At 73.4% G+C, this 57671-nt stretch carries 47 protein-coding genes and 5 pseudogenes (1 of these 52 running past the window's edge); 34 read left to right on the forward strand and 18 right to left on the reverse strand.

The annotated features are described in order from the left end of the window. Positions 1-984: pseudogene (locus ABH931_RS35865) on the reverse strand (hypothetical protein); the annotation flags it as partial. On the opposite strand from ABH931_RS35865, the gene ABH931_RS35870 reads away from it, so the two are divergent. Beyond that, entirely contained in the window at positions 928-1857 is a 930-nt protein-coding gene (locus ABH931_RS35870; RefSeq protein ID WP_370123178.1) for a hypothetical protein, read from the forward strand. The pseudogene ABH931_RS35865 and the gene ABH931_RS35870 overlap by 57 nt on opposite strands. Positions 1858-1947: 90 nt before the next feature. On the opposite strand, the gene ABH931_RS35875 is transcribed toward ABH931_RS35870, so the two are convergent. Further along, positions 1948-3309, reverse strand: a complete 1362-nt coding sequence (locus ABH931_RS35875) for a DUF1015 family protein (protein ID WP_370123289.1) — start codon at positions 3307-3309, stop codon at positions 1948-1950. Between the two features lie 146 nt (positions 3310-3455). On the opposite strand from ABH931_RS35875, the pseudogene ABH931_RS35880 reads away from it, so the two are divergent. Further along, positions 3456-3779, forward strand: a pseudogene (locus ABH931_RS35880) (tetratricopeptide repeat protein); the annotation flags it as partial. A gap of 277 nt (positions 3780-4056) precedes the next feature. After that, complete coding sequence (locus ABH931_RS35885) at positions 4057-5091, forward strand: HAD-IIA family hydrolase (protein WP_370123181.1); 1035 nt, start codon at positions 4057-4059, stop codon at positions 5089-5091. 21 nt (positions 5092-5112) lie between these two features. Here ABH931_RS35885 and ABH931_RS35890 read toward each other — a convergent pair whose 3' ends face one another. Further along, a complete protein-coding gene (locus tag ABH931_RS35890; protein ID WP_370123183.1) occupies positions 5113-5460 on the reverse strand; it encodes a sterol-binding protein in 348 nt (115 codons plus the stop codon). A gap of 137 nt (positions 5461-5597) precedes the next feature. Here ABH931_RS35890 and ABH931_RS35895 point away from each other — a divergent pair, with 137 nt between their 5' ends. The 7 genes from ABH931_RS35895 (at position 5598) to ABH931_RS35925 (ending at position 12468) form a co-directional block, all read left to right on the forward strand. Next, positions 5598-6518 (forward strand): hypothetical protein, encoded by a 921-nt coding sequence (locus ABH931_RS35895; protein WP_370123186.1) that lies wholly within the window; start codon positions 5598-5600, stop codon positions 6516-6518. Further along, on the forward strand, positions 6511-6903 hold the full coding sequence (locus ABH931_RS35900; RefSeq protein ID WP_370123189.1) for a hypothetical protein: 393 nt from the start codon (positions 6511-6513) through the stop codon (positions 6901-6903). Before ABH931_RS35895 ends, ABH931_RS35900 begins: the two co-directional genes overlap by 8 nt. Positions 6904-7009: 106 nt before the next feature. Beyond that, entirely contained in the window at positions 7010-7822 is an 813-nt protein-coding gene (locus ABH931_RS35905) for a TlyA family RNA methyltransferase (RefSeq protein ID WP_370123192.1), read from the forward strand. A gap of 208 nt (positions 7823-8030) precedes the next feature. Beyond that, positions 8031-8909: an NAD kinase gene (locus ABH931_RS35910; RefSeq protein ID WP_370123292.1), complete on the forward strand. Its 879-nt coding sequence runs from the start codon at positions 8031-8033 to the stop codon at positions 8907-8909. 132 nt (positions 8910-9041) lie between these two features. Further along, positions 9042-10775, forward strand: a complete 1734-nt coding sequence (gene recN, locus ABH931_RS35915; RefSeq protein WP_370123295.1) for a DNA repair protein RecN — start codon at positions 9042-9044, stop codon at positions 10773-10775. A gap of 82 nt (positions 10776-10857) precedes the next feature. Next, a complete protein-coding gene (locus ABH931_RS35920) occupies positions 10858-12036 on the forward strand; it encodes a glycosyltransferase family 4 protein (protein ID WP_370123195.1) in 1179 nt (392 codons plus the stop codon). Positions 12037-12063: 27 nt separating this feature from the next. Next, positions 12064-12468, forward strand: coding sequence for a VOC family protein (locus ABH931_RS35925; RefSeq protein WP_370123197.1), 405 nt, complete (start codon positions 12064-12066; stop codon positions 12466-12468). A gap of 151 nt (positions 12469-12619) precedes the next feature. Here ABH931_RS35925 and ABH931_RS35930 read toward each other — a convergent pair whose 3' ends face one another. Continuing rightward, positions 12620-13288: an HAD-IA family hydrolase gene (locus ABH931_RS35930; RefSeq protein WP_370123200.1), complete on the reverse strand. Its 669-nt coding sequence runs from the start codon at positions 13286-13288 to the stop codon at positions 12620-12622. A gap of 98 nt (positions 13289-13386) precedes the next feature. Between ABH931_RS35930 and ABH931_RS35935 the strand changes: the two genes are divergently transcribed. Further along, a complete protein-coding gene (locus ABH931_RS35935; protein WP_370123203.1) occupies positions 13387-14055 on the forward strand; it encodes a hypothetical protein in 669 nt (222 codons plus the stop codon). Positions 14056-14072: 17 nt separating this feature from the next. Here ABH931_RS35935 and ABH931_RS35940 read toward each other — a convergent pair. Together ABH931_RS35940 and ABH931_RS35945 are read right to left on the reverse strand one after the other, a co-directional pair. After that, positions 14073-15716, reverse strand: a pseudogene (locus ABH931_RS35940) (glycoside hydrolase family 15 protein); the annotation flags it as partial. A gap of 105 nt (positions 15717-15821) precedes the next feature. Next, positions 15822-16055 (reverse strand): annotated as a pseudogene (locus ABH931_RS35945) (trehalase-like domain-containing protein); the annotation flags it as partial. Positions 16056-16519: 464 nt separating this feature from the next. On the opposite strand from ABH931_RS35945, the gene ABH931_RS35950 reads away from it, so the two are divergent. The 11 genes from ABH931_RS35950 to ABH931_RS36000 all read left to right on the forward strand — a co-directional run bounded on the left by ABH931_RS35950 (position 16520) and on the right by ABH931_RS36000 (position 29840). Further along, a complete protein-coding gene (locus tag ABH931_RS35950; RefSeq protein ID WP_370123205.1) occupies positions 16520-18187 on the forward strand; it encodes a CTP synthase in 1668 nt (555 codons plus the stop codon). Further along, entirely contained in the window at positions 18184-18825 is a 642-nt protein-coding gene (locus tag ABH931_RS35955; protein ID WP_370123207.1) for an NUDIX domain-containing protein, read from the forward strand. The genes ABH931_RS35950 and ABH931_RS35955 overlap by 4 nt, the downstream gene beginning before the upstream one ends. A gap of 157 nt (positions 18826-18982) precedes the next feature. Continuing rightward, positions 18983-21100 (forward strand): tetratricopeptide repeat protein, encoded by a 2118-nt coding sequence (locus ABH931_RS35960; protein ID WP_370123209.1) that lies wholly within the window; start codon positions 18983-18985, stop codon positions 21098-21100. A gap of 222 nt (positions 21101-21322) precedes the next feature. Continuing rightward, positions 21323-22438: an alanine dehydrogenase gene (ald, locus tag ABH931_RS35965; RefSeq protein WP_370123298.1), complete on the forward strand. Its 1116-nt coding sequence runs from the start codon at positions 21323-21325 to the stop codon at positions 22436-22438. 503 nt (positions 22439-22941) lie between these two features. Next, positions 22942-23880 carry a ParA family protein gene (locus ABH931_RS35970; protein WP_370123300.1) on the forward strand — a complete coding sequence of 313 codons (939 nt, stop codon included), beginning with the start codon at positions 22942-22944 and terminating at the stop codon, positions 23878-23880. Next, positions 23877-24461, forward strand: a complete 585-nt coding sequence (locus tag ABH931_RS35975) for a hypothetical protein (RefSeq protein WP_370123303.1) — start codon at positions 23877-23879, stop codon at positions 24459-24461. The genes ABH931_RS35970 and ABH931_RS35975 overlap by 4 nt, the downstream gene beginning before the upstream one ends. Positions 24462-24531: 70 nt before the next feature. Beyond that, positions 24532-25449: a ScpA family protein gene (locus tag ABH931_RS35980; RefSeq protein WP_370123212.1), complete on the forward strand. Its 918-nt coding sequence runs from the start codon at positions 24532-24534 to the stop codon at positions 25447-25449. Positions 25450-25931: 482 nt separating this feature from the next. Beyond that, the gene (scpB, locus tag ABH931_RS35985; RefSeq protein WP_370123306.1) at positions 25932-26519 is read left to right on the forward strand and encodes an SMC-Scp complex subunit ScpB; all 588 of its coding nucleotides are present in this window, start codon (positions 25932-25934) and stop codon (positions 26517-26519) included. Between the two features lie 55 nt (positions 26520-26574). Further along, positions 26575-27636, forward strand: coding sequence for a pseudouridine synthase (locus ABH931_RS35990; protein ID WP_370123214.1), 1062 nt, complete (start codon positions 26575-26577; stop codon positions 27634-27636). A gap of 4 nt (positions 27637-27640) precedes the next feature. Next, positions 27641-28225, forward strand: coding sequence for a TetR/AcrR family transcriptional regulator (locus ABH931_RS35995; protein ID WP_370123217.1), 585 nt, complete (start codon positions 27641-27643; stop codon positions 28223-28225). Between the two features lie 115 nt (positions 28226-28340). Further along, positions 28341-29840: an MFS transporter gene (locus ABH931_RS36000; protein ID WP_370123220.1), complete on the forward strand. Its 1500-nt coding sequence runs from the start codon at positions 28341-28343 to the stop codon at positions 29838-29840. A gap of 70 nt (positions 29841-29910) precedes the next feature. Here the strand turns inward: ABH931_RS36000 and ABH931_RS36005 are convergent, their stop codons facing one another. After that, positions 29911-32043: a hypothetical protein gene (locus ABH931_RS36005; protein ID WP_370123223.1), complete on the reverse strand. Its 2133-nt coding sequence runs from the start codon at positions 32041-32043 to the stop codon at positions 29911-29913. A 154-nt stretch (positions 32044-32197) separates the two neighbouring features. Further along, positions 32198-32536, reverse strand: a complete 339-nt coding sequence (locus tag ABH931_RS36010) for a DUF952 domain-containing protein (protein WP_370123225.1) — start codon at positions 32534-32536, stop codon at positions 32198-32200. A 100-nt stretch (positions 32537-32636) separates the two neighbouring features. On the opposite strand from ABH931_RS36010, the gene ABH931_RS36015 reads away from it, so the two are divergent. The 4 genes from ABH931_RS36015 to der all read left to right on the forward strand — a co-directional run bounded on the left by ABH931_RS36015 (position 32637) and on the right by der (position 37508). Next, complete coding sequence (locus ABH931_RS36015) at positions 32637-33776, forward strand: M24 family metallopeptidase (protein WP_370123228.1); 1140 nt, start codon at positions 32637-32639, stop codon at positions 33774-33776. 289 nt (positions 33777-34065) lie between these two features. Continuing rightward, positions 34066-35148: a prephenate dehydrogenase gene (locus ABH931_RS36020; RefSeq protein ID WP_370123231.1), complete on the forward strand. Its 1083-nt coding sequence runs from the start codon at positions 34066-34068 to the stop codon at positions 35146-35148. 134 nt (positions 35149-35282) lie between these two features. Continuing rightward, positions 35283-35981 carry a (d)CMP kinase gene (cmk, locus tag ABH931_RS36025; RefSeq protein ID WP_370123234.1) on the forward strand — a complete coding sequence of 233 codons (699 nt, stop codon included), beginning with the start codon at positions 35283-35285 and terminating at the stop codon, positions 35979-35981. A 66-nt stretch (positions 35982-36047) separates the two neighbouring features. After that, positions 36048-37508 (forward strand): ribosome biogenesis GTPase Der, encoded by a 1461-nt coding sequence (gene der, locus ABH931_RS36030; protein WP_370123236.1) that lies wholly within the window; start codon positions 36048-36050, stop codon positions 37506-37508. A gap of 6 nt (positions 37509-37514) precedes the next feature. Here the strand turns inward: der and ABH931_RS36035 are convergent, their stop codons facing one another. Together ABH931_RS36035 and ABH931_RS36040 are read right to left on the reverse strand one after the other, a co-directional pair. Further along, positions 37515-37805 carry a hypothetical protein gene (locus tag ABH931_RS36035; protein ID WP_370123238.1) on the reverse strand — a complete coding sequence of 97 codons (291 nt, stop codon included), beginning with the start codon at positions 37803-37805 and terminating at the stop codon, positions 37515-37517. 292 nt (positions 37806-38097) lie between these two features. After that, positions 38098-38931, reverse strand: coding sequence for a hypothetical protein (locus tag ABH931_RS36040; RefSeq protein ID WP_370123240.1), 834 nt, complete (start codon positions 38929-38931; stop codon positions 38098-38100). Between the two features lie 536 nt (positions 38932-39467). On the opposite strand from ABH931_RS36040, the gene ABH931_RS36045 reads away from it, so the two are divergent. Both ABH931_RS36045 and ABH931_RS36050 read left to right on the forward strand, forming a co-directional pair. Beyond that, complete coding sequence (locus ABH931_RS36045; RefSeq protein ID WP_370123242.1) at positions 39468-40154, forward strand: transglycosylase family protein; 687 nt, start codon at positions 39468-39470, stop codon at positions 40152-40154. Between the two features lie 227 nt (positions 40155-40381). Continuing rightward, positions 40382-40624 (forward strand): annotated as a pseudogene (locus ABH931_RS36050) (transglycosylase family protein); the annotation flags it as partial. 29 nt (positions 40625-40653) lie between these two features. Here the strand turns inward: ABH931_RS36050 and ABH931_RS36055 are convergent. Continuing rightward, on the reverse strand, positions 40654-41112 hold the full coding sequence (locus ABH931_RS36055) for a hypothetical protein (RefSeq protein ID WP_370123312.1): 459 nt from the start codon (positions 41110-41112) through the stop codon (positions 40654-40656). A 40-nt stretch (positions 41113-41152) separates the two neighbouring features. On the opposite strand from ABH931_RS36055, the gene ABH931_RS36060 reads away from it, so the two are divergent. Beyond that, positions 41153-41275: a hypothetical protein gene (locus ABH931_RS36060; RefSeq protein WP_370123309.1), complete on the forward strand. Its 123-nt coding sequence runs from the start codon at positions 41153-41155 to the stop codon at positions 41273-41275. Here the strand turns inward: ABH931_RS36060 and ABH931_RS36065 are convergent. From ABH931_RS36065 to ABH931_RS36075, 3 genes are read right to left on the reverse strand one after another with little or no spacing between them, the layout of a single operon-like run. Next, the gene (locus ABH931_RS36065; RefSeq protein WP_370123245.1) at positions 41262-41933 is read right to left on the reverse strand and encodes an ATP-binding cassette domain-containing protein; all 672 of its coding nucleotides are present in this window, start codon (positions 41931-41933) and stop codon (positions 41262-41264) included. The genes ABH931_RS36060 and ABH931_RS36065 overlap by 14 nt on opposite strands. Continuing rightward, on the reverse strand, positions 41923-44673 hold the full coding sequence (locus tag ABH931_RS36070) for an ATP-binding cassette domain-containing protein (RefSeq protein ID WP_370123248.1): 2751 nt from the start codon (positions 44671-44673) through the stop codon (positions 41923-41925). The genes ABH931_RS36065 and ABH931_RS36070 overlap by 11 nt, the downstream gene beginning before the upstream one ends. Continuing rightward, positions 44674-45297 carry a hypothetical protein gene (locus tag ABH931_RS36075; RefSeq protein WP_370123251.1) on the reverse strand — a complete coding sequence of 208 codons (624 nt, stop codon included), beginning with the start codon at positions 45295-45297 and terminating at the stop codon, positions 44674-44676. It lies immediately after the preceding gene. 141 nt (positions 45298-45438) lie between these two features. Between ABH931_RS36075 and ABH931_RS36080 the strand changes: the two genes are divergently transcribed. Both ABH931_RS36080 and ABH931_RS36085 read left to right on the forward strand, forming a co-directional pair. Then, positions 45439-46020 (forward strand): hypothetical protein, encoded by a 582-nt coding sequence (locus ABH931_RS36080; protein WP_370123254.1) that lies wholly within the window; start codon positions 45439-45441, stop codon positions 46018-46020. Positions 46021-46032: 12 nt separating this feature from the next. Beyond that, positions 46033-47394: an ABC transporter substrate-binding protein gene (locus ABH931_RS36085; RefSeq protein ID WP_370123256.1), complete on the forward strand. Its 1362-nt coding sequence runs from the start codon at positions 46033-46035 to the stop codon at positions 47392-47394. Here ABH931_RS36085 and ABH931_RS36090 read toward each other — a convergent pair. The 3 genes from ABH931_RS36090 to ABH931_RS36100 all read right to left on the reverse strand — a co-directional run bounded on the left by ABH931_RS36090 (position 47382) and on the right by ABH931_RS36100 (position 51935). Beyond that, positions 47382-49418, reverse strand: a complete 2037-nt coding sequence (locus ABH931_RS36090) for a hypothetical protein (RefSeq protein WP_370123259.1) — start codon at positions 49416-49418, stop codon at positions 47382-47384. The genes ABH931_RS36085 and ABH931_RS36090 overlap by 13 nt on opposite strands. A gap of 170 nt (positions 49419-49588) precedes the next feature. Then, a complete protein-coding gene (locus ABH931_RS36095; protein ID WP_370123262.1) occupies positions 49589-50425 on the reverse strand; it encodes an alpha/beta fold hydrolase in 837 nt (278 codons plus the stop codon). A 139-nt stretch (positions 50426-50564) separates the two neighbouring features. Next, positions 50565-51935: a hypothetical protein gene (locus tag ABH931_RS36100; protein ID WP_370123265.1), complete on the reverse strand. Its 1371-nt coding sequence runs from the start codon at positions 51933-51935 to the stop codon at positions 50565-50567. A 314-nt stretch (positions 51936-52249) separates the two neighbouring features. On the opposite strand from ABH931_RS36100, the gene ABH931_RS36105 reads away from it, so the two are divergent. From ABH931_RS36105 to ABH931_RS36115, 3 genes are all read left to right on the forward strand, one after another. After that, positions 52250-53188, forward strand: a complete 939-nt coding sequence (locus tag ABH931_RS36105; RefSeq protein ID WP_370123266.1) for a UbiA family prenyltransferase — start codon at positions 52250-52252, stop codon at positions 53186-53188. A 332-nt stretch (positions 53189-53520) separates the two neighbouring features. Then, positions 53521-54168: a hypothetical protein gene (locus tag ABH931_RS36110; RefSeq protein WP_370123269.1), complete on the forward strand. Its 648-nt coding sequence runs from the start codon at positions 53521-53523 to the stop codon at positions 54166-54168. Further along, entirely contained in the window at positions 54168-55526 is a 1359-nt protein-coding gene (locus ABH931_RS36115; protein ID WP_370123271.1) for a glycosyltransferase family 39 protein, read from the forward strand. The genes ABH931_RS36110 and ABH931_RS36115 overlap by 1 nt, the downstream gene beginning before the upstream one ends. A gap of 67 nt (positions 55527-55593) precedes the next feature. Here the strand turns inward: ABH931_RS36115 and ABH931_RS36120 are convergent, their stop codons facing one another. Further along, positions 55594-57671, reverse strand: partial view of a 3-hydroxyacyl-CoA dehydrogenase NAD-binding domain-containing protein gene (locus tag ABH931_RS36120; RefSeq protein ID WP_370123274.1) — the 3' portion only. It continues 136 nt past the right edge of the window; 2078 of the gene's 2214 nt are visible here — the last part of the coding sequence; its start codon lies off the right edge, out of view; it ends in the stop codon at positions 55594-55596.

Below are 57671 nucleotides of genomic sequence, written 5' to 3' on the forward strand. Positions count from 1 at the left end.
CGTCCCCGTGAGGACCGTCCGTCCTTCGGTGACCGTGGCCCGCGCCGTGACGACCGTGGCGGTGACCGCCCCTCCTACGGTGACCGTGGCCCGCGCCGTGACGACCGTGGCGGCGACCGTCCCTCCTACGGCGATCGTGGCCCGCGTCGCGATGACCGTGGCGGCGACCGTCCCTCCTACGGCGATCGTGGCCCGCGTCGCGATGACCGTGGCGGCGACCGTCCCTCCTACGGCGATCGTGGCCCGCGTCGCGATGACCGCCCCTCGTTCGGTGACCGTGGCCCGCGCCGTGACGACCGTCCGTCGTTCGGTGACCGTGGCCCGCGTCGTGACGACCGGCCCTCTTACGGTGACCGCGACCGCGGTGGTGACCGTGGTGGCTTCCGTCCCCGTGAGGACCGTCCGTCCTTCGGTGACCGTGGCCCGCGTCGCGATGACCGTGGCGGTGACCGTCCCTCCTTCGGTGACCGTCCCTCCTTCGGTGACCGTGGCCCGCGTCGCGATGACCGTCCGTCCTTCGGTGACCGTGGCCCGCGTCGCGATGACCGTGGCGGCGACCGCCCCTCCTACGGTGACCGTGGCCCGCGCCGTGACGACCGTGGCGGCGACCGCCCGTCCTACGGTGACCGTGGCCCGCGTCGTGAGGACCGTCCGTCGTTCGGTGACCGTGGCCCCCGTCGTGACGACCGTCCGTCGTTCGGTGACCGTGGCCCCCGTCGTGACGACCGTGGCGGCGACCGCCCCTCGTACGGTGACCGTGGCCCCCGTCGCGACGACCGTGGCGGCGACCGCCCCTCCTACGGTGACCGTGGCCCGCGTCGCGACGACCGGCCCGCCTACGCCGACCGTGACCGCGGCGAGCGCAGCGCCCCCGTGCGGCGCCTCGCGATCGACGAGGACGTCACCGGGCAGGAGATCGACGGCGATGTGCGTCAGGAGTTGATGACGCTCCCCAAGACCCTCGCCGACGACGTGGCGAAGCACCTCGTCATGGTGGCGCGTCTGATCGATGCGGAGCCCGAGGAGGCCTACGCGTACTCCCGGGTCGCGCTGCGGCTCGCGTCCCGCGTGGCCGCCGTTCGTGAGGCGGCGGGCTTCGCGTCCTACGCGACCGAGCGGTACTCCGAGGCGCTGACCGAGTTCCGTGCCGCGCGGCGGATGACGGGCTCCGCGGACCTGTGGCCGGTCATGGCCGACTGCGAGCGCGGTCTCGGCCGTCCGGAGCGTGCGCTGGAGATGGCGGGCGCGCCGGAGGTCAAGCAGCTCGACAAGGCCGGCCAGGTGGAGATGCGCCTGGTCGCCGCCGGTGCCCGCAAGGACATGGGGCAGCTCGAGGCCGCCGTGGTGACCCTGGAGTCGCCGGAGCTGGCGTCGCACTCGGTGCAGCCGTGGACCGCGCGCCTGCGGTACGCCTACGCGGACGCGCTGCTCGAGGTCGGCCGCGAGGAGGACGCCCGCGAGTGGTTCGCCAAGGCTGTCGAGGTGGACCAGAACGGCACCACCGACGCGGCCGAGCGTCTGGCCAAGCTCGACGGGATCGAGTTCGTCGACGCTCTGGACGAGGACTCGGACGACGACACCGACGGCGGCGACATCGCCGGTGACCTCCCCCGCGACGCCGCCGACGCGGAAGCCGCCGAGGACGAGGCCGAGGCAGCCGCGTTCGCCGAGGACGAGGACGACGAGGACGACGAGCCGCAGGACGGCATCGGCAACGCGCTCGACGCCGACGAGGTGGCCGCCGAGGGCGAGGGCATGTTCGACGGTGGCGACGGCGAGGACTACTACGAGGACGACGAGGACGAGGACGAGGAGGAGGGCTACGGCCCGAACTCCCCGTCTGGCGACCGTCGCTGACGTGTAGTAGCAGCTCGGACGAGAAGGGCCCGGCCCGGTGCGGATACCGCACCGAGCCGGGCCCTTCGTCGTGTCGGGCCGTCAGCGGGCTCAGCCCAGGCGCAGGTTGCGCAGGACCAGGCCGGTGGCCGGCTTCGGGCCGAAAGACGTGGACTTCCGAGGCATCGTGACGCCCTGTTCGGCCAGGCGCCGCACAACGCCTTCCTCGACCGGATTGAGCAGCACGGCGGTTCCGCCCGAGCGCACGGCCTCGCGGACCGCCGCGGCGGTGTCGTGAAGGTAGCCGATGTGCTCAGGGTCGTCCGGGACGCGCCAGACGCGCTCCAGCAGCAGCGCGTGCAGGACGGTGGCGTCGAGCCGCCGGTACTCCTCCGGCAGGTCGTCGGGGACGGCGGCGGCGAGCGCCGCCTCGTGGGGGCCGGTGACCAAGTGGTAGCCGCCGTCGCCGGCGAGCAGGAAGGCGTTCCCGGCGCCTCCCCGGCCCCGACCTTGGCCCCGGCCCCGACCTTGGCCCTGGCTCGGACCTTGGCCCTGGCCCCGGCTCGGTGACCGCTTTTCCGCCGCCAGCGCCTTCAGCGCGGGCTCCGCCGCGTCGCCGAGGTCCGTGACGCGCCAGCCGTCCGCCTCCGCGCTGTGCAGTCGCTCCACCGCCTCGCGCAGCGGCAGCCGGTGCAGGACGCGGTGGATCGCACGGACCCGCAGGGGGTACTCGGCGGTGTCGACAAGCAGCACCATGCCCCGGTCCCAGGGGCTGCGGGCCAGGTGACGGTGTTCGTGCTGAAGCCGCAGGTACATCGCCCAGCGGTGGTGTCCGTCGGCGATCAGGGCGCGGCAGGTGGCGAGGTCGGCGGAGACGGCGGACAGGTCGTCGGCCGCGGAGACCGCCCAGAGGCGGTGGCGGGTGCCGTCGCTGGTCGTGGTCTCCAGCAGCGGCTCGCCGCTCGCGGCACGCTCGACGACGTCCGCGGCCCGTCCGTCGCCGCGGTAGGTGAGCAGCAGTGGCTCCAGGTTGGCCTTGGTGGTGCGCATCAGGCCGACGCGGTCCGCGACGGGGCGCGGCATCACGTCCTCGTGTGGCAGCACCATGCCGGCCTGGGCGTCGCTGACCGCGAGGGCGCCGATCAGGCCGCGCTGGAGCAGGGCGCCGTCGGCGGGCGAGGTGAGCTGCTCGTAGACGTAGAGGGCGGGTTCGGGGTCGGGGCGCAGCACGCCCTGCCGCTGCCAGTCGTCCAGCAGCGAGGCGGCGTGCCGGTAGCCGGCCTCGGCGGTGGGGTCGGGGCGGGGCAGGATCAGCCGGACGACGTTGTGCGGGTCGCTGTCCTCCAGCCGGGTGCGCCCGTCCGGGTCGACGACGTCGTATGGCGGCGAGGTGACCGCTCCCAGCGAGCTGACGCGCCCGGGGTCGTAGCGCAGGCCGCGGAAGGGAGCCAGGGAAAGGCCGCAGGCGGCCACCTTCCCGGCGTCGCCGTAGCGGGGTTCACTCGCGTCGTCAGCACTGACTCGTCTCACTCTGGGCATGTTAATCCGATGTATGTGGTTGTTGATCGTTGTTGTGGTGGAACTGGTCATGCGCAGGCTCAAAAGGAGGTCGAAGCCGGATGACGGAACAGGGGCGGCCGGGCGGCGGGGTCTACGACTGGTTCCGGCGTGGGATGGCGCTGTTGGCGCAGGGGAACGCGGGTGCGGCCGTGCAGTTGCTCAGCCGGGCGGTGGAGGAGGAGCCGCAGTCGCGGGCAATCCGGGAGGCGCTGGCCAGGGCGCAGTTCGAGACGCGCGCGTACGCGGCCGCGCTGGACAACTTCCGCACGGTGGCGCTGGCGGACCCGTCCGACGACTACGCCCAGTTCGGCTGGGGGCTGGCGGCGGCCCGGCTCGGGGACTTCGAGGCGTCGGCGGAGCATCTGGCCCTGGCGGTGGCGATGCGACCCTCCTCCGAGCCCTATCGGGCGGCGCTGCGGCAGACCCGGGCCACGTTGAAGGCGAGAGCGGGTGGGTTCGGTACGGTCGGGGGTGACCAGCGGCGGCACGACGAGGTGCCCGCCGGGTCGCAGCCCACCGACGCGCACGGTTCCGACGCGCACGGTTCCGACACGCACGCCTCCGGCGCACGCGCCTCCGGCGCACGCGCCTCCGACGCACGCGCCTCCGACGCGTCGCGCGTCGAGCCGCCGCTCGCCGACCCGCAAGGAGATCCGTCCGATGGCCATTGAGCAATCGCAGCAGCAGCCCCTCCACCTCGACTACGACACGGCTCTGCTGGACCTGGACGGCGTTGTCTACGCCGGTCCCGCCGCGATTCCGCACGCCGTGGAGAGCCTGGACGCGGCACGCGCCGCTGGCATGCACCTGGCCTACGTCACGAACAACGCCTCCCGCACGCCCGAGGCCGTCGCCGCGCACCTGAGCGAGCTCGGCGTCCCGGCCGCGCCCGCCGACGTCATCACCTCGGCGCAGGCCGCGGCCCGGCTGCTGGCCGAGAAGGTGCCGCCGGGCTCGCCGGTGCTGGTGATCGGCGGGGAGGGGCTGCGCGCGGCGGTCCGCGAGCGCGGGCTGGTGCCGGTGGCCTCGCTGGACGAGGGACCGCTGGCGGTGGTCCAGGGCTACGACCCGACCGTCGGCTGGGCGCAGCTGGCCGAGGCCTCCTACGCGGTCCAGCGCGGCCTGCCGTGGGTGGCCTCGAACACGGACCTGACGATCCCGACGGCGCGCGGCACGGCGCCCGGCAACGGCACGCTGGTGGCCGCGGTGCGCACGGCGACGGGCGTCGAGCCGGAGGTCGCCGGGAAGCCGCTGCCGCCGATGCACCGGGAGACGGTGATCCGCACCGGGGCGAAGCGCCCGCTGGTGGTCGGGGACCGCCTGGACACCGACATCGAGGGTGCGTTCAACGGCGGGGTCGACAGTCTGCTGGTCTTCACCGGCGTGACCCGCCCCGAGGAGCTGCCGCAGGCGGAGGCCAAGTACCGCCCCACCTACCTCGCCGCCGACCTGCGCGGACTGCTGGCGGTCCCCCCGGCGCTGGAGCCGCTCGGCGGCGGCGCGTTCCGCTGCGGCGGCTGGACGGCCGCCCCGCGCGAGGACGGCCGCCTGGGCGTCACCGAGGACACGCGCGCGGACGGCGGCACCGACCCCTACGCGGGCCTGCGCGCGCTGTGCGCGGCGACGTGGGCTGCGGCGGATGCGGGCCGACCGGTCCCGGAGTGGCGGAAGGCGTTGGCCGAGCTCGGCCTGTGAGCGGGAGCGCCGCTGTGGGAGCTAGAGCAGGCTGCGCAGCTTCAGCAGATCGAGGATGCTCGCCTCCAGCTTCACCCGACCGGAGCCCCAGGCCTTCGCGAAGTTCAGTCGGCCGTCGACGAGGGAGACGAGGTCGTCCCCGGCGAGGACCAGGCGGATCTGCGCCTTCTGCGCCGGCTTGCCGGGGGCCTCGGTGAGGTCCTGGATGTGACCGCCGCGCAACTGCCCGGCGAAGGTCAGGTCCAGGTCCGTGATCCAGCAGCTGAGCGAGCGGTCGAGCTGGGCCGCGGCGCGGGCGTTCCCGGTGGCCTTGCCGAGGTTCTCGCTGAAGGTGGTCAGTGCTTCTCGGCATTCGAGCGCGGTGGCCATAACGAGGGCGGACTCCTCTGGGATGCCTGCGGGACGGGCTGGTGGCGACGGTGGGACCGACGGTACCGCAGCGCCACGGCCTCACGGGCGCGGCGAAGACGGTAGCGTCGGACCTCAGGCGAGCTCTGGAGGGACGTGTGGACGAGGGCGAGGGCGGGATGCGCGAGACGGTGCGTGACTACGTGAAGGTCGCCACGACGGTCGCCGTGGGCGTGGTCGAGGAGTTGCACAAGCGGCTGCCGCCGCAGGTGCGGGACCTCGCGGACGGGGTGGTGGAGCGCGCCGTCAGCGAGGGCGAGAAGGCGTGGCACCGGATCGGCGACGGCATCGTGCAGGCGGGCGTGGTGCTGGAGTACCTCGAACGCCAGCTCCGCCAGGTCCAGGGCACCCCGCCGTCGGCTTCGGGCCCCTCGGCTGCCTCGTCGGCTGCGCCGAGCCGCGCGGAGGAGGCCTTCCCGCGCCCCGAGTCCCGTCCCCGCCCGGTCCGCGTCGTGGTCGACGCCGAGGACACGGCGCCGTCGTCGGCGCAGACCGCCGACGCGGCCGCCGCCCGCCGCGCGGCGGCGGTCCCCGCGATGCGCGACCGCGCCGCAGCGGCGGCGAAGTCGGCTGCGCCGCGCAAGGCGGCCAAGGCTGCGCCCTCGCCGTCGGAGCAGGCGGCTGACGCGGTCGAGTCCGCGGCGCGCCCGGCTGCGGGGAAGAAGTCGGCTGCGCCGCGCAAGGCGGTCAAGGCTGCGCCGTCATCGTCCGAGCAGGTAGCTGAAGCTGAGGTACGGACCGCCACTCCTGCGCCGAAGGCGGGCGCGAAGCGGGCTGCGGCGAAGAAGTCGGCTGCGCCGCGCAGGGCGGCCAAGGCTGCGCCCTCGCCGTCGGAGCAGGCGGCTGACGCGGTCGAGTCCGCGGCGCGCCCGGCTGCGGCGAAGAAGGCGGCGCCCAAGAAGGCAGCGGCAACGAAGAAGGCCGTGGCGGCCGAGAAGCAGCCTGCGGCGAAGAAGGCCGCTACCAAGAAGGCGCCCGCCAGGAAGCCCGCGGTCGCCTCGGGGGCTGGCGATGAGTGACGCGGCCTGGCCTCCCGTCCGGAGGCCCCTCGGCCCCGCCGGGCCGTTGCCCGGCCCGCCGCGGGCGCCGGACGACGTGGCCGCGCCGCCTGTCGCCGCTGCCGTCGCCGTGCCCGCGCCCGGTCCGGGCGTTGCGTTTCCCGGCCGCGTCAGCGCGACCGCCGCCGCTCAGGGCGTGGCCCCCACTCCCGCAGCCCCCGGGGTTGTCGAAACCGGCCATGCCGGTGTCGACGCCGCGCTCGCGCGGTTGGCGAGTGCGGGGGACGTGCCGGCCGAGGCGCGGGCGGAGGTGTACGGGGAGGTGCACGACCTGCTCCGGGATACGCTCGCGGGGTTGGACGAGCGGCCCGCGGGGCCGCCCAACCCGGCGCACATGAACCGCTGAGCCCGGCGCACATGAACCGCCCAATCCGGCGCACATGAACCGCCCAATCCGGCGCACATGAACCGCTGAGCCGGAACCGAACCGTTGAGCAGGAGCTGAACCGTACGTGGCAGTCGCACGCCGCCGTCTGGACGCCGAACTGGTCCGCCGGAACCTCGCCCGCTCGCGTGAGCACGCGAGCGAGCTGATCGCCGCCGGGCGGGTGACCGTCGGGGGGACGGTGGCGACCAAGCCCGCCACGCAGGTGGAGACCGCTGCTGCCGTGGTGGTGGCGAAGGACGACAACGATCCCGACTACGTCTCCCGGGGCGGGCACAAGCTCGCGGGCGCGCTCGCCGCGTTCGTGCCGGAGGGGCTGGCCGTCGAGGGGCGGCGCTGCCTGGACGCGGGCGCGTCGACCGGCGGGTTCACCGACGTGCTGCTGCGCGCCGGGGTGACCCAGGTCCTCGCCGTGGACGTCGGCTACGGCCAGCTGGCCTGGTCGCTTCAGAGCGACGACCGGGTCGTGGTGATGGACCGTACGAACGTGCGCGAGCTGACGCTGGAGCAGATCGGCGGCGCGCCGGTGGACCTGGTCGTCTCGGACCTGTCCTTCATCCCGCTCGGGCTGGTGCTGCCCGCCCTCGCGGCCGTGACCGCGCCCGAGGGTGACCTGGTGCTGATGGTGAAGCCGCAGTTCGAGGTGGGCAAGGAGCGCCTCGGCAACGGCGGTGTGGTGCGCAGTCCGCAGCTGCGCCAGGAGATGATTGAGAAGGTCGCAGGTCAGGGCGCGGAGCAGGGGCTCGGGGTGCGGGCGGTGACGGCGAGCCCGCTGCCGGGGCCGTCGGGGAACGTGGAGTACTTCCTGTGGTTCCGGCGGGACGCCCCGCCGCTGGACCCGGCCGACGCGGCCCGCGCCGTAGCGGAGGGACCCAAGTAGCGAGCGCAGTGGCCGGCTCAGTCGCCGGCTCAGTGGCCGGCGGAGTGTCGGGCGGAGTCCGCGGCGTCCGAAATCAGACCCGGCGACGGGGAGTCCAGCGGGTAGGGTCGAAGCACAGCGCCGAAGGAGGCCCATGCCAGACCAGCTGCCGGACCAGTCCGTCGACGGCCTCGAGCGCCTCGACAGTCTCGACCGCTTCGACCGGACGGTGTTCCTGCTCGCGCACACCGGGCGCGAAGCCGCGCTCAAGAGCGTCGAGTGTCTGGTCGAGGGCCTGCTGAAGGCCTCGATCGGTATCCGCGTGCTGGCCACCGAGGCGCCCGACATGGGCTACCCGGAGGGCGTGGAGGTGGTTCAGTCGGGGCCCGCAGCCGGTGAGGGCTGCGAGCTGATCCTGGTGCTGGGCGGGGACGGGACGCTGCTGCGCGGGGCCGAGCTGGCGCGCGAGTTCGGGGTGCCGATGCTCGGGGTGAACCTGGGCCGGGTCGGCTTCCTGGCCGAGGCCGAGCGGGACGACCTGCAGAAGGTCGTCGACCGCGTGGTGGCCCAGGACTACGAGGTCGAGCAGCGGATGACGATCGACGTGGTGGTCCGTGAGGACGGCCGGGTGGTGCACACGGACTGGGCGCTCAACGAGGCCAGCGTCGAGAAGCAGGCCCGCGAGCGGATGCTGGAGCTGATCATGGGCGTGGACGGGCGCCCGGTCTCCTCCTTCGGCTGTGACGGCGTCGTCTGCGCGACGCCGACCGGGTCCACCGCCTACGCGTTCTCCGCGGGCGGGCCGGTGGTCTGGCCGGAGGTGGAGGCGCTGCTGATGGTGCCGATCTCCGCGCACGCGCTCTTCGCCCGCCCCCTGGTCACCTCGCCCGACAGCGTGCTGGAGGTGCAGGTCCAGCCGGGCACCTCGCACGGGGTGCTCTGGTGCGACGGGCGCCGGACGTACGAGCTGCCGCCGGGGGCGCGGATCGAGGTGCGGCGCGGGCACAACCCGGTGCTGCTGGCCCGGCTGCACCGGGCGCCGTTCTCCAAGCGGCTGGTGACCAAGTTCCAGCTGCCGGTCACGGGCTGGCGCGGCAACGCCGAGTAGGGGCGACACGGAGTAGGGGCGACACGGAGTAGGGGCGACGCGGAGTGAGCACACCGCTCCCTCCGTACTCGTACTGACGCTCGAAGCGCGCGCGGATGGGTGGCTCGTCGCGAGAAGGGCCCGGACCCCCGTATCGTCAGGTGCGTGCTGGAGGAGATGCGGATACGAGCCCTTGGCGTGATCGACGACGCGGTTGTCGAACTCGCACCTGGGTTCAACGTCGTCACCGGTGAGACCGGGGCGGGCAAGACCATGGTGGTGACCAGCCTCGGCCTGCTGCTCGGCGGGCGGGCGGACGCGGGTCTGGTGCGCAACGGCGCCGAACGGGCCGTCGTCGAGGGGCGGGTGGACCTGCCTGCCGGCTCGACCGTCGCGGAGCGGGCGCTGGAGGCGGGAGCCGAGCTGGACGAGGGTCAGCTGCTGCTGTCCCGCACGGTGTCGGCCGAGGGGCGCTCGCGCGCCCACGTCGGTGGGCGCTCGGTGCCCGTGAGCCTGCTGCAGACGCTCGGCGAGGACCTGATCGCCGTGCACGGGCAGAGCGACCAGCAGCGCCTGTTGCAGCCGGCCCGGCAGCGCGGCGCCCTGGACCGCTACGCCGGCGGCACCGTCGCCGGGCCGCTGGCCGAGTACCAGGCTGCCTACCGGCGACTGCGCGAGGTCACGGCGACGCTGGACGAGCTGACCACACGGGCGCGCGAGCGGGCCCAGGAGGCCGACCTGCTGCGTTTCGGCCTGGACGAGGTCGCCGCTGCAGAGCCGCTGCCGGGCGAGGACGAGGAGCTGGCGCAGGAGTCGGAGCGCCTCGGGCACGCCGACGCGCTCTCCTCGGCCGCGACGATCGCCCACGGCGCGCTGGCCGGCGACCCGGCCGACCCGGACGTGGTCGACGCGGGGCTGCTGGTGGCGCAGGCCAAGCGAGCCCTGGACGCGGTCCGGTCCCACGACGAGCGCCTCGGCGCGCTGGCGGACCAGGTGGGCGAGGTGTCCTACCTGCTTGCCGACATCGCCCAGGAGCTGGCCGGCTACGCCGAGGACCTGGACGCGGACCCGGCGCGCCTGGCCGCCGTCGAGGAGCGCCGCGCGGTGCTGGCGCACCTGGTGCGCAAGTACGGTGTCCCGGCCGACGGGCTGGAGGGCCTCGCGGCCGTCCTCGCCTGGAACGAGCAGGCGGGGCAGCGCCTGTCGGAGCTGGACGGCGACGACGAGCGGATCAGTGCTCTCGAAGAGGAGCAGCAGTCGCTGACGGAAACGGTGTCCGCGCTCGCCGAGCAGCTGAGCGCCGCCCGTCACGATGCCGCCGAGACCTTCGCCGAGGCGGTCACCCGTGAGCTCACCGAGCTGGCCATGCCCCACGCACGGGTGAGTTTCGGGATCACCCGATCGGCGGATTTCGGCCTCTACGGCGTCGACGAGGTCGAGGTGCTGCTCGCCCCGCACCCGGGTGCCGCGCCGCGCCCGATCGCCAAGGGCGCCTCCGGTGGCGAGCTCTCCCGGGTCATGCTGGCCGTCGAGGTGGTCTTCGCCGGCGCGGACCCGGTGCCGACCTACCTCTTCGACGAGGTCGACGCGGGAGTCGGTGGCAAGGCCGCCGTCGAGATCGGCCGTCGGCTGGCCCGGCTCGCCCGCAGCGCGCAGGTCGTCGTGGTGACGCACCTGCCGCAGGTGGCGGCCTTCGCCGACCGGCACCTGGTGGTGGAGAAGACCGTCGACGGCACCGTCACCCGCTCGGGCGTCAAGACGCTGACGGACGAGGAGCGGGTGCGCGAGCTGTCACGGATGCTGGCCGGCCTGGAGGACTCCGAGCTGGGCCGCGCCCACGCCGAGGAGCTGCTCGCCGCCGCCCGCCAGGGCGCCGGCCGACCCTGACCGCGGCCGACAACGAGCGAAAGCCAACGAGCCGAAGACAACGAGCCGAAGACTGCGACGACCGAAAGAAGCGACGCCGACCGTGACGCCCAACGCCGCGCAGACCACACCCGCCGGGACCAGCGAGGAGCTCCGCGCCGTGCTCGTGCTGGCCGGCACGACCGGCGGCATCGGCGCGCACGTGCGCTCCCTCGCGGCGGGCCTGTCCGCGCACGGCGTCGACGTCACCGTGTGCGGACCGGCCGAGACGGACAAGCTGTTCGGTTTCTCCGGCGCCGGGGCGAGGTTCCACGCCGTGGAGATCACCCCGACGCCCGGTCCGCGCACCGATGCCGCGGCCGTGGGCGAGCTGCGGCGCGCCTTCGCACGCGCCTCCCTCGTCCACGCCCACGGGCTGCGCGCCGCCCTGCTGTCGGACCTGGCGCTGCGCACCGCCCGCACCCACGAAGCGCCGCCGCTGGTGGTCACCTCCCACACCGCGAACCTCGCCACCGGCATGGAACGGCGGCTGCTGCGCCTGATGGAGCGCCGGGTCGCCCGCGCGGCGGACCTGGTGCTGGGCGCCTCCTCGGACCTGGTCGCCCGGGCCCGTGACCTGGGCGCCACCGACGCCCGCCTCGGCCCGGTCGTCGCCCCGCCGCTGCCCCAGGCCGTCGCCGACCGGGAGCAGACGCGGCACGGCCTGCTCAGCGAGAAGTCGCGCCGCAACGCGGCCAAGGACGCACCGGAGCGCCCGATCGTCCTGGCGATCGGCCGGCTCACCGCGCAGAAGAACTTCCAGCTGCTGCTGGACGCCGCCTCCGGCTGGCGCGCCGGGGACGACCACCCGTTGCTGGTGATCGCGGGGGTCGGCGCGGAGGAGGCGGCCCTCAAGGCCCGCATCAAGGCCGAGCGCCTCCCGGCACGGCTCCTCGGCTACCGCGAGGACGTCGCCGAGCTGCTCGCCGCGGCCGACGTCGTCGTCATCTCCTCCCGCTGGGAGGCCCGCCCGCTGGTCGCCCAGGAAGCCCTGCGGGCCGGTGTCCCCGTCGTCGCCACGGCGGTGGGCGGCCTGCCGGAACTCCTCGGCGACGCGGCCGTGCTGGTCCCTCCGGGTGACGCGACGGCCCTGGCGGCCGCGGTGTCCGCGCTGCTCGCCGACCCCGCGCGTCGCGCGGAGCTGGCCGCTGCCGGCCCGTTGCAGACCGAGACCTGGCCCACGGAGGCCGACACGGTCGCCCAGGTGCTGAGCGTCTACGACGAGCTCGTCTCGGAGCGGTGAGGGCGTCGCGCCGCTAGCGTGGACGGCATGGACTGGACGCTTGAAGTCGTCGTGCTGCCCGTCTCCGACGTGGACCGGGCCAAGGCCTTCTACAGCGGGCAACTGGGCTGGAACGTGGACGTGGACCGGCGCATGAGCGAGACGATGCGCGTCGTCCAGCTCACGCCTCCCGGCTCCGGCTGCTCCGTCACCGTCGGCGAGGGCCTCACCGAGGTCCCGCCCGGCAGCTACCAGGGGCTCCAGCTCTGCGTCGCCGACATCGACGCGGCACGCGCCCAGCTGGTCGCCTCCGGCGTGACGGTGGACGGGGTCTTCCACTTCGGCCCGAAAGGCCGCGAGGAGGGCCACGGCGGGCCCTGGAACGCGTTCCTGGCCTTCTCCGACCCCGACGGCAACGGCTGGGTCGTCCAGGAGCGCCCGAAGGAGCGATAGCCCCTTCAGGGGCGCGGGAAACCACCGGCGTGCGGATGGCACTGCGCGCCCCGGACCATCCGCTCGTCGGAAGGGGTACCCTCCCGGCCGAAGGCTGGGGGAGGAGCCGCATGTCGGCAGAGCCCCGCGCCCCTGGGTAGTGCAGCCGCCCCTATGCCTGGATCAGGAGCGTGATCGTCCCGTCCGCTCCGCGCTGGACAGCGACCCGCTCCAGCGTGTCCACGCTGACGGTCGCGCCGTAGGCGGCCGTCGCCGCGCCGATGCCGACGACGCGCATGCCCGCCGCCAGGCCCGCCGCGACCCCCGCGGGGGAGTCCTCGAAGACGACGCACTCGCCCGGCGCGAAGCCGAGCTCCGCGGCGCCCTTGAGGAAGCCCTCCGGGTCGGGCTTGCTCGCGCTGACGTCCTCCGCCGTCACCCGCACGTCCGGCATCCGCAGGCCCGCCGCGCTCATCCGCGCCGTCGCCAGTGCGACGTCCGCCGAGGTGACGAGGGCGTGCGGGGCGTCGGCGATCGCCGCGAGGAACGCGGGCGCGCCGGGGATCGGGACGATGCCCTCGACGTCCGCCGTCTCGTCGGCGAGCATCTGCGCGTTGTCGGCGAGGTTCTCCGCCGGCGGGCGGTGGGGCAGCAGGATGGCCATGGACTCGTGGCCCTGGCGGCCGTGGACGACCTCCTCGACGCGCTTCATCGCCAGCCCGTGGCGCGCGGCCCACCGGCCCCAGACGCGCACCACGACCGCGCCGGAGTCGACCAGCGTTCCGTCCATGTCGAGCAGCAGGGCACGGGCGTCGAGGGTTATGGACGGCGGCTGGGCCACGGTGGTCTCCCGGGATGGACGGCGACAGATTATGTCCCGCCATTCTACAAAATCCCGTCGCGGCTACGCTCGGCAGGTCGCCGGAACGAGGGGGAGCCATGGGGATCGACGTCGAGGTGCCGGTGCCGCCGTTCGCGGATCCGGAGCAGGCCCGTCTCTTCCAGCGGCTGCTCCTGCTCTACCTGCGGGACCTCAAGGGCGCCGGCGAGGCGGTCGGCAAGCAGCAGTTCGTGCTGGCCGGAGTGGTCGGGCTGCACGCGCCCGAGCTGCACGCGCCCGAGCCGCGGCGCGGTACACCCGGCCGGCCACGCTGTGGATCCTGCGCGACCCCGTACCCGTGCCGGACGACGCTGGCCGTGGCGGTGGGGGCGGGGCTGCCGATCGGCTGGCGCGATCCGGTGCAGGTCGCCCGCGTGCTCGCGGACGCCGGGCACGAGCCCCGCCGCGGCGGCGAGGTCACGCCCGGCCGTGTGCTGTGGGCCGACGGCTGGGGCGCGGTCCGCCAGGACGACGGGAGCTGGGAGGTCGGCATCCCGCTCGACCGTGGCGAGTACGCCACCGAGCGCGTCGAGGACGACGCCGCGATGGCGGCGCGTCTGGCCGCCACCGCCGGGACCCCCGCGCCCTTCCCCTACGGGTGGGTCGAGGACGAGGACGAGGCCGCGTCCATGGGGCCAGCGGCGGCGAGGGCGATCGCCGCCTGGGACGGGCACGTCGCCCTGCCCTACCTCGAGGAGCACCGCCGCCGCGGCGCACCGCGGGCCTGAAGCGGCGGCCTCGCGCCTCACATGCCGGGCAGCCCGCCCACCGCGGTCAGCCGCAGCGCGGTGTCGATCAGCGGCACGTGGCTGAACGCCTGCGGGAAGTTGCCCACCTGGCGCTGGAGCCGCGGGTCCCACTCCTCCGCCAGCAGGCCGAGGTCGTTGCGGATGGCGAGCAGCTTGTCGAACAGCTCCCGTGCCTCGCCGACCCGGCCGATCATCGCCAGGTCGTCCGCCAGCCAGAACGAGCAGGCCAGGAATGCGCCCTCGTCGCCGGGGAGGCCGTCGCCGCCCTCCTCCTCGCCGTTGGTGCGGTAGCGCAGCACGAAGCCGTCGGGGGTGAGCAGCTCGCGCTGGATCGCCTCGATCGTGCCGATGACGCGCTTGTCGTCCGGCGGCAGGAAGCCGACCTGGGGGATCACCAGCAGCGAGGCGTCCAGCTCCTGCGAGCCGTAGGACTGGGTGAAGGTGTTGCGCTCCGCGTCGTAGCCGAACTCGCACACGTCCGCGTGGATGGTGTCGCGCAGCTCGCGCCAGCGCTCCAGCGGGCCCTCGTGCGGGGTCTGCTCGATCATCCGGATGGTGCGGTCGACCGCGACCCAGGCCATGACCTTGGAGTGCACGAAGTGGCGGCGCGGTCCGCGCACCTCCCAGATGCCCTCGTCCGGCTTGTTCCAGTGCTGCTCCAGCCAGGAGATCAGGCGCAGCTGCAGCATGTGGGCGTGGTCGTTGCGGGCCAGACCCGTCATGTGGGCCAGGTGCAGCGCCTCCACGACCTCGCCGTAGACGTCCAGCTGCAGCTGGTCGGCGGCGCCGTTGCCGATCCGGACCGGGGCCGAGCCCTCGTAGCCGGGCAGCCAGTCCAGGGTGGTCTCGCTCAGCTCCCGCTCGCCCGCGATGCCGTACATGATCTGGAGGTTCTCCGGGTCGCCCGCCACCGCGCGCAGCAACCACTCGCGCCAGGCGCGGGCCTCGTCGCGGTAGCCCGTGCGCAGCAGCGACGACAGGGTGATGGTGGCGTCGCGCAGCCAGGTGAAGCGGTAGTCCCAGTTGCGCACGCCGCCGATGTCCTCGGGCAGCGAGGTGGTGGGCGCGGCGACGATGCCGCCGGTGGGCGCGTAGGTCAGCGCCTTGAGCGTGATCAGCGAGCGGACCACGGCCTCCCGGTAGGGGCCCTGGTAGGTGCACTGGGCCACCCAGTCGCGCCAGAACTCCTCGGTGAAGCCCAGCGCCTCCTCCGCGTCCGGCTGGTCCGGGGCGCCCAGGTGCGAGGGCTGCCAGGTGAGCGCGAAGGAGATCCGCTCGCCCGCCGCGACGGTGAAGTCGGCGTAGGTGGTGAGGTTGCGGCCGTAGGTCTCCGCCGCGCCGTCCAGCCAGACCGAGTCGGGGCCGGCCACGGCGACCGTCCGGGTCTGTCCGCCGTCCACGTCGACCCGGTGCACCCACGGCACCACACGCCCGTAGGAGAAGCGCATGCGCACGGCGGAGCGCATCCGCACCGAGCCGCTGACGCCCTCGACGATGCGGATCATCTGCGGGACCGCGCCGCGTTCCGGCAGTCCGCGCGGCGGCATGAAGTCGATCACCCGCACGGTGCCGCCGGGGGTGTCCCACTCCTGCTCCAGGATCAGCGAGTCGCCGCGGTAGCGGCGTCGCGTCGACGGCGGGGCGGGCGCGGCGGCGGTCGGCGGCAGCACCTTGAAGGAGCCGCTGTCGTCGAACGACACGGCCTGGAACAGCGACGCGTCGAACGAGCCCGCGTCGAAGGACCGGGGGTCTTGAGTGTGCGCAGTCTCCGTCGCGCTCCCGTCCTCCTCGGACGTCGGCATCGCCTCGGCCGGGCCGATGCGCCAGAAGCCGTGCTCGTCCGTGCCGAGCAGGCCGGCGAAGACGGCGGGGGAGTCGAAGCGGGGCAGACACAGCCAGTCGACGGCGCCGTCCCTGCTGACCAGGGCGGCGGTCTGCATGTCGCCGACGAGCGCGTAGTCCTCGATGCGGGCGGCCACGTGGTTCTCCAGTTCGCGATGAAGGACTGCGGTGGCGGTCGGGGGGAGGAACGTGCCCTGTGACCGCCGGGGCTCCCGAGCAGACGGTGTCCGTGCAGAATACTTCGGATCACACGCGCCCCGGGAGCGTTCCACAACCCGGGCGTGCCGATTCGTCCCGATCCGTCCCCTCGACTGTGCGGTTGTGCGGACTGTGCGGTGTGCGTGCGGCGTGCGCGTCCGACGATCCGGGACACCCCTTGTGGCTCGCTAGGCGCCGCCTCGTGTTCACGTTCGGCGCGCCCGCACGACATGCTCCGAGCGCAGGTGGGCGAGGGCACTGATACCCTGGTATTCCGTGGATTGGTACTGAGTCCGCCCGCGAGGGCTCGGCTCAGGGACCCCTTCGATCCACCACTGCGGCACCCCACGACAAGCTCGGCGGTTGGTGCGGGTGTTGTAGACGCGACCACGGGAGCCCCCTCTTGGCACAGCCCCATTCCGGTAAGGCCGGCACGACGACCAAGCACCTCTTCGTCACCGGGGGCGTCGCCTCCTCGCTCGGCAAGGGGCTGACGGCCTCCAGCCTCGGGGCCCTGCTCAAGGCCCGGGGCCTGCGGGTCACGATGCAGAAGCTCGACCCCTATCTCAACGTCGACCCCGGCACGATGAACCCGTTCCAGCACGGCGAGGTCTTCGTGACCGACGACGGCGCCGAGACGGACCTCGACATCGGCCACTACGAGCGCTTCCTCGACACCAACCTGCACGGCAGCGCGAACGTCACCACGGGCCAGATCTACTCGACCGTCATCGCCAAGGAGCGCCGCGGCGAGTACCTGGGCGACACCGTCCAGGTCATCCCGCACATCACCAACGAGATCAAGTCCCGGATCCGCCGCATGGCGACCGACGACGTCGACGTGGTGATCACCGAGGTCGGCGGCACCGTCGGCGACATCGAGTCGCTGCCGTTCCTGGAGGCCGTCCGCCAGGTCCGCCACGAGGTCGGCCGGGACAACGTCTTCTTCGTCCACGTCTCGCTGCTGCCCTACATCGGCCCCTCCGGCGAGCTGAAGACCAAGCCGACCCAGCACTCGGTCGCCGCCCTGCGCAACATCGGCATCCAGCCCGACGCGATCGTGCTGCGCGCCGACCGCGAGGTCCCGGCCGCGATCAAGCGCAAGATCTCGCTGATGTGCGACGTCGACGAGGAGGCCGTGGTCGCCGCGATCGACGCCCCCTCGATCTACGACATCCCCAAGGTCCTGCACACCGAGGGCTTGGACGCCTACGTGGTGCGCCGCCTGAACCTGCCCTGGCGCGACGTGGACTGGACCCAGTGGGACGACCTGCTGCGCCGTGTCCACGAGCCCAAGCGCACGGTGAGGATCGCGCTGGTCGGCAAGTACATCGACCTGCCGGACGCCTACCTGTCCGTCACCGAGGCGCTGCGTCACGGCGGTTTCGCCAACCACGCCAAGGTCGAGATCAAGTGGGTCACCTCGGTCGACTGCGAGACCCCCGAGGGCGCGCGCGAGCAACTGCGTGACGTGGACGCGATCTGCATCCCCGGCGGCTTCGGCGAGCGCGGTGTGGACGGCAAGGTCGGCGCCATCACCTACGCCCGCGAGAGCGGCACGCCGCTGCTGGGCCTGTGCCTGGGCCTTCAGTGCGTGGTCATCGAGGCCGCGCGCAGCCTGGCCGGCCTGACCGAGGCCAACTCCACCGAGTTCGACGCGGCCGCCAAGCACCCGGTCATCTCGACCATGGCCGAGCAGCTGGAGATCGTCGACGGCAAGGGCGACCTGGGCGGCACCATGCGCCTTGGCCTGTACCCGGCCAAGCTCGCCGAGGGCTCCATCGTCCGCGAGGTCTACGGCGGCGAGCAGTACGTCGAGGAGCGCCACCGTCACCGCTACGAGGTCAACAACTCCTACCGCGCGGACCTGGAGAAGACCGGCCTGCAGTTCTCCGGCCTGTCCCCCAAGGGCGACCTGGTCGAGTACGTCGAGTACCCGCGCGAGACCCACCCCTACCTGGTCGCGACCCAGGCCCACCCGGAGCTGAAGTCGCGCCCGACCCGCCCGCACCCGCTCTTCGCGGGCCTGGTCGCCGCGGCGATCAAGGTCCAGGACGGCGCCGGCGCGTGAGCGAGCCCACGGTGCAGGGGGAACTGAGGGACACGCCCGACTCCTGGGAGGTCCGCGCCGAGCGGACCTCCTTCGAGGGCAAGGTCTGGGACATCGTCTCCGACGACGTCGTCATGCCGGACGGCCGCGCGGCCACGCGCGACTACATGAAGCACCCGGGCGCGGTCGGGGTGCTCGCCCTGGACGGTCAGGGCCGGGTGCTGCTGGTGCGCCAGTACCGGCACCCGGTCCGGCACCGCCTGTGGGAGCTCCCCGCCGGCCTGCTCGACGTCCCCGGAGAGAACCCGCTCCACGGCGCGCAGCGCGAGCTGTGGGAGGAGGCGCACCACAAGGCGGGGGACTGGCGGGTGCTGGTCGACGTCTACCCCACCTCGGGCGGCTCCGACGAGGCGATCCGCGTCTTCCTGGCGCGGGACCTCTCCGAGGCGGAGGGCGAGAAGTTCGCCGCGGACGGCGAGGAGCTGGACATGCAGGTGCAGTGGTTCCCGCTGGACGACGTCGTGCGCGGCGCGCTGGCGGGCGAACTGCACAACGGCGCGCTCATCGCCGCGGCGATGGCGCTCCGCGCGGCCCTGGCCGAGGACGCGCTCGACACCCTCCGCCCCGCCGACGCGCCGTGGCCGGCGAGGCCGTTCTAGCGACGGCTGTTCGCTCCCGGAGGTAGTTGCACCTACCTCCGGGGCGCGGGGCTGCCTGGCTTGTCACCTGCATAATCTCCGCGCCCCTGACGGCTCTCGTGTGCCGAGTGGATTACGCTGCGTCAGAAGATCGGTCCTGACGACGGGAGCGGCGCTCGTGGCATCGGCACAGACGGACTCTGCGGCGCGTGCCGCGACGTTCGTGGGGCGGCGGAACGAGCTCGCGCGGTTGCGCGAGGAGGCCGGGCGGGCCCGGGTCCTCGCCGTCGCCGGGAGGCCGGGCTCGGGGCGGACGACGCTGGCGCTGCGGCTGCTGGAGGATCCCGCGGTCACCGCGGAGCGGCCCGTGCACCGGCTCTCCCTCGCCACGCCCGGTCCCGCCAGGCGCCTGCTCGACCTGCTCGGCCTGCCGCGTCCCGCGGCCCTCACCGCCGAGGACGCCGAGAAGGCCGCGCTGGAGACCGTACGGGCCCACCTCGCCACCGAGGCCGTCGTCCTGCTCATCGACGACATCCCCGCCGAGAACGCGAGCGCGAGCGTCGAGGCCCTGCTGCCCGCCCACCCGGACGCGCTCACCGTCGCCGTCACCCACGGTCCGCTGGCCGGGGTGGCCGACGTGCGCCCGTGCGTGCTCGGCGGGCTCGACTACACCGCCGCCCGCGAGCTGCTCGCGGGCCTCGCCGGGGACACCAGGGTCGTCGTCGACCCCGCCGCCGCGCAGGCGCTCGCCGAGGCCGTGGCCTGCCATGTCGGCGCGTTGCGGCTGCTGGGCGGGTGGCTGGCGGCGCGGCCGCGGGCCTCGGTGAGCGACGCGCTGAACGCGCTGCGGGCCGTCCCGGCCGTGCCGCCCCCGGCTCCGTCGCCGGAGGCCGCCGTGAACCTCGTGGGCAGCACCATCGACGGCAAGCCCGTGCCGCCGATGCCCGCCTATCCGCCGCACGCCGCGCCCCCGTCCCCGCCGCCGCCCCCGCGCGGCGCGCAACGCACCGAGGACCCGCTGCGGCGCGCGTTCGGCCTGGTGCACCAGGAGCTCGGCGCGAACGCGCGCCAGCTGTTGCGGTACGCGACGCTCGTGCCCGGCGCGGTGCTGGACGAGCGCGGGGCCGCCGCTCTCGTCGGATGCCCGACGGGCTCGGCCGCGACGCTGCTGGCGTCGCTGGCCACGCAGCAGCTGCTGCGGGAGGAGCCCGGCGGGCGTTACCGGCTCCCGGCCGGCCTCGGCCCGATGCTGGTCGGACTGCGGGAGGCGAGCGACAAGCCCGCCGCCGTGGAACTGGCGCGGGCCCGCTGGCTGGAGCGGCAGGTGCGGCTGCTCACCTCGTGCCTGGTCAGGCTCGCCCCCGAGCAGGCGCCCCCGGACCCGGAGGTGCCACCGGCCGCGTTGCGGTTCCGCTCGCCCGCCGAGGCCTTCGCCTGGCTCGACGCCGCCCTGCCGGAGCTGCTGCTCGCCGTCCCCGACGCCGAGGCGGCCGGAGGGCTGGACGGGCTGGTGACCCGGCTCGCGACGGCCCTGGTGCGGGTGCTGCCGCTGTGGGGCGCGGCGACCGGCCGTGACGTCGCCACCGAGCTGTACACGCTGCACAGCACGGTGCAGCAGCTGGCCCGCCGGTCCGGGCAGCCGCGGCGCGAGGCGGCCGCGCTGGTCAATCTCGGTGATCTGCACGCGGCGGCGGGGGAGCACACCCGTGCGATCGAGCGTTACCGGGGCGCGCTCGTGCCCGCCCGCGCCGCCGAGGACCACGTCGCGGTCGGACGGATCCTGGAGGCCACGGCGGGGGCCTACCGCGCCTCGGGTGATCTGGTCCGGGCGGTGGACTTCTACGGCCGGGCGCTCACATCGCGCCGCAACCGCGGCGAGCGCGCGGACGAGGCGCGCCTGCTGGCCCGGCTCGCGGCCGTGCACTGCACCCAGGGGCGGCACGCCGACGCGCTGCGGGAGTACCGGGCGGCGGTGGCGCTGCACCGCAAGCTGGACGACGAGGCGGGCGCGGTCGGCGCGATTCTCGGCGCGGCCCGGGTGCAGGAGCTCGCGGGCAACACCGAGGCGGCGCTGCGTACGCAGAGGGAGGCGCTGGAGGCGGCCCGGCGGCTCTCGCCGCGCCTTGTGGCCCTGGTGCTGCTGAGACTGGCGGACACCCTGGAGCGGGCCGGCGACCCGGCGGGCGCGCGGGTCCAGCGGGACCAGGCGGCCGGGCTGGCGACCGGCCCCGGAACGGGCCGGGAAACCGCCCCCGGAACAGACCCTCGGATGGCACAACGTCCTGGTTTCGAATGAATGTCCTGATTGTGATTTTTCTGGCGATCTGCAGGCCATCTGCCAGCGCAAGCCTACGAAACTGCCAACCGATCCTGAGGTTTTGAACACTTTGGAAGGCTTCCGCATCGCCTGGGCTTCATTACACTCGTAGATGCCGCGCTTAGCAGTGTCGCTGCGCGTGGCTTCCGCCTGCCATCCCGCCGGCGGGAGGAAACCCCATGTGCAAGGGACGTGTTCGTCGTGAAGGTCGGCATCCCCCGCGAGGTCAAGAACCACGAGTACCGCGTGGCCATCACGCCTTCTGGCGTGCATGAGCTGGTCCGTAACGGGCACGAGGTGTTCATCGAGAACAACGCCGGTGTCGGCTCCTCGATCCCGAACGAGGAGTACGTCGCCGCCGGCGCGACGATCCTCGAGACCGCTGACGAGGTCTGGGCCACGGCCGACCTCCTGCTGAAGGTCAAGGAGCCCATCGCCGAGGAGTACCACCGCCTCCGCAAGGGCCAGCTGCTCTTCACCTACCTCCACCTCGCCGCCGACCGCGCCGGCACCGACGCGCTGCTGGCCTCCGGCACCACCGCGATCGCGTACGAGACGGTCCAGCTGGGCAACGGTGCCCTGCCGCTGCTCGCCCCGATGTCCGAGGTGGCCGGTCGCCTGGCCCCGCAGGTCGGCTCCTACCACCTGATGCGTCCGACCGGCGGTCGTGGTGTCCTCCCCGGTGGCGTGCCCGGCACCCACCCGGCCAAGGCCGTCGTCATCGGCGGTGGCGTCTCCGGCTGGCACGCGGCCACCATCGCCATCGGCATGGGCTACGACGTGACCCTGCTCGACCGCGACATCAACAAGCTGCGTGAGGCCGACAAGATCTTCGGCAACAAGATCAAGGCCATCGCCTCCAACTCCTTCGAGCTGGAGAAGGCCGTCCTCGAGGCCGACCTGGTCATCGGCGCGGTCCTCATCCCGGGCGCCAAGGCCCCGAAGCTGGTCACCAACGAGCTGGTCTCCCGCATGAAGCCGGGCTCCGTGCTCGTCGACATCGCCATCGACCAGGGCGGCTGCTTCGAGGACTCGCACCCGACCACCCACGCCGAGCCGACCTTCAAGGTCCACAACTCGGTCTTCTACTGCGTGGCCAACATGCCGGGTGCGGTGCCGAACACCTCCACCTACGCGCTGACCAACGCGACCCTGCCCTACATCCTCGAGCTGGCCAACCGCGGCTGGCAGGAGGCCTGCCGCCGCGACGCCGCGCTGGCCAAGGGCCTGAACGTGCACGAGGGCCAGATCACCTACGCCGCGGTCGCCGAGGCCTTCGGCCTGCCGCACGTCGAGCTGACCGACGTCCTCGCCTGAGCGACGACTGCCTGAACAGGCTCAGAAGGGCGCCGCACACCGTGCGGCGCCCTTCTGGCGTTGTGTCAACTTCACACCCCGTCGATTCACCCTCGGCAGAGGAGTGAACGGAGGTGACCGGCGGTGTCCCCGCAGGCCGAACAGCGGTTTCGCACAGTGCGACGACGCAGTGATCGACAATTGTCATATCGACATGTTGGTTAGTGCATCACCGGTGTGCTGGTTGACGCTACTGTGTGGTTGCTAGGCTGCAGTGCGGTAAATGCCGCCCAGTGGAGGGGGCAGAGCCCCGAAGCCCGGTCACGACGGCGGTCGCCAAGGAGGTAGGACGACTTGTGAATGAGTCGACAATTGCTCCCGGGAGTGGCGGCCCGCGCACTTTTGACGCACGTCACCAGCAGCCCGGCTACCCGAGCCTGGAGTACCCGATTTCCGATCACGAGGCGCTGCGCTACGCGAGCGCGCTGGACGCCCCCGTCGAGCCTGGCCTGGTCCAGACCGAGATGGCGGACGGTCAGTTCTACGACCCTGATGCCGAATACGAGCCGGACCCGGAGTACGCCGCCACGCTTGCTCCCGACGCCGCGCGCCAGCGCCGCGAGCGCGTCGGTCCCACGGGACGCCCGCTGCCGTACTTCCCGATCCCCTCGCCGCTGGGCGAGCACGGGCCGGCGCGCATCATCGCGATGTGCAACCAGAAGGGCGGGGTCGGCAAGACCACCTCGACCATCAACCTGGGTGCCGCGCTCGCGGAGTACGGGCGCCGGGTGCTGCTGGTCGACTTCGACCCGCAGGGCGCGCTCTCGGTCGGCCTCGGCGTCAACCCGATGGAGCTGGACCTCACCGTCTACAACCTGCTCATGGAGCGGGGCCTGACGGCCGATGAGGTGCTGCTGAAGACGGCTGTGCCGGGCATGGACCTGCTCCCCAGCAACATCGACCTGTCGGCCGCCGAGGTGCAGCTGGTCAGCGAGGTGGCCCGGGAGTCGGCGCTGGCCCGCGCGCTCAAGCCGTTGATGAACGACTACGACTACGTCATCATCGACTGCCAGCCGTCCCTCGGCCTGCTCACGGTCAACGCGCTGACGGCCGCTCACAGCGTCATCGTGCCGCTGGAGTGCGAGTTCTTCGCGCTGCGCGGGGTCGCGCTGCTGACGGAGACCATCGAGAAGGTCTGCGAGCGGCTCAACCCCGACCTGCGCCTGGACGGCATCCTCGCGACGATGTACGACTCGCGCACGGTCCACAGCCGCGAGGTGCTGGCCCGCGTCGTCGAGGCGTTCGGCGAGCACGTCTTCCACACCGTCATCGGCCGTACGGTGCGCTTCCCGGAGACCACGGTCGCCGGTGAGCCGATCACCACCTACGCGTCCAACTCGGTCGGCGCCGCCGCCTACCGCCAGCTCGCCAGGGAGGTGCTCGCCCGGTGCCACGTCGAGTGAGTCTCCCGGGGGCGGACGAACTGTTCCGGACCACCGGGGGGACCACACTCACGCCCGTGCCGCGTGCGCCGGACCAGGCCGCGTCCGTGGGCGCGGCGAAGCCGCCGTCGGCGGCCCCGGTGCCCACCGCGTCCGACCAGGGCCGTCCGGCCGATCCGGGCGGCGAGCACGGCGCGGTCGCCGCGCCGAGCGCGACCCCGCACGTGCCTCCGGCCCGCGGCGACGTCCAGCGGGGCGAGGTGCAGCCAGGTGCGGACGCCTCCGCCCGGCCCGTCTCCGCCGCCACCAGGGCCGCCCAGGCGGCCTCCGAGGCGGTCTCCCAGCCGGCCGCGGCCCGGCGCAAGCCGCGGGCCGCCCGGGGCCGTCCCACCGGGCGGGAGCGGCACGAGGAGAAGATCACCGTCTACGTCTCCGCCGAGGAGCTGTTCGACCTCGAGCACGCCCGGCTGGCGCTGCGCGGCGAGTACGGCCTGGCGGTCGACCGCGGCCGGATCGTGCGCGAGGCGGTGGCCGTGGTCCTGGCCGACCTGGAGCAGCGCGGCGAGGCCAGCATCCTGGTCCGGCGGCTGCGCGGGCGCTAAGGCCGGTCCGGCGGCCTCCGGCCGCGCGGCGCTCGCCCGCCGGGCGGGGGACAGGGCACGATAGGGCGCGATGACCACCCTGCCCGACCCCTCGCCCGCAGCACCGGACGCGGCACCGGACGCCGTGGAGCCCTCCGCCGAGGAGCCCACCGGCGGCTTCCTGGTGCGCCTGGACAACTTCGAGGGTCCGTTCGACCTGCTGCTGAGCCTGATCGCCAAGCACAAGCTCGACGTCACCGAGGTCTCGCTGTCCAAGGTGACGGACGAGTTCATCGCCCACATCCGGGCGATGGGCCCCGACTGGGACCTCGACCTGGCCAGCGAGTTCCTCGTCGTCGCCGCGACCCTCCTCGACCTGAAGGCGGCCCGGCTGCTGCCGGCCGCCGAGATCGAGGACGAGGAGGACCTGGCCTTGCTGGAGGCTCGCGACCTGCTCTTCGCCCGCCTGCTGCAGTACCGCGCGTACAAGCGCGTCGCCGAGATCCTCGCCCAGCGCTGGGAGGAGGAGCGGCTGCGCCACCCCCGCACGGTCGGCCTGGAGCCGCAGCACGCGGAGCTGCTGCCGGAGGTGGTCATCTCCATCGGCCTGGACGCCTTCGCGAAGCTGGCCGCCAAGGCGATGGAGCCGAAGCCGAAGCCGGTCGTCTACGTGGACCACATCCACACCCCGAGGGTGTCGGTGCGGGAGCAGGCCGAGCTCGTCGTGGCGCTGCTGCGCGAGCACGGCGAGGTCAGCTTCGGGCGGCTGGCGCAGGACGCCCCGGACGTGCTCACCGTGGTGGCGCGCTTTCTCGCGCTGCTCGAGCTGTACCGGGAGAAGCTGCTCGCCTTCGACCAGCCGCAGGCGCTGGGCGAGTTGCTCGTCCGCTGGGTCGCCGAGGGCGAGGTCGAGGTGGCGGCGGACCTCGGCGACGAGTTCGACGCGTCGGCCCCGGCGGAGGAGCCGGAGAACGGCAAGGGCACCAAGGGCAAGGAGCGCCACCCATGACGGACGACCCCACCCCCCGCCGCCGCCTCGGCCTTCCCGGCCAGGCTCGTCCGGGCGAGCATCTGGAAACGGTCTTCCGCGACGAGCTCCCCCCGAAGGACGACGACGCGCCGCTGCCCGGCTACCCGCTCACCCGGCAGCAGGCGGCGGCGGTCGACGAGTGGTCGGCGGGTGAGTGGGTCGAGCCCCTCGCCCGCGAACCCGAGCCCCTCGCCCGCGAACCCGAGCCCCTCGCCCGCGAACCCGAGCCCCTTCCGGCGCCTGCGGCGAGCGCCGCCGCGCCGGCACCGAACGAGCCGCAGGGCTGCCGTCCGCCGGAGGCCCTGACACCCCCGGCGGAGCCGGTGGTCGAGGTGCCGGTTGCGGCGCTCACGGCTCCGGTCGAGCCGCCCGCCCCGGCGGACGTGCCGGCGGTGCCGGCGGCGCGGGGTGGGGGGCGGCGGGCGGCGGCCCCCGTCGCCGGCGACGGCGAGGAGGCGGACATCCTCGCGGGGATCCCGCTGAAGGCCGCGCTCGAAGCCGTGCTCATGGTCGTGGACGAGCCCACCACCGCCGCACGGCTCGCGGAGCTGCTGGAGCGGCCCAGGAAGCTCGTCGCCGCCGCCCTCGCCGAGCTGGCGCAGGAGTACGACGACCAGCAGCGCGGATTCGAGCTCCGCTTCGTCGCCGGGGGCTGGCGTTTCTACACCCGCGCCGTCTGCGCGCCCGTCGTGGACCGGTTCGTGCTGGACGGCCAGCAGGCCCGGCTGACCCAGGCCGCGCTGGAGACGCTGGCCGTGATCGCGTACCGCCAGCCGGTCTCGCGCTCGCGCGTCTCCGCCGTCCGTGGTGTGAACTGTGACGGCGTGATGCGTACCCTGGTACAGAGAGGTCTGGTCGAGGAGTCCGGCACGGAGCCGGAGACTGGGGCTTACCTGTACCGGACCACTCACTACTTCCTGGAACGGATGGGGCTGCGCGGCCTGGACGAGCTGCCGGAGCTGGCCCCGTTCCTCCCCGAGGCCGACGACGTGGAGGCGGACTCGCAGGAGGGGTCTGCGATCGCCGACGCGGTCGCGGCAGCAGATTGACAGGCAGCCGCCTGACAGACGACGGACGACGAACAGACCGGGCAGCGGGTTTTTGATGCGTAGCGGTAACAGCAGGAACAGCAGCGGCGGCGGTGCCCGCAAGGGCGGCCAGGGTGGCGGCCAGGGCGGAGCCCGCGGTGGCCAGCAGGGCGCCCGCCGCGGCGGTGGCGCGGGCAAGGGGACGCCGCGCCCCGAGGAGCGCCGCTACGACCGTCCGGAGTTCGGCGGCGGCCCCGACGCGCAACCGCAGCCGTGGAAGCGCGGCTCCGGCTCCGGCCAGGGCGGCGGCCCGCGCAAGACCGCGCCCTCGCGGCCGCGCGAGCTCCAGGCGCGTGTCGAGGACGCCGTCCGCGCGCGGCACGACCGGCCGTCCAAGCCGAACGCGCAGAGCGAGCTCGAGGGCGAGCGCCTGCAGAAGGTGCTGGCCCGGGCGGGCATGGGCAGCCGCCGTGCCTGCGAGGAGCTGGTCGAGCAGGGCCGCGTCATGGTCAACGGCGAGGTCGTGCGCGAGCAGGGCAAGCGCGTGGACCCGGACAAGGACAAGATCGAGGTCGACGGCCTGACCGTCGCGACCCAGAACTACCTCTTCTTCGCGCTGAACAAGCCGGCCGGCGTGGTCGCCACCATGGAGGACCCGGACGGCCGCCAGTGCCTGGGCGACTACGTGACCAACCGCGAGACGCGGCTGTTCCACGTCGGCCGCCTGGACACCGAGACCGAGGGCATCATCCTGCTCACCAACCACGGTGAGCTGGCCCACCGCCTCACCCACCCGAAGTACGGCGTCAAGAAGACCTACCTCGCCGCCATCCAGGGCCCGATCCCGCGCGACCTCGGCAAGCAGCTGAAGCAGGGCATCGAGCTGGAGGACGGCTGGGCCAGCGCGGACGACTTCAAGGTCATCCAGAACGTCGGCAAGAACTACCTGGTCGAGGTGACCCTCCACGAGGGCCGCAAGCACATCGTGCGCCGCATGCTGGCCGAGGCCGGCTTCCCGGTGGAGAAGCTGGTCCGCACCCAGTTCGGCCCGATCGCGCTGGGCGACCAGAAGTCCGGCTGGCTGCGCCGGCTGACCAACCCGGAGGTCGGGCAGCTGATGAAGTCCGTCGGGCTGTGACGAGATGACCCAGGTGGTGTCCGGTCGGGGCCGGCTCACGCCCGAGCGCGAGGCGGAGCTGTACGAGCACGTCATCGAGCTGGTGCGGGAGCACGGCTACGACTCGCTGACGATGGACGCGGTCGCCGCCCGGGCCCACGTCAGCAAGGCCACCCTGTACCGGCAGTGGCAGGGCAAGCCGCAACTGGTCGCCTCGGCGATGCGGCACACCAAGCCGCTGCCGTACGACGGGATCGACACCGGCACCCTGCGCGGCGACCTGTTCGCCCTCGCGGACGCCGGGGTCGACCTGGAGCACGACACCGTCTTCATGAGCGCGGTCATGCACGCCGTGCAGTTCAACGAGGACCTCGGCGCCGCGCTGCGCACCATGCTCGTCGAGCCGATGCTGCGGGTGCTGCAGCAGGTGCTCGACCGGGCCGTCGAGCGCGGCGAGGTGCGCGCGGACGCGGCGGCGGGGGAGTTCCTGGCCCACGCGCTGGTGGGCGCACTGCCCGGCCGCAAGATCGTCGAGGACCGCTTCGCGGACCCGGAGTACATGAAGCGCTACGTCGACGCGGTGGTCCTTCCGGCGCTGCTGAACAGCTGAACCGGACGGCTGACGGCTGAGACGCCCGTCACACGCGCCCATCGAAACGAAATCGTTTCGATGGGCGTATTCTTCTTTCGGAAGAGTACGAAACCGTTTCGTTCGGAGCGTTCGCATGTCCCAAGCACAGACAACCCTCGCGGCCGAGCGGACCGGTGCGCAGCCCGCCGGAACGCACGGCGGCCGCCGCTGGTGGGCGCTGGCCGTCATCGCCCTCGCGCAGCTGATGGTGGTGCTCGACGGCACCATCGTGAACATCGCGCTGCCCTCCGCCCAGCAGGACCTCGGCTTCTCCAACGCCGACCGGCAGTGGGTGGTCACCGCCTACGCGCTGGCCTTCGGCTCGCTGCTGCTGCTCGGCGGACGCCTCGCCGACCTCTTCGGCCGCAAGGCCGTCTTCCTGGTCGGCGTCGGCGGCTTCGCGGCCGCCTCCGCGCTCGCCGGATCCGCCGGGGACTTCTCCGTCCTGGTCACCGGCCGCGCTCTGCAGGGCCTGTTCGGCGCGCTGCTCGCGCCCGCCGCGCTGTCCATCCTCAACACGACCTTCACCGACGCCAAGGAGCGGGCCAAGGCCTTCGGCATCTACGGCGCCATCGCCGGTGCGGGCGGCGGTATCGGCCTGCTGCTCGGCGGTCTGCTGACGGAGCACCTGAACTGGCGCTGGACCCTCTTCGTCAACCTCTTCTTCGCGGCCCTCGCGCTCGCCGGCGGTGCCACCTTCCTGCGCAACGGCGCCCGCGCCGACCGCCCCAAGCTGGACCTGCCCGGCACCGTGCTGGTCTCCGGCGGTCTCTTCGGCCTGGTCTACGGCTTCTCCAACGCCGAGAGCCACAGCTGGGGCTCCCCGCAGACATGGGGCTTCCTGGTCGCGGGCGGCCTGTTGCTGGCGGTCTTCACCTGGTGGCAGACCCGCGCCGCGCACCCGCTGCTGCCGCTGCGCGTGCTGACCGACCGCAACCGCGGCGCGTCCTTCCTCGCCTCCGGCATCACCAGCGCGGGCATGTTCGGCGTCTTCCTCTTCCTGACCTACTACCTCCAGGAGACGCTCCACTACAGCCCGGTGCAGACCGGCCTCGGCTTCCTGCCGATGATCGGCGCGCTGATGGTCTCCGCGCAGCTGGCCACGCTCGTGCTGCTGCCCCGGATCGGCCCCAAGCCGCTGGTCCCGTTCGGCATGGCGCTGGCCGCCGTCGCCATGGTCTGGTTCACCAACCTGGGCCTGCACAGCTCCTACGCCTCCGCGGTGCTGCCGCCGCTGGTCATCATGGGTTTGGGCCTCGGCCTGATCATGCCCACCGCGATGAGCCTGGCCACCGACCGGATCGACGAGCGGGACGCGGGCGTCGCCTCCGCGGCCGTCAACACCACCCAGCAGATCGGCGGCTCCATCGGCACCGCCCTGCTGAACACCCTCGCCACCAGCGCGGGCACCGGCTACATGGCCGGGAGGACGCCGACTCCGGTCAACCTGGCCGACGCCCAGCTCCACAGCTACGCCACCGCCTACTGGTGGTCGGCCGGGTTCTTCGTCGTGGGCCTGGTCCTCTCGGCGGTCCTGTACCGCCGCGGGAAGATCGCCCAGGACGCGAACGCGCCCGTCGCGGTCCACATGTGACGGTGCTTCATGTGGGCGTGACGGGCGCGTCGGTCTGACGGCGCTCAGGGTGCCAGGTCAGGCGGCTGGATCAGGCGGCCGCCTGCTGCGCCTGCTGGATCAGCAGGTGGGCCTCCTTGACCAGGCGGTCCGCGGTGCGGTCGTCGATCCGGTGGTGGCCGGTGGCCGCACCGTCCAGGACCGTGGCGATCTGCCTGGCGAGCGCGTCGCGCTCGTTGCCCAGCGTGGTGAGCGTGGCCTCGTCGGCCAGGTAGGTGGCGTCACCCGCCGAGGTGGAGGAGACCCCCTTGTTCGACAGCGTCAGCGTCGCCGCCGCGAAGGCGCCCACGCCCGCGTCGATCTGCTTGTAGGCGGCGGCCAGCTGCGCGTACTGGTGCTCGCTGGCGCGCAGCGTGCCGTGCAGGGCCTTGCCGTCCAGGAAACCGGTGAGCACCACGCCGTCGCCGCGGTAGTCGCTGCGCAGGCCGGTCAGCGCCAGCAGCGTCGGCCGGATGTCGGTGTGGTCGGACCAGACCTTGTTCGTGACGCCCAGGTGCTTCACGCCCGGACCGGCCAGGCCCAGCCAGGTGGTGTTGATGTCGGACGAGAAGTCGCCGTGGTTCCACGCGTAGGCGGGACCGAGCGCCACACAGGCCGAGTTGCAGTTCGCCGCGGCGCCGTAGACGTAGTAGTTCGGGTCGGCGAACGAGGTGAACGTCGGCGTGCGGGCCGCGTCACCGGTGACCATGTGGAGCAGCTTCATCTCCGTCTGGTCGGCCAGGTACTTGTTGACCGTGTCGGTCTTGCCGGAGATCGGATTGACCGCCGTGACCTTGGCCCAGGCCTGCTCCAGGGAGCGGGTCGCCGGGTCCGTCTGGGACGGGTCGCCGGTGACGTAGAAGTTCGGCGCGGAGTCCGCGTGCAGCTTGAACGGCGTGGTCACGCCCTGCTGGGTGGCCAGCAGGCCGTTGGCGTTCGCGTTGATCTCGCCGACCTGCGCGTAGGTGCAGGGCACCGTGACGCCGTCGCAGTTCGCGGGGGTCGGCGCGCCGCCGACGAAGTGGTCGTTCTCGTCGGAGGTCACCACGAAGTCGGTGTTCTTCGTGGTGATGCCGTCCTTGGCGAGCCGGGAGAAGAAGGCCGCGAAGGCGTTGTCGTAGGTCTTCAGCTGCGCCACGTACCCGGCCTCGCCCGGACCGAACGCGCCGTAGGGGGCCGCGTGGCGGTCGTGCGCGTCGGAGATGTACGCGAAGGTGACCGGCACGCCGGACTCCTGCATCTGCGCGACGTAGCCGAGGGAGTTGGCGGCGCTCATGCCGTCGAAGCCGGGGAAGCCCGGGTTGCCGGCGCTGTCGGTGATCGGCGTGCCGTCGGTCGACCTGACGACGCCCGTGCTGGAGATCGCCGGGTCCACCGCCTTGGCGCCGAACAGCGCCTGGTAGCCCTTGTAGCCGCCCGGCTCGTCGGGCAGCAGGTCGGGGGAGGCGTTCGCGCCCGCGCCCTTGCACAGCGCCGAGTTCTTCGCGCAGTGCAGGCCGATGCCGACGTAGTCGGTGGTCGCCTTGTTCGGGTCGGCCTTGGCCTCGGCGGCCTGCGGCGAGTTGGCGCCGAAGACCTTGTTGATGTCCACGGTGGTGTTCTCCAGCACCGTGTTGGCCACCGACACCGCGCCGTAGTCGCAGCCCGCGCGAGTGTAGGAGACCCACGGCGCGGGGGTGTTCTTGCCCTGCGGCGTCACCATCGTGTAGCTGGAGTCGCTCGGGGTGGGCACCGAGGAGTCGGCCACGCCGTCGGTCCAGTAGGCGAAGCTGGCCGCGCTGTTGGTGCTGCCGTCCGGGTTGTAGTACCGGTACGAGTTCGCCACGGCCTGACCGTGCCGGTCGCCGTACAGGCCGGTCAGCGACGTGAGGATGTCGTTGCCGGTGTGGGCGATCAGCGGCGTGTGGTGGTTGGTGTCCACCACGCCGTTGGAGGTCAGGAAGTTGAGCAGGTGCGGCATCTGCTCCAGGTCGGACGGGACGTTCGGGTTGTCCCGGGTGAAGTGCACGTTGTCGAACTGCAGGTAGATCACGTGCTTGAGGCCGGGATTGTTCGAGTCCAGCCGACAGCTCGCGGAATGGTGCTGCGCGGCGGGCTGCGTCGCCGCCGTGGCGGGCAGCGCCGCGGCGCCCCCGATACCCAGCCCGGCGGCCACCGCCAGGGCCACAACCTTGCTCGTGCGCATCCTGCTCCCTCGTAGTCGTCTCGTGTCCATGACGCGCGTAGAACGTGAGGCATCACACTGGCACGCGAGGGGGCGGAACGAAAGAGGGCCGACAGGTACACCACATGTCCCGCATGTGAATTGACGGGAAATCAGCCCGCCGCGAGAAAGGGGCTCAGCTCCAGACGGCGAGCGTGGCCCACAGGCCCTCCGCGTCGCGCCGGGCCTCCAGCATCCCGACCACGGCGGCCCGGTTCACCGGCCCGTAGACGTGCGGATACGTGCCGCCGTCCTTCGCGTCCTCCCACCGCACCGGCGCGTCGAGCAGCGCCTCGTCGAGCAGCAGCACCATCAGCGGCCCGCGCGCGTTCGCGAAGCGGGCGTTCGCCACCGACAGCGCCTGCTCCTCGTCGGCGGAGCAGTGGATGAAGCCCTCCAGTGCCAGCGAGGCCGTGGTGTAGGGGCGGTCCGGATGTTCCAGCCAGGCGTCGAGCGGCGTCAGATGGAAGAGCATGTCCTGTTTGTACCCCAGTCGGGGCCGGTCGAGTAGTGCGGTGTCACGTGGGTGTGCCGGAACCCTGCGCGGGCGGGTGCCGCGTGATGAACTATGTGCCATGGCACACGATGCAGACCACGGTTCTGAGAACGTCACGAGCCCGGCGGACCGGATCGCCCGCGCGCGGACCGCCGCCCGCGCCGCCGGACTCGACGCCCTGCTCATCACCCCCGGCGCCGACCTGCGCTACCTCACCGGCTACGAGGCCCTCCCGCTGGAACGCCTCACCTGTCTCGCCGTCCCCGCCGAGGGTGCGCCCTTCCTCGTCGTCCCGCTGCTGGAGAAGCCCGCCGCCGAGGCCTCGCCCGTCGGCGCGCTCGACCTGGAGATCGTCTCCTGGCGCGAGACCGAGGACCCCTACGCCCTCGTCGCCTCCCGCCTGCCGCGAGGCCTCGCCCGCGTCGGCCTGGACAACCACATGTTCGCCGAGAAGGTCCTCGCCTTCCGCTCCTCCCTGCCCGGCGTCGAGCAGGCCCTGGCAGGCGGCGTCCTGGGCGAGCTCCGGATGCGCAAGAGCGCGGCGGAGGTGGCCGCGCTGCTGGAGGCCGCCGAGGCCATCGACAAGGTCCACTCCGCGATGGAGGAGTGGCTGCGCCCCGGCCGCACCGAGGCCGAGGTCGGCCGCGACATCGCCGACGCGATCATCGCCTCCGGCCACGCCCGCGTCGACTTCGTCATCGTCGCCTCCGGCCCGAACGGCGCCTCCCCGCACGCGGAGGTCTCCGACCGGGTCATCGAGGCCGGAGAGCCCGTCGTCGTCGACATCGGCGGCACCATGCCGTCCGGCTACTGCTCCGACTCCACCCGCAACTACTGCGTCGGCCGCCCGCCCGCGCGCTACGAGGCCCTCTACGAGGTGCTGCTGCACGCGCAGAAGGAGCAGTGCGACGCGGTCGCCCCCGGCATCACCGCCGAGCAACTGGACGCGGTGGGCCGCGACCTGATCGCCAAGGCGGGATACGGGGACTACTTCATCCACCGCACCGGCCACGGCATCGGCCTGGAGACCCACGAGGAGCCGTACATCGTCTCCGGCAGCCCGCTGGCCCTCGAGCCCGGGATGGCCTTCTCCATCGAGCCCGGCATCTACCTCCCCGGCGAGTTCGGCGCCCGCATCGAGGACATCGCCGTCTGCACCCCCGACGGCGGCGAGCGCCTGAACCTCACCAGCCGCGAGCTCAGGATTCTGGCCGGCTGAAGGTGCACCATCCAGGGGCGCGGGGCTCGGCCGATATGCGGAGTCGCCGCGAGGGCGCGAGGCGGAGCCGCACATCGGCAGAGCCTCGCGCCCCTGAGCCGAGGGGTTCCACCCCTCGGACACAGGTTTCCGCTGCGTGTCCGTCCCGTTACCGTGGCGATCGTCGGCATCGCCGACCGGATCGGACTGCGCCCCGACCCGGTCGGCTGTTCGGCCGTCGCGACGCCCGCAGGCGACTTCAGCCAGAATGTCCATCGAAGGCCCACCGCACCCCGAGGACGTACCCCGCATGCGCACCGCCGTCGTGATCGGCACCGGACTGATCGGCACCTCCGCCGCCCTCGCGCTCAGCGCCCGGGGGATGACCGTCCACCTGCGGGACGCGGACCCGGACGCGGCCCGCACCGCCGCGTCCCTCGGGGCCGGCACCACCGAGCCGCCGACCGGCCAGGTCGACCTGGCGATCATCGCGGTCCCACCCGCGCTCGTCGGGCGGGTCCTCGCCGAGGTCCAGGCCGAGGGCCTGGCCCGCGCCTACACCGACGTCGCCAGCGTCAAGGACGGCCCCCGCCAGGACGTGCTCGCGCTGGGTTGCGACACCACCAGCTACGTCGGCAGCCACCCCATGGCCGGCGCCGAGCGCAGCGGCCCCCTCGCTGCCCGGCCCGACCTCTTCGAGGGCCGCACCTGGGTGCTCACGCCCCTGCCCGACACCTCGACGGACACCCTCAACACCGCCCTCGAACTCGTCGCTCTCTGCGGGGCCGTCCCCGTGCTGATGGACGCCGCCGCCCACGACCGCGCCGTCGCGCTCGTCTCCCACACACCGCAGGTCGTCGCGTCCCTGATCGCCGCGCGGCTCGAGCACGCCGCCGAGAACGCGGTGCGCCTCGCCGGGCCCGGCATCCGCGACACCACCCGCATCGCGGGCTCGAACCCGGCGATGTGGGTGGAGATCCTCAGCGCCAACGCGGGCGCCGTCGCCGACACCCTCGACGACCTCGCCGCCGACCTCACCACCGCCGTCGCCGGGCTGCGCGCGCTGCAGGCCGCCGACGAGGACAAGCGCGGCGAGGGCGCCGTCACCGTCGAGGACGTGCTGCGGCGCGGCAACGCCGGACGGGCCCGGATCCCCGGCAAGCACGGCGCGCCGCCCACCCGCTACGAGGAGCTCGCCGTCCTCATCGGCGACCAGCCGGGCGAGCTCGCCCGCCTCTTCGCCGACGCGGGCAGCGCCGGGGTCAACATCGAGGACGTCGCCATCGAGCACTCCACCGGGCAGCAGGCCGGTCTGGTCAAGATCAGCGTCGCGCCCACGACCATACCGACTCTCTCCGCGGCCCTGCGCGAGCGCGGCTGGCACCTGCGCTAGGCGGCCGGCACCCGCGCCGGGCGGGCCCTGAGCGGCCCCGGCGCGGGCCGCAGGCCGGAAGCGGCCGGACGGGTGGTCGCGGACGGTAACCTTGACGTGGACCCCTGCCCCCGCGTTCCGAAGGAAGCCGCCCCGTGGACAACTCCTCTGCCCCGGTCGTCGTCGTGCTCGACGGCCCCGCCGGCACCGGAAAGTCGACCGTCTCGCGGGAGATCGCCGCACGCCTCGGCCTGAGCTTCCTGGACACCGGCGCCATGTACCGGGCCGTGACCTACTGGATGCTGGCCAACGAGGTCGACGTCGACGACTCCGACGCGGTGGCGGTCGCCTCCGACAAGCCCGCCGTCGTCTCCGGCACCGACGCCGAGGGCCCGACCATCACCGTCGACGGCGTCGACGTCTCCGGGCCGATCCGCGAGCAGGCCGTCACCGCGGCCGTCAGCGCCGTGAGCGCGGTGCCCGAGGTCCGCAGCCGGATGGTCGAGCTCCAGCGAGCCTCCGCGGTCGCCGCGCCGCGCGGCATCGTCGCCGAGGGCCGGGACATGGGCACCGTCGTCTTCCCGCAGGCCGACCTGAAGGTCTTCCTGACCGCCTCCGCCGAGACCCGGGCCGCCCGGCGCGCCGCGCAGCTCGGGATCACCGACACCGACGAGATAGCGGCCATCCTGGTGGACATCAACCGCCGCGACGCCGCCGACTCCGGTCGCGCCACCGCGCCGCTGCGCAAGGCCGACGACGCCGTCGAGGTCGACACCAGCGAGATGAGTCCCGAGCAGGTCATCACGCACATCATCGGGCTGGTGCGCGACCGCGCCGCCGCCCGGCTGGGCTGAGCGTCGCCGGCCGACGCCGCCCCCCATGCCACACGACAGCCGAAGACGAGAGTTGGCACCGCGCACATGAGTAACGAGAACGCCGGGCACGTGGCCGGGCACGGCGAGCTGGACGCCGCCGAGTACGCCGAGTTCATGGAGCTCGCCGCCGAGGAGGGCTTCGACCTCGACGAGGTCGGCAGCCTCGACGACGAGCACCTGCCGATGCCCGTGCTCGCCGTCGTCGGCCGCCCGAACGTCGGCAAGTCCACCCTGGTCAACCGCATCATCGGCCGCCGTGAGGCGGTCGTCGAGGACCGCCCCGGCGTCACCCGCGACCGCGTCAGCTACGACGCCAACTGGAACGGGCGCCGGTTCAAGGTCGTCGACACCGGCGGCTGGGAGATCGACGCGCTGGGCCTGGAGGGCCTGGTCGCCCAGCAGGCCGAGCAGGGCATCGAGGCCGCCGACGCGGTCCTGTTCGTCGTCGACGCCGTCGTCGGCGCGACCGACACCGACGACGCCCTGGTCAAGCTGATCCGCCGCTCCGGCAAGCCGGTCGTGCTGTGCGCCAACAAGGTCGACGGTCCCTCCGCCGAGGCCGACGCGGCCGCGCTGTGGAACCTCGGCCTCGGCGAGCCCTGGCCCGTCTCCGCCCTGCACGGCCGCGGCTCCGGCGACATGCTCGACGCCGTCCTGGAGGCGCTGCCGGAGGCCCCCAAGCAGGAGTTCGGCACCCTCACCGTCGGCGGCCCGCGCCGTGTCGCGCTGATCGGCCGCCCGAACGTCGGCAAGTCCAGCCTGCTGAACAAGGTCGCCGGCGAGGACCGCGTCGTCGTCAACGAGCTCGCGGGCACCACCCGCGACCCGGTCGACGAGATGATCACGCTCGGCGGCAAGACCTGGAAGTTCATCGACACCGCCGGTATCCGCCGCCGCGTCCACCAGACCGCGGGCGCGGACTTCTACGCCTCGCTGCGGACCGCGGCCGCGCTGGAGAAGGCGGAGGTCGCCGTCGTCCTCGTCGACGCCAGCGAGACCCTCACCGAGCAGGACACCCGCATCATCTCCATGGCCGTGGACGCCGGGCGCGCGGTCGTCATCGCCTACAACAAGTGGGACCGCCTCGACGAGGAGCGCCGCTACTACCTGGAGCGCGAGATCGAGCAGGACCTGGTCCAGGTCCAGTGGGCGCCCCGGGTCAACGTCTCCGCCCGTACCGGCCGTCACATGGAGAGGCTGGTCCCGGCGATCGAGGCCGCCCTGGAGGGCTGGGAGACCCGCGTCCCCACCGCCCGCCTGAACGCGTTCCTCGGCGAGCTGGTCGCCGCCCACCCGCACCCCGTGCGCGGCGGCAAGCAGCCCCGCATCCTCTTCGGCACCCAGGCCGGCACGAAGCCCCCGCGCTTCGTCCTGTTCGCCTCGGGATTCATCGAGGCGGGCTACCGGCGCTTCATCGAGCGCCGCCTGCGCGAGGAGTTCGGCTTCGTCGGCACCCCGATCTCCATCTCGGTCCGCGTGCGCGAGAAGCGCTCGAAGAAGAAGTAGCGGCCCTTACGCGGACCCGGGCGGCAGCGAGAGTCGGCTGCGGTGCCGCCCGGCGGTCTGCGGCGCGCTGGGCGAGGCGAAGTCGGCGAAGTAGGGGAGCTTGAAGTTCTCCTCCCCGGTGCGGTCGCCCGGCAACGAACGGAAGAGCCGCCGGAACTCCGCGTAGAGCGCGTCGTAGATCGGCGTGTCCCGCTCGGCGTTGCGCTCGAACGCGGGACGCATGGCCGGAATGGCGCTGGTCGCCGGCCAGGCGAAGCGGGGCGTGGTGGGGGTGGGGTACGTCTCGAAGGCTTGCACGCCATGGCCAACGAGAGGCGACCTACAAAGATGCGGGTGCACTCCCCAGGGCGCGGGGCTGTGACACGCGCGGCTCCTCCGCGCGGGCGTGACCGGGCCGCGCCCCCTGCCTGGGCGTGACCGGGCCGCGTACGCTCCCGCAGGTGGTGGCACCATCCAGGGGCGCGGGGAACTGCGCGACAAGCCACTGATGAGCAGATGGTCCTCAACGCGCAGGGCCATCCGCACAGGGTGGTTTCCCGCGCAGTTCCCCGCGCCCCTGGATGGTGCCACGTGCCCTTCGTCCAAAGGCTCAGGTTCCCGCGAGCGGCAGGGTCGCGCCCAGCAGCAGGCCCTTGCGGGAGGCGTTGTCCAGAGCGTGCCGGAGCAGGTCCTCGCGGGGCTGGCGCCCGACGCTGCCGTGCGGCGCGGCGTACATGATGACCTCGGCCTGCTGCGAAGCGGCACTGCGCCAGGCGTCCGTCACCTGCAACGGCGCATGCGCCTGCCACCAGGCGTTCGTGCCGCCGCCCGGCACGGGCTGGAGAACGGCGTGGAGCTGGCCCATGGCCATCAGCACCGACCAGCCGCGCAACTGGGCGGGCGGCTGTTCGACCTCGACGATCGGCTGGAAGCCGTGCTCCAGCAGCAGTTCCACGAACGTGTCCTCGCCCACCGACGTGCCGGGCCGGCCGACCGGCCCCGTCGGCTCGACGACGAGCGCGGCACGCGGCACGCCCTGACACAGCACCAGGCCGCAGGTCACGCCGAGGACCGCGGGGGCGACCTGCCCGCCCGCGGGGCTCGGCACGCTGTCCGGGACGTGCAGCTCCGGCGCGGGCGCGACCGGCGCCGCCACGCCGGGCGTCATCGACGCGCTGATGGTCCGGACCGCGCCCTGCAACTGCTCCTCGGAGACCTCGACCACCTGGGAGGGGATGCACCGGGCGTGGGCGAAGGCCAGGACCGCCGTCTCCTCGCCGACGAACAGCACCGTCGCCGTCGGCTCCTGCGTCACGTCGCCGGGAGCGCGGCAGGAGGTGCAGTCGTAGCGGTCGGGTGCGGTGCCGCCGCCGAGCAGGCGATCGGCCTCGTCGTCACCGATCTCGGCACGGACCTCGTCGCTGACGTCGATCATGCGCTGCACGAATGACTCCTCGAATCGCGGGGGCCGGAGCGCGACTGCCCGGCCGTGATGACAAACGCACGGATGTGCCCGGGGTCACGGTTCAGGTGTTCCGAGCACGGGAAAGAAGTGCGATTCGGTCACGCGCGGGCAACCGGGGGTGACCCTCTGTCTACCGTGTGGGGCACCTCACGCGGACTCAGAGCCCGTTTTCTGTGACTCAGGTCACGAAACCGCTCCGTTGACGCTTCGACAAAAGTCCCAAACCGGACATCCGGTGTCGATTTCCAAGATTTTTACTTCCGGTAACCGCAGCCTGAGCTGCGACTTCGCTTCGGCGGTTGAGTCTCGCCCCCCGGCTTTCCTACGGTCGTTGACGTCGGTGCAACGAGCACCACCCGGGTTCGCCCGCCAATGCACAGCCCTGCGGCGCAACGTCGCGCAGCACGAGGCAGTGCCCGCCGCCGCTCAGGACAGGTCGGCGGCGAGTGGCGGGGCGAGGGTGCGGACGCGCAGAGCGCGAAAGCCGCCCACCCGGGACTGTCGAAAGGCTTTTCATGAAGTTCCGCGTTCGTACCGCTGCCATCACCGCCACCCTCATCGCGGCCCCGGTCGCCGGTCTGCTCACCGCGACCGCCGCCTCCGCCGCGTCGGTCTCCACCTGGGACGCGGTCGCGCAGTGCGAGTCGGGCGGCAACTGGTCCATCAACACCGGCAACGGCTACTACGGCGGTCTGCAGTTCGACGCCAGCACCTGGGCGGCCTACGGCGGCACCCAGTACGCGTCCACCGCCGACCAGGCCACCCAGGGTCAGCAGATCTCCATCGCGGAGAAGGTCCTGGCCAACCAGGGTCCGGGCGCCTGGCCCGTCTGTGGCCCGCAGGCCGGTCTGAGCCAGGGTGGCGCGGCGGCCTCCGTCGACACCTCCTCCTCGAACTCCTCCTCGTCGAGCAGCTCGTCCTCGGACAACAGCGCGTCGGCCTCGCAGGACACCTCCAGCTCCACCCAGCAGAGCGCCCCGGCCCAGGCTCCGGCGCAGACCCCCGCCCCGGCGCAGACCCCCGCCCCGGCGCAGAGCTCCGGCTCCTCCTCGGGCAGCTACACCGTCCAGTCCGGTGACACCCTGAGCGCCATCGCGGCCGCCCACGGCACCAACTGGCAGTCCCTGTACGCCGCCAACAAGGCCGTCATCGGTGGCGACGCGAACCTGATCCTCCCGGGCCAGGTCCTGAACCTCGGCTGAGGCAGCACGCTCCCGGTTGTCCGACGACAGCAGCGCGACCCACCGCCCCGTCCGGGCGGTGGGTCGCGCTGCTGTCGTGCGTTCGGGTGAGTCCACGGCGTGGCGATTGATACGACAATCGGACTGCTGAGAGAGGCGACGTAGCGTCAGCTTCCATGGGCATAGCTCGAAGACGAGTCCTCGCCGGCGGGGCCACCGCCGCGGCCATGCTGCTGTGCGTGCTGCCGATGGTCTCTGATGCCGCGTCCGCGCAGGCCCCGGTCTCGATCTGGGACCAGCTCGCGATGTGCGAGAGCAGCGGCCGCTGGCACATCGACACCGGCAACGGCTTCTACGGCGGCCTGCAGATCTCCCTGGAGACCTGGCGCGAGGCCGGCGGCACCCGCTACGCCTCCCGTCCCGACCTGGCCACCAAGGCCGAGCAGATCGCGGTGGCAGAGGTCATCCTCGCCTGGCAGGGCTGGGACGCCTGGCCCAGCTGCTCCCGCGACCTCGGCCTCTACGGCCGCCCACCGGTCGGCGTCACCCACAGCCCGACCCCGAAGCCGTCGCCCACGCCGACCGTGAGGCCGAGCGTGAAGCCGACACCGACCGTCAGGCCGACGGTGAGGCCGTCGCCGAGCGTGAAGCCGTCGCCGAGTGTGAAGCCGTCGCCGAGCCCGACCTCGACGCATCGGCCCGCCCCCATTCCCACGCCGACCGTCAGGCCGACGGTGAGGCCGACTCCGACGTCGAGTGTGAGGCCGTCGCCGAGCCCGACGTCGACGCATCGGCCCGCCCCCATCTCCACGCCGACCGTCAGGCCGACGGTGAGGCCGACTCCGACGTCGAGCGTGAAGCCGTCGCCGAGCCCGTCGCCGACGCATCGGCCGACCTCCGTGCCCTCGCCCGTGCCGACCCCCGCCCCGACGCGGCCTCCCGCGCCCGCGCCGACGCCGACCCCTACCCTGCCGGTCACCGTCCCCGCCACCTACGTGGTGCGGCCCGGCGACCAGCTCGTGTCGATCGCGCGGCGGTTCCACCTCCCCGGTGGGTGGCCTGCGCTGTACGCGCGCAACCGCGCGCTCATCGGGCCGAGCCCCGACGACCTCGCCGCCGGGATGGTCCTCAGGCTCCGCTGAGATCCCGCTCCCGCGCGGCGACCAGATCGCCGCGCCGGAGCTCGTAGGCGAGGTCCCAGACCGCCCCGTCCGGGAGGGTCTGCTCGGCGAGGACCACCGTGCGGCCGGCCCGGACCAGCTCGGCGAGCGTCGCGTGGACGCGCGCGGTGACCTCCTCCGCCAGACCCAGGGCGAACTCGTCCAGGAGCAGCAGGCGGGCCGGGGAGGTGAGCACCCGGGCGAGGGCGACCATCCGCTGCTCGCCCCCGGAGAGCGTGCCGGCGGTGCGCGGCAGCAGGCGTGCGAGCTCGGGGAAGAGGGCGATCCCGGCGTCGGTCCCGCCGCCGAGGCGGCCCGTGACGGCGAGGTTCTCCGCGACGCTGAGGGAGGGGAACACGGCCTGCTCGGAGGGGAGGAGCGCGACACCGAGACGTGAGCGCCGATACGTGTCGAGAGCAGTGATCTCGCGCGCGTGCACCGCTCCGCCGTGCCAGAGCACCCGTCCGGCGGTCAGCGGCACCACGCCCGCCATCGCGTGCAGCGCGCTGCTGCGCCCACTGCCGTTCCGCCCGAGCAGCACCGTCATCGCCCCCGCCGGGATCGGCAGGTCCACTCCGTGCAGCGCCTCCAGCGGCCCGTACCGCACCCGGGCGCCGCGCAGCTCGATCTCAAGCGCCATGGCCACCCCGCCCGACCGGCGCCACCCCGTCACCCGCGCCCCCGTCACCTGCCGTCCCGTCGCCCGCCGTTCCGCCACCCGCCGTCCCGCCCCCCAGGCGTCCGCCCCGGAACTGGGCCCGCCCGGCACGCATCACGTGCACGCCGCTCGCCAGCTCGTCCACCAGCTCCCGGTCGTGCTCCACCAGCAGCAGCGCCAGCCCGCCGTTCGCCAGTGAGCGCAGCAGCTCCACCAGCAGCGCCGTCTCCCGCCGGTCCAGGCCCGCGGCCGGTTCGTCCAGCAGCAGCACCGTCGGCGCCATCGCCAGCGCCCGGCCCAGTTCGACCAGGCGCAGCGTGCCCGTCGGCAGTTCCGCCGCCGGGTGGTCGCGCAGGGCCGTCAGCCCCAGCAGGCGCAGCACCGCCTCCGTCTCCTCGGCGGGTGCGACCGTCGCCCGCCCCGACGCCGCCTGCTCCGCGCCGAGCCGGATGTTGTCCGCGACGGTCAGCCCGGGGAAGACGGCAAGCTGCTGGAAGGTACGCGCCAGCCCCAGCCGGGCGCGGGCGTGCTCGGGCAGGAGGGTGATGTCCCGGCCGCCCAGCAGCACCTGGCCCGCGTCCGGGCGGCCCGCGCCGCTGAGGCAGTCGAACAGGGTGGACTTCCCGGCCCCGTTCGGCCCGGTCAGCGCGGTGATCCGGCCTGGCGGCACGGCCAGGGTCACCCCGTCGACGGCGGTGACGCCCGCGAACCTCCGCGTCACGTTCCGCGCGGTCAGCCGCTCGCCCCCGAGCCTCCCGACCCCGGCTCCCGCGCCCGGCACGGCGACCGCCGGCCCCGTCGGCGCGGGCAGCCGCACCCGCCCGGCCAGGCGCCGCCCGAGCGGCGTCAGCCGCAGGTCCTCGATGCCCGGCGGCGACACCGACGCGGCGTCGCGCGTGCGGGCCGGCCGCCGGGCCAGCCCGGCGAGGCCGCCGGGCGGCATCCGGCCCAGCAGCAGCGCCAGCGCGCCCACCGCCGCCGTGGAGACCCCGGCGACCGTCCCGGTGTCCAGACCGACGAGCAGCGCCGCCGCCAGTACCGCACCGAGCGCGCTGTCCGCGCCGAACACGACGACCGCCGCGAACCAGATCAGACCGAGGACCGGATCGAAGCCGTTGGGGTCGAAGGCCTGCCCGCCCAGCCCGAGCAGTCCGCCGCCCAGCGCGGCCAGCGCCGCGCCGACGACGAAGGCCAGCAGCTTCAGCCGCGGCACGTCCACCCCGGCCGCCGCCGCGCCCGCCTCGTGGTCGCGCATCGCGCCGAGCGCCCGCCCGATCCGGCCCCGCCGCAGCGCCCGCACCAGCAGCAGCGCCGCCGCCAGCAGGGCCAGCTCCACGCCGTAGAAGAACCGGTCCTCGCCCAGCAGCCCGGTCCGGTCCAGTACGACCCCGGCCGTGGCCGCAGGCTGCTGGAACACCAGTCGGCTGATCGCCGTGCCCACCGCGAACGTCGTCAGTGCCAGTGCCAGCCCCCGCCGCCGGATCGCGGGCCACCCCACCAGCAGGCCCAGCGGCGCCGCGAGGACCACCGCCACCGCCAGCGCCACCAGCGGCGGGAGGGGCGGCAGTCCGAGTACGCGCCCGCCGCCCGCCAGCACCCCGGTGAACAGCGCGCCGAGGCCCGCGTAACCGGCCTGTCCGAGCGAGACCTGCCCGCCGTAGCCGGTCACCACCACGATCGAGAGCAGCACCAGCGCCAGCGCCGGAACCTGCAACGCCGCCCGCAGGTCGTCGGCGCGGAACGCGAACGGCAGGAGCAGCAGCGCCGCGCCGCCGATCCGCGCCGCGAACGCCCGGGGCGACGCCTCCGTCGCCGCCATGATCGGCGGCCCGGTCAGCACGGCCTGGTAGGCCCGCCGTTCCCCTCCGGCGAGCCGTAGTCGCGGCAGCAGCAGGACGGCCGCCAGCAGCGCCAGCACGAACAGGTTCGCCTCGACGGCCTGCAGCAGCGACTGGGTCCAGCCGCCCGGGTGGAACTGCGTCAGCTCGCTCTGCAGCACCCCGAGCGCCAGCGCCGCCGCGACCGCGCCCGCGACGCTGCGCAGCCCGGCGATCACCGCGACCGCCATCGTCTCCATGACCAGCAGCGGCAGCCCGTACGGGTCCAGGCGCAGCCCAGGTGCCAGCACGGCGCCGGTCAGCCCGGCCGTGAACGCGCCGAACGCCCAACCGACCGAGGAGACCCGGTCCGCGTCCACCCCGGACAGCTCCGCCAGGCGCCGGTTGTCGACGACGGCCCGCACCTGGGTCCCGAACGGCGTCCAGCGCCCCACCGCGGCGACCGCCGCACCCAGCACGGCCACCACCGCCAGCACCGCCCACGGTGAGGACGGCAGCAGGCTCGGCGCGTCACCGAGCGGGGTGGGCCCCCACAGCAGGAACGCCGCGCCGATCAGCAGCACGAACACGCCCAGGCACGCCACCAGGTTCTCCACCGGCCCGGCGCCCCGGCGCTGGAGGCGCCGGAAGACCGCCGCGTCCAGTGTCCACCCGATGGCGGGGGCGAAGACCAGCAGGCAGGCGGGGACGGCGACGGCGCGGGGCCAGTCCCACACCACGATCGTCTGCCGCAGCGCATAGGCGGTGATCATGGCGATGGCGCCCTGGGCCAGGTTCAGTACGCCGGTGGCCCGGTAGCAGACCACCAGTCCGATCCCGGACAGTGACGCGGCCGCCCCGACGGTCAGTCCGGCCTGGGCCAGGTCCAGCGGCAGCGAGGACATTCACGCCCCCGGCGCCGCGGGCGTGTCCGGCCCGGCCGCCGGATCCGCCGGATCCGCCGGGGCCGTCGGGGTCTCGGGGGATTCCGGGGCCCGCGGGGCCTCCGTCGGCGTGCAGAGCGGGCAGGGCCGCAGTCCGCGTTCCTGGGCGCCCGCCGGGGTCACCGGCAGTGCGTCGCCGCGTCCCTCGACCAGCAGGCAGCCGGCCCGGTGGTAGGTGCGGCCGTTCGGCAGGAAGCAGAACCGCCCCGGCGCCGCGGCGGCCGCGCCCTCGCCCGTGCCGCCCGTTCCGCCGGCGCCGGTGCCCGACCGTCCCGCCTCCTCGACCAGCAGCTCGTACAGCAGCCGCAGTTGCCGTCGGGTCTCCTCGTCCCCGGCGGCGCGTTCGCGCTCGTCCTGCTCGCCGGGGCGGGCCAGCAGCACCGCGCCCGCGACGATCAGCGCCGCGCCGGGGATCGTCGCCGAGGCCAGGTAGGGCAGCTGCCGTTCGGCGTAACGCTCGCCGGAGACGCCGTACCACCCGAGCACGCACAGCAGCGCCCCGGCCGCCCCGGCCACCAGCCCCGCACGGCCGCGCAGCCCACCGAGGCCGCGCGGACCGCGTCCCCCGAACGGCGGCAGCTTCATGGTCACCTCTCCCGAATGGTCACGTTCCCTCATCAATACCCGCCCGAGAGGGTTCCTGACGATCCCCGCGGCGCTAGCTTGGTGAACCGAATCTGATGGCAAGTCAGATTTTCTGGAATCGTGACAGGGCGGTGACCGAACATGGAACGTGCGTCCCTGGTCCTGCGAGCGGCGGCCGGCTCAGCCGTGCTGCTGCTCGCGGCGGCCTGCAGCAGCGGTACCTCCAACACCCCGCCGGGCTCCCCGTCGAGTGCCCCCACCACGGCGGCACCGACGGCGGCGGCGACCACCCCCGCGGCGTCCCCCGCCGCCGCCACGTGCGGCACCGGCGCTCCGCCGACCGTCAGCGGCACCGGCCCCGCCGACACCGCCGGCGCCGCCGCGAAGATCGCCACCGACTACAGCCAGTTCTTCGACCCCGCCACCTCGCTCAACGACAAGATGCCGCTGCTGGAGAACGCCCAGAAGCTGGCCCAGGCCATGCAGGGCTTCGCGGGCAACCCGCAGGCGGCCGTGACCACCGTCGCCGTCACCGCGGTCGACTTCACCGGCGCCACCACCGCCGACACCACCTACAACGTCTGCCTCTCCGGCGCCGTCGCCCTCAAGGACAGCAAGGGCAAGGCGGTCCTCAACGGCGGCGTGTGGCAGGTCACCGACACCACCCTGTGCGGACTGCTGAAACTCCAGGCCGGTGCCTCGCCGATCCCCGGCTGCGACTGACAGGATGGTGGGGTGAGGCGCCCTCGGCACCGCGTCGAGCGCGCGAGGACGGCCCGGCCCGTCCTCGCGCTGCTGACGTGCGCGAGCCTGCTCGCGCTGAGCGCCGGCTGCGGCAGCCGGCTGCCGCTGAAGGACTTCGAGGCCACGCCCTCCGGCGCCCCCGCACCGGGCGCCGCCCTGCCACCGATCCCGATCGGCATCGTCACCTCGGTCTCCAGCCCGATCGGCGGCGACACCTTCACCGGCCCCCTCTACGGCGCCCAGGCCTTCTTCAAGGCGCTGAACGCCCAAGGGGGCGTCGGCGGCCGCCAGGTCAAGGTCTTCACCTGCGACGACAGCGGCGCCGGCATCGGCAACCAGGCCTGCGTGCACCAGCTGATCGACTCCGACCACGTCGTCGCCCTCGTGGCCGGCAGCGTGCTGGACTACGCGGGCGCCGGCTACGTCAGCTCCCAGGGCGTGCCCGACATCGGCGGCATCACCATCGGCACCGAGTACGACCAGTACCCGCACCTCTACGCGATCTACGGCAGCGACGAGCCCCGCACCGGCAAGTCGGTCGGCTGGAACGGCACGCTCTACCAGACCACCGAGGTCTACCGGTACTTCAAGACCAAGCTCGGGCTCACCAAGGCCGTCGTGGTCTCCTACAACCAGGCGGACTCCGCCCGCTACGCCGCCCAGCTGGTCCAAGGCCTCAAGGCCGAGGGCTACGACGTGCTGAGCGAGACCGTCGACTTCGCCCTGCCGAACTTCGGCTCCGTCGCCGCCGGCATGAAGGCCGACGGCGCGCAGCTGCTGCTCGACGCCATGGACACCCGCGGCAACGCCGGCCTGTGCCAGGCGATGGCCTCGGCCGGGGTCACCGTCACCGCCAAGGTCACCAACGAGCAGAACTTCTCCGAGCAGGTCCGCTCCGACTACGCGCAGACGCCCGGGTGCCTGAGCGCCCTGTGGGTCACCACCGACGCCCGCAACTACGAGGACACCGCCCAGTACCCGGCCGTGGCCGCCTTCCGTGCGGCGATGCAGAAGTACTACCCGGACCGGCAGGCGCAGTTGTCGGAGTGGGAGCTGCTCGGCTGGGCCGGGGCCCAGTGGTTCACCGACGCCGCCTCCTCCTGCGGCGCCGAGGTGACCCGCTCCTGCGTCGACGCGTTCATGCGGAACGGGAAGCCCTACACCGCCCACGACCTGATCACGCCGTCCTCCTTCGTGCCGATGCCGAACCCGCCGACGGGCCCCCAGCGCGCCTGCCTGAACGTCGCCCGCTGGGAGAACTCGGCCGAGGGCGGCAAGGGTGGCTGGGTCACCCAGGTGCCCGACATGAACACCAACTGCTTCGAGGTGCCCGCGCTGCCCTACCGGCCGTAGCCCGTCGCCGCGTTCCCGTTCGTGTTCCCGTTCGAGTTCTCGTTCCCGTTCGTGTTTCCGTTCGCGCGGGTGCGCGGGGCCACCGCGTCGTTGGAGCCGCGCGGGAAGCCGCGCCCCGAGTCGAGGATCTTGCGGATCGCCGCAGGCAGCGTCGAGGGGTCGGGGCCGACGCCGATCAGCTGCGTGGAGAGCGTCATCGGCTGCGAGCTGACCGCGCGCAGCAGGATCCTCCCCTTCACCCCAGGGGTGTCCACGCCGCCCCACGGCGCCTTCAGCACGTAGACGGCGGTGCTGTGCGGGCCCAGGGTCGCCGGGCCGGAGAGCACCTTCCAGTAGTCCGAGATGGTCGCCCCCGTGCTGGTGGCGAAGTGCGGGCTGACGGCGGAGCCGCTGGTGTTCGTCACCGTCACCCGCACCCGCGTCAGCAGGTCCACCAGTGCCAGGTCGCCCTTGCCCGCCGTGCCGGTCATCGTGGTGACGTTCATCCGCAGCGGCGGGGGCGTCAGCATCGCGCCCGCGATGGCCAGCACCGTCGGCGCCAGCAGCAGCGGCACCAGAGCCGTGCGCACGCTGCGCCGGGCCAGCGGCCCGTAGCGCGGGTGCCAGGCGAGGTCGAAGTCGGCGGCGGAGACCGTTGCCGCGGCCATCACCCACAACGGCACGGTCAGGTCGAAGTAGTCCTGCTGCGAGCGGGTCGACAGGTAGAAGACCAGCCACGGCATCACCGTGACGGCTGGGCCGAGCCGGCGCGGGAAGAGCACCAGCAGCACCATCATCGCCAGGCCCAGCAACTGCCCCGCGACGCTGTACAGGTGCAGGTTCCCCGAGCCGGAGGTCAAGAACGAGGAGATGCCGACCAGGCCCTGCCCCGCCGGGATCGCCTGCTGGGTGATCGGGGTCAGCACCCCCTCCAGCCAGGCCCGCGGGTCCTGGAGCACGAACGGCAGGTTGATGACGGCGAAGACGCCCGCGCTGATCGCGGCGTAGCGCGTCACCACGGCCGCCGCCTGGCGGACGGGCAGCTCCCCGCGCCGGATCATGAACATCCCGATCAGCAGGAACGGGGCCAGGAACCAGGACAGCTGGTGCAGGCAGCAGGCGATGCCGAGGCAGACCGCCTGGGTGACCCCGATCCAGCCGAGCCGTCCGCCGCGCCCGGTCCGGTGCCAGTAGGCGACCGTGATCAGCAGGAACGGCAGCTCCATGCAGCCCGGGTAGCCCATCTGCGCGTAGTTCGGCAGCCAGCCGAAGCCGAAGCAGACGATCACCGCGACCGGCCGCCAGGCCACCGGCAGCAGTACGAACATCACCACCGACGCCAGCAGCAGCATCGCCGTCGCCGCCAGTCCGGCCGGCGGGTGGCTCAGGTGCAGCCCCATCGGCAGCGCGGTGAAGACCGGCCCGAGCGGCGGGTAGTCAAGACCCGTCGCAGCGCCGCCGTTCATCAGCGGTGTCGTGCCGACCTGGAACATGCTGAAGATCTGCGGCCACTGCGTGCCGTAGATGTGTCCGCCGTGCAGCAGCGTCCGCGCTGCCATGTGGATGAGCGAGCCCTCGTCCGTGCCGTAGTAGACGTGGCTGGACGGCACACCCGGCACCGGCGGCTTGGCGGCGGTCACCACGTAGAAGCGGTTCAGGCACTGCAGCGCCGCCACGGCGAGCATGAACAGGTCCACCAGCGTCATGCTGCGCCGGGTCCGCACGCTCAGCGCCAGCACCGCGATCACCAGGATCGCGCCGAAGTACAGGATCACCGCGAACGCGTGGACCTGCTGGTTGACGATGGTGCGGTTCCAGATGTCCCGCGCCCCGATCAGCATCGAGGCGCAGGCCAGCACCGTCAGCATCCGGTTGACCTGGGCGGGCGGCATGCGCAGCAGCTCCGGCGCGCTGTGCCCGGACAGCAGCCAGCTGACCGCGCGGCGCGTCCGGGCGCCGGGCGGTCTCGCCCCCGAGGGTGCCGGGCTGTCGTCGGGCTCGTCGTCTTCCGGGGCGGCGGGGTCTCGTGACATCACAGGTGGCACGCCCGCATGGTGACACGCAGTCAGCAGCGTGGTCCCGACGTCGCCTCCTGCGCCTTTCCCCCGTCCGGCGGCCCTTCGCTCCGCGCTGACCTGCGTGTTCCCCGGGCGGGGTGGCCCGGTCGGGCGGCACCGGACTTCACCCGATCGGGTGAGCCGGGCGCCGGTCCCGGTCAGGCGTCGCGGCTGCCGTCCAGGATGGTGCGAGCCACCAGCTCCGGGTCGTCGTTCATCGGCACGTGCCCGCAGCCCGGCAGCGGCACCACCCGCGCCTTGGGCATCCGCTGCCGTGCCCGGTCCGCCTGACGCGGCAGCAGCAGCCGGTCCTTGGTGCCCCAGCCGATGGTGACGGGCACGTCGGTGACGTCCTCGGAGACGTTCACGTGCCGGCCGGCGCGGAGCGTCTCCGCGAAGCCGGTGGCGTCGCGCAGCGCCCTGGTCTCGGCGGCGGCCTCGGCCGGGCCGCGCAGCGAGGGCCTGGCGTAGATGCTGCCGACGAGCAGCGCGCGGGTGACGGGCTTCGCGGCCAGGCGGCGCACGGCCGGGGCGGGCAGCGCCTTGGCGCCCGCGCGCATGGAGAGCAGCACGCCGAAGGCGTAGGCCTGCTCGGGCCGGTTCCAGAACCCGGCGGGGGAGAGCGCGGTCACCGACCGGGCCAGCCCGCGCCGTCCCATCTCCAGGGCGAGCAGTCCGCCGAGGGAGTTGCCCGCCACGTGCGGCCGCTCCATCCCGAGCGCCGCGCAGAGCCCGCCGAGCCCGGGCACGACGGAGTCCAGGTCGTAGGCCGAGCCCGGCGGCAGCGGCGCCGAGGCGCCGAAGCCGGGCAGGTCCACGGCGACCACGTCGTGCTCCGCGGCGAGCGTGTCCAGTACCGGCCCCCAGGCCTGCCAGTGGTGGCCGATACCGTGCAGCAGCAGCAGCGGAGTGCCGCTGCCGCGCCGCTCGTACCGCACGGTCACGGTGCGCGGTCCGGCGGGGGTGTCGTGCTGGTACGAGACATCGGCGGGCATGACGGCACTCCCTGGGCGCGACGACCGGCTCTGGCGGTCTTACTAGACCTGATGTCAGTAAGAATTACCGGAGAGTAGCCTCGCCGACAAGGGGGCCGACGCAGCGGGAGTGCTTCTCAGGGCGCAGCGCAAGTGCTTCTCAGGGCGCGGCGGGGGAGTAGATCAGCAGGTACGCGCCGTACAGGCCGGAGCAGAGTGTTCCCGCGATCAGCGCCGCCACCAGCGTCGCCCGGGTGCGGACCCGGACCAGTCCCGCCGCGACCGGGATCAGCAGCGGGAAGGCGGGCAGCAGGAACCGGGCCCGGGAGCCGAAGTAGGCCGTGTCGCCGCACGAGATGGCCATGATGACCATGCTGAACACCACGAAGCCGAGCGGCTGCCGCTGCGCGATCGAGGTGAGGAACAGCACCCCCGCCGCGACCAGGATGCCTGCCACCACCGGATAGTAGAGCCCGACCGGCTGTGCGGTGGTGAACAGCAGTTTGAAGTCGTGCGCGGTGGACGCGCCGAAGTCGAACGACGAGTGCCACAGCGCCTGGATCCGGAAGTAGGCGTCCCAGGTGTGCAGGCGCCAGCCGGTCCAGGCCACGAAGCCGACCCAGCCGAGCGGCGCCAGGACGATCGCCGTCAGCGGACGCCACAGCTCCGGCTCGCGGGCCGGCGTCACCGCCCGCAGATCGGCGCCGTCGAACCAGGGCAGCCGGTCGAGCCGCGACAGCCGGCCGGGGAGCGCGTCCGGGGCCCGCCGCTCGCGCAGCCGCACCCAGATCTCCATCGCGCCCGCCGCCATCACCGCCGCCGCCACGGCCACGCCCGTCGGTCGGGTCAGGCCCGCCAGGACCGACAGCACGCCGGCCGCCACCCAGCGGCGGGTGACCACCGCGTACAGGGTCCAGGCCGCCATCATCGTGAACGCCGACTCGCTGTACCCGGCCGTCTCCACCGCCGCGGCCGGGGCGATGCCCCACAGCACCACGGCCATCGTGGCGACCCTGTCGCCGTAGCGGGCGTTGACCGCCATGAAGATGCCCAGCGCCGCGCCGACCGCGCACAGCGAGGCCGTCAGCAGGCTGGCCGCGCCCCACGGCACGAACGGCAGCAGGGTGTGCACCGTCCGGATCATCCACGGGAAGACCGGGAAGAAGGCCAGGTTCGTGGTTTGGAGCGCCGCACCCGGCAGCCACGGCCGTATCGCGTGGTCGTAGCCGTGCATGGCCACGTCGAGATACCAGGCCGCGTCCCAGTGCACCGCGAGCCGGTGCAGCGCGTAGCCCGGGGTGCCCGGGCTGAGCAGCATCATCAGCGACAGGCCGACCGCGCGCACGACGATGAAGAGCAGCAGGGCCGGCTCCGCGAGGCGCCAGGCCACGGCCAGGGCGGCGCGGCGCTCCGCCGGTATCAGGTGGATCCGGTCCAGCAGGCGGATCGGAAGGCGACGGACCGGCGCCATCGGCTCGGGGTCCTCCCCTGGGGGTTCCTCGTGCACGGGCGCGCTGGTCGGAGCGGTCACGGTGTCCTCGGGGATTCGGTGGATCGGCGAGTGTCCGCCACAAGATCAGGCCGGCTCGGAGGCCAGCGTGGCACCCCACTATGTACGGATTATGTGTACAGCTCGGAAAATTGAGGTGAGATCCGGGTCGGAACGTTCTTTGAACCTCGGCTACCCCTCCCCGCCTGGGGTTTCTCGGCGCGCTGTGGAGCGTCCGGCGTGGCGCGCGCCCCCTGTCCGGCGCTGCGCCCCCTCGTTCTGTCCGGTGTCGACCCCGGCGTCTCATCCGCGTGTCTTCGCCTACTTAGTCCGATTTACACCCTAGTGTGCGCGGCATGAGTGACATAGCCGGCGTTGTCGCCGGGGGGAGGCCCAAGCCCAGGGCCGCGATACAGGCGGTTCGGTTCACGCGGATGTGCGTGGCCGAAGCCCGGCCGGTGGTCCAGATCGTCTTTCTCATGCGGTTCGTCACCGGACTGCTGTTCCAGCTCGTCGCCCTGCGCCGGGCGCCTGGCGGCACCGTCGACCCCGTGCGGCTGGTGCTCGGCCCCGCCGCCTGGGTGCTCGCGGTACTCGCCGTCTACCTCGTCAACGGCGTCATGGACGTCGCCGAGGACCGCGCCAACGGCTCGAAGCGGCCGATCGCCACCGGCGCCCTGCCGGTGCGCCTGGCCGCGGCGGTCGTCGTGCTGCTCGGTGCCCTGGCTCTGGCCCTCGGCTCCGCCGTCCCCACGCTGGACCGCTGTGTGGCCGGGATGCTGCTCCTCGGCTACCTCTACTCCGGGCCGCCGCTGCCCGCGAAGCGGACCACGCTCACCGCCGCCGCCACCGTCGTCGGGATGGGGCTGCTCACCTACCTCGGCGGCGCCCTCAGTGTCGGCGGGTCCGTCAGCCCCGGCCTGCTGCTCTTCGGCGGGGCCATGTCAGCCTGGATGGGCTGCGTCGGCGCCGTCTCCAAGGACCTGAGCGACATCCGCGGTGACGCCGTCGGCGGCCGTCGCACCCTCGCCGTCGTCCACGGCGAACGGGCCGCCCGCCGCACCACCGCCGCCGGCGCGCTGGCCGTCGGCGCCGTCGCCGTGACCGCCTCGGCGCTGTGGGCCCGGCTCTGCCTGGCCGGCACCCTGCCGCTGGCGGCCGGCGCCGTCTGGGTCGCCCTGCGCTGTCGCCGTCCCGACGTCGGCCGCGCGCCGTACCGGGCGTTCATGATCACCCAGTACGCCGCGCACGCCGCGATGCTCTCCGCCCTCCTGGCGGAGCTGCTGTTCCGCTGAGCGCGTGCCTGGTCGCGCTCCTGCGGCCGGCGTCTCGGGCCCTGTCCTCCTGTGGCTTGCCGTTCGCGTGCTGCCGTCCGGTGTCCTGTCCTCCTGGGGTCGGTCCCTGTGTAGCGGCCTTGGCCTGGACTGGCCTGGACTGGACTGGTCCAGTCCACCGCCGGCGGGTGGTCCCGGGCCGCCCGACCGGCGGCCAACGGCCCTGACAGGTCCGCTGATCGGGCAGTTTTCCCAGGCAGTCGGGGGGCCGACCGGTGGTCTGGCCACCCTGCTGATCGGCTGCCCGTAGGATCGACCCGCACAAGAGGGATCCGGCGGGAAGGGGCGGACGGATGGCGGGGGTCCACTCGGCCGCGCAGCGGTTCGAGGGCGAGCGCGCCGCGGTCATCGCGGCCTACGCGCAGGGCCTCGCCGAAGCCGACAGCCCCCTGCTGCGACCGGGCCGCTGGACGCGGGTCCGCCGCCAGGCGGAGGCCATCCTGCGCGAGTGCGCCGCCGGACTGCGCGACGAGCCCGTCACCGTCTCCGACGCCGACCTGGTCACCCTGGAACTGATGGGCGCGCGCCGCGCCATCGACGGCGTCCCGCTGCGCGAGTCGCTGCGCGCCGCCCGCGTCCTCTGGCTCGCCACCGCCCCCGCCCTGCGCCGCGCGGTGGCCGACCTGCCGCCCCCCGACGCAGAGGACCTGCTCCGCACCGCGGCCGAGGTCTTCCGCCGCAGTGCCTGCACCCGCATCTACGTCGGCGCGGCGGGCTACGGCGACGCCGAACTGCGCGAGCTGCTGAGTGAGGCCAAGCCGCCCGCCGCCGACGGCGGGCCAGCCGCGGTCCCGCCGCAGCGCACCCGCGACACCCGCATGCCGGCCGGCGGCGCGCACCACCGCATCGCCCGCGAGCTCGGCATCCCCGAGTCCGCCGTCCGCAGCACCCTCCGCGCCGCCCTCCGCCGCGCGGGCGAGGCGGAACGCAAGGCCGACTGATGCCCGAACCGACGTCCCCCGAGGCAACCTTGACGGTGCAGTCCGCGCCCGCCGACCCGGCCGCCCCCAACACCTCGGCCGCCACCCCGCCCGCCACCTCGGCGCAGCGCGACGCTGCCGCCGCGTCGGTTCCGCGCGGCGCAGGCGCCGTGCCGAGCGCGTCGGCCGCGCTGCTCGCCCTGCTAGCGCGGGGGCTGCGGCGGGCGGCGCCCGCGCTCGCGGCGTACGCGGCCGTACGGGCGCTCGGTGTGCTCGCCGTGGTCGGGTGGGCGCGCGGGCACCACATCGCGCCGATCACCCGGCTCGGCACCCTGTGGGACGCCGGCTGGTACGCCCGCATCGCCGACCACGGCTACGCCGTCGCCGACGGACTGATCGGCGCGCACGGCATCCCGTACTCGCCCCGCGCCTTCTTCCCGCTGTACCCCTGGCTCGGCCATCTCGCCTCGCGTCTCACCGGCCTCGGCACCGCCGGTGGCCTGGTGCTCGTCGCCTGGTCCGCGTCGCTTCTCGCCGCCTGGGGGATCTTCGCGATCGCCGACCGGCTCTGGGGCCCCCGCGTCGGCCGGATCGCGGCCGTGCTCTGGGGCGTCCTGCCGCTCGCCGCCGTCGAGAGCTACGGCTACTCCGAACCGCTCTTCACCGCGCTCTGCGCGTGGAGCCTCTACGCCCTGCTGCGCCGCCGGTGGCTCACGGCGGGAGTGCTCTGCGTCCTCGCCGGTCTCACCCGCCCCAGCGCCACCGCGCTGATCGCCGCCGTGGCCGTCGCCGCCGTCGTGGAACTGCGACGCGACGTCACCGCGCGGCGCCCGCGCCGGTCCTGGCGTCCCCTCGTGGCGGCGCTGCTCGCCCCGCTCGGGTGGCTCGGCTACCTCGCCTACACCGCGTGGGCCGTCGGCTCCCCGACCGCCTACTTCCACATCCAGGCGGCCTGGGACACCGGCGTCGACTTCGGGTGGACGATAGTGCGCTGGTACGGGAACGAGGCCACCAAGCTCTTCGCCTTCGGCCACGAGGCCCAGCGGCACGCCCTCGGCCGCCTGCCGATGGCGCTCACCGGGCTGGCCTACCTCGGCCTGCTGATCGCCTCGCTGCGCTCCTGGCGGCGACGCGACGCACGACGCCAGCCCCTGCCCGTGCTGGTCTTCGCCGCCGGGCTGTTCCTCGTCGACTTCGCCAACGCCTCGCCACAGCCGCCGATCGCCCGGTTCCTGCTGCCGGCGTTCCCGCTGCTCTACCCCGCCGCCCACTGGCTCGCCGACCGGCCCCGGCTCGCCCGCCCGCTGCTGGTCGCCGCCGCCGTCGGCTCCGCCTGCTACGGCGTCGCCCTCACCTTCCACGGCGGCGCGCCCTCCTGACGCGCCGCCGTGTCGGGCCCGGGACGTCCTGACGGTCCCGTCAGTCCCATCAGTCCTGTCCGTCCCGTCAGTCGGCGAAGACCTCGCCGCGCTCGGCCTTCTCCACCAGCAGCGCCGGCGGCTCGAACCGCGGCCCGTAGGTGGCCGCGAGCTCACGGGCGCGGGCGACGAAGCCCGGCAGACCGCCCTCGTAGCCGTTGACGTACTGCAGCACGCCACCGGTCCAGCCCGGGAAGCCGATGCCGAGGATCGAGCCGATGTTCGCGTCCGCGACGGACGTCAGCACGCCCTCCTCCAGGCAGTGCACCGTGTCCACCGCCTCCGCGAACAGCATCCGCTCCTGCATGTCGACGAACGGGACCTCACGGCCGTCCGCCGTGCCGAAGTGCTCCCGCAGTCCAGGCCACAGCCCGGCCCGCTTGCCGTCCACGTACTCGTAGAAGCCCGCGCCACCGCTGCGCCCCGGACGCTCGAACTCGTCCAGCATCCGGTCCAGCACCGTGTCGGCCGGGTGCGGCGTCCAGGTACCGCCGCCCGCCTCGATCGCCTTGCGGGTCTCGTTGCGGATCTTGCGCGGCAGCGTCAGCGTCAGCTCGTCCATCAGCGACAGCACCTTGGCCGGGTAGCCGGCCTGCGCGGCCGCCTGCTCGACCGAGGCCGGGTCGACGCCCTCGCCGACCATCGCCACGCCCTCGTTGATGAACTGCCCGATCACCCGCGAGGTGAAGAAGCCGCGCGAGTCGTTGACCACGATCGGCGTCTTGTTGATCTGCCGCACCAGGTCGAAGGCGCGCGCCAGCGCCTCGTCCCCGGTCCGCTCGCCCTTGATGATCTCGACCAGCGGCATCTTGTCCACCGGCGAGAAGAAGTGCAGCCCGATGAAGTCCTCCTGCCGCTTCACCCCCTCCGCGAGCAGCGTGATGGGGAGCGTGGAGGTGTTCGAGCAGAGCAGCGCGTCCGGCGCCACGACGTCCTGGATCTCCGCGAACACCTGGTGCTTCAGCTCGGTGCTCTCGAAGACCGCCTCGATGACGGCGTCGCACCCGGCCAGGTCGGCCACGTCCGCGGTCGGCGTGATCAGGGCGAGCAGCGCGTCCCGCTTGGCCTCGGTCGTGCGGCCGCGCGACAGCGCCTTGTCCAGCAGGCCCGCCGAGTACGCCTTGCCGCGCTCGGCCGCCTCAGCGGTCATGTCCTTCAGGACCACCTCGATCCCGGCCCTGGCACAGGAGTACGCGATGCCCGCGCCCATCATGCCCGCGCCCAGCACCGCCACCTTGGTCACCTTGCGGGCGGGGACGGAGGAGGGGCGGTTGGCGCCGGAGTTGACGGCCTGCAGGTCGAAGAAGAACGCCTGGATCATGTTCTTCGCCGTCTGGCCGCACGCCAGCTCGGTGAAGTAGCGCGCCTCGATCACGAACGCCGTGTCGACGTCCACCTGCGCCGACTCGACCGCCGTCGCCAGGATGTTGCGCGGCGCCGGGTAGGGCGCGCCGTTCAGCTGCTTCTTCAGGTTCGCCGGGAACGCGGGCAGGTTGGCCGCGAACGCCGGGTGGCTCGGGGTGCCGCCAGGGATCTTGTAGCCCTTGACGTCCCACGGCTGCTGCGCCGTCTCGTTCGCGTCGACGAAGGCGCGCGCCTTGGCCAGCAGTTCGTCGCGGTCGGCGGCGAGCTCGTGCACCAGACCTGCCGCGAGCGCCTGCGCCGGCCGGTGCTGCGTGCCCTGGAGCAGCACCTTCAGCAGCGCGTCGGTGATGCCCAGCAGTCGCACCGTGCGCACCACGCCACCGCCGCCCGGCAGCAGACCCAGCGTCACCTCCGGCAGCCCGATCTTCACGGCCGGGCTGTCCAGCGCCACCCGGTGGTGGCAGGCCAGCGCGATCTCCAGGCCGCCGCCCAGCGCAGCGCCGTTGATCGCGGCGACCACCGGCACGCCGAGCGTCTCCAGCGCCCGCAGGTCGCGCTTGAGCGCGAGGGAGCCCTCGAAGAACTCCTCGGCGTTCTCGGGCCGCACCTGGCTCAGCAGCCGCAGGTCGCCACCGGCGAAGAAGGTCTTCTTGGCGGAGGTCACGATCACGCCGCGCAGGTCCCCCGCCTCACGCAGCGCCTTCAGGCGCACCACGGTGGCGGCGAGGTCGGCGCGGAACG

The sequence above is a fragment of the Streptacidiphilus sp. MAP12-33 genome, assembly GCF_041261265.1.
GTDB lineage: Bacteria > Actinomycetota > Actinomycetes > Streptomycetales > Streptomycetaceae > Streptacidiphilus.

What these genes read in the sequence shown, in the direction of transcription:
- ABH931_RS35885 (WP_370123181.1), top strand. Translation starts at nt 4,057, where the DNA reads ATGGCCATTGAGCAATCGCAGCAGCAGCCCCTCCACCTCGACTACGAC.
- ABH931_RS35890 (WP_370123183.1), bottom strand. Translation starts at nt 5,460, where the DNA reads ATGGCCACCGCGCTCGAATGCCGAGAAGCACTGACCACCTTCAGCGAG.
- ABH931_RS35900 (WP_370123189.1), top strand. Translation starts at nt 6,511, where the DNA reads ATGAGTGACGCGGCCTGGCCTCCCGTCCGGAGGCCCCTCGGCCCCGCC.
- ABH931_RS35925 (WP_370123197.1), top strand. Translation starts at nt 12,064, where the DNA reads ATGGACTGGACGCTTGAAGTCGTCGTGCTGCCCGTCTCCGACGTGGAC.
- ABH931_RS35935 (WP_370123203.1), top strand. Translation starts at nt 13,387, where the DNA reads ATGGGGATCGACGTCGAGGTGCCGGTGCCGCCGTTCGCGGATCCGGAG.
- ABH931_RS35970 (WP_370123300.1), top strand. Translation starts at nt 22,942, where the DNA reads ATGGCGGACGGTCAGTTCTACGACCCTGATGCCGAATACGAGCCGGAC.
- ABH931_RS35980 (WP_370123212.1), top strand. Translation starts at nt 24,532, where the DNA reads ATGACCACCCTGCCCGACCCCTCGCCCGCAGCACCGGACGCGGCACCG.
- ABH931_RS35990 (WP_370123214.1), top strand. Translation starts at nt 26,575, where the DNA reads ATGCGTAGCGGTAACAGCAGGAACAGCAGCGGCGGCGGTGCCCGCAAG.
- ABH931_RS35995 (WP_370123217.1), top strand. Translation starts at nt 27,641, where the DNA reads ATGACCCAGGTGGTGTCCGGTCGGGGCCGGCTCACGCCCGAGCGCGAG.
- ABH931_RS36000 (WP_370123220.1), top strand. Translation starts at nt 28,341, where the DNA reads ATGTCCCAAGCACAGACAACCCTCGCGGCCGAGCGGACCGGTGCGCAG.
- ABH931_RS36005 (WP_370123223.1), bottom strand. Translation starts at nt 32,043, where the DNA reads ATGCGCACGAGCAAGGTTGTGGCCCTGGCGGTGGCCGCCGGGCTGGGT.
- ABH931_RS36010 (WP_370123225.1), bottom strand. Translation starts at nt 32,536, where the DNA reads ATGCTCTTCCATCTGACGCCGCTCGACGCCTGGCTGGAACATCCGGAC.
- ABH931_RS36015 (WP_370123228.1), top strand. Translation starts at nt 32,637, where the DNA reads ATGGCACACGATGCAGACCACGGTTCTGAGAACGTCACGAGCCCGGCG.
- ABH931_RS36020 (WP_370123231.1), top strand. Translation starts at nt 34,066, where the DNA reads ATGCGCACCGCCGTCGTGATCGGCACCGGACTGATCGGCACCTCCGCC.
- der (WP_370123236.1), top strand. Translation starts at nt 36,048, where the DNA reads ATGAGTAACGAGAACGCCGGGCACGTGGCCGGGCACGGCGAGCTGGAC.
- ABH931_RS36045 (WP_370123242.1), top strand. Translation starts at nt 39,468, where the DNA reads ATGAAGTTCCGCGTTCGTACCGCTGCCATCACCGCCACCCTCATCGCG.
- ABH931_RS36065 (WP_370123245.1), bottom strand. Translation starts at nt 41,933, where the DNA reads ATGGCGCTTGAGATCGAGCTGCGCGGCGCCCGGGTGCGGTACGGGCCG.
- ABH931_RS36070 (WP_370123248.1), bottom strand. Translation starts at nt 44,673, where the DNA reads ATGTCCTCGCTGCCGCTGGACCTGGCCCAGGCCGGACTGACCGTCGGG.
- ABH931_RS36075 (WP_370123251.1), bottom strand. Translation starts at nt 45,297, where the DNA reads ATGAAGCTGCCGCCGTTCGGGGGACGCGGTCCGCGCGGCCTCGGTGGG.
- ABH931_RS36080 (WP_370123254.1), top strand. Translation starts at nt 45,439, where the DNA reads ATGGAACGTGCGTCCCTGGTCCTGCGAGCGGCGGCCGGCTCAGCCGTG.
- ABH931_RS36095 (WP_370123262.1), bottom strand. Translation starts at nt 50,425, where the DNA reads ATGCCCGCCGATGTCTCGTACCAGCACGACACCCCCGCCGGACCGCGC.
- ABH931_RS36105 (WP_370123266.1), top strand. Translation starts at nt 52,250, where the DNA reads ATGAGTGACATAGCCGGCGTTGTCGCCGGGGGGAGGCCCAAGCCCAGG.
- ABH931_RS36110 (WP_370123269.1), top strand. Translation starts at nt 53,521, where the DNA reads ATGGCGGGGGTCCACTCGGCCGCGCAGCGGTTCGAGGGCGAGCGCGCC.
- ABH931_RS36115 (WP_370123271.1), top strand. Translation starts at nt 54,168, where the DNA reads ATGCCCGAACCGACGTCCCCCGAGGCAACCTTGACGGTGCAGTCCGCG.